This is a genomic window from Citrobacter sp. wls714 (assembly GCF_005281025.1).
Lineage (GTDB): Bacteria > Pseudomonadota > Gammaproteobacteria > Enterobacterales > Enterobacteriaceae > Citrobacter > Citrobacter werkmanii.
In genome coordinates, this window is sequence record NZ_SZWZ01000105.1 from 1 (window position 1) to 57,182 (window position 57,182).

The window sequence follows — 57,182 nt, forward strand, 5'->3', positions numbered from 1 at the left end:
AAGTGTCTAGATTATCTGTGGCGATTCAGACTGGGGTGAACGAGTGCAGCCAACGCATATGCAGCTTGAAGTATGACGAGTATAGGCCAGACTTAAGTCACACCTAACTCACCGGAGCTTGCTCCGGTGACTGTAATCCAGGGGGGAATTATGACCGGTCCAACCATTATCAAACTACAGGATGGTAACGTCATGCCGCAACTGGGCCTGGGGGTCTGGAAGGCAAGCAACGAAGAAGTCATTACCGCTATCCATAAAGCACTGGAAGTGGGTTATCGTTCGATTGATACCGCCGCCGCGTACAAAAACGAAGAAGGTGTCGGCAAAGCGATACGTAATGCGGGCGTGCCGCGGGAAGAGTTATTCATCACCACCAAGCTGTGGAATGATGATCAGAAACGCGCCCGGGAAGCCTTACTCGAAAGCATGGAGAAACTCCAGCTCGATTACCTCGATCTTTACCTGATGCACTGGCCTGTTCCGGCGATCGATCACTACGTTGAAGCGTGGGAAAACATGATCGATCTGCAAAAAGAAGGGCTGATTAAGAGCATCGGCGTGTGCAACTTTCAGATCAATCATCTCCAGCGCCTGATAGACGAAACTGGCGTTCATCCCGTGATCAACCAGATAGAACTGCACCCACTTATGCAGCAGCGCCAGCTTCATGCCTGGAACGCCACGCATAAGATCCAGACCGAATCCTGGAGTCCATTGGCGCAGGGCGGGAAAGACGTCTTCGACCAAAAGATCATCCGTGACCTCGCAGAGAAATATGGTAAATCACCGGCGCAGATTGTCATCCGCTGGCATCTGGATAACGGTCTGGTGGTTATTCCGAAATCGGTGACGCCTGCCCGTATCACAGAAAACTTTAACGTCTGGGACTTCCGCCTGGATAAAGAAGAATTAGGCGAAATTGCGAAACTCGATCAAGGCAGACGGCTGGGACCAGACCCGGACCAGTTCGGCGGTTAATCTCTTCTCTCCGGCCCGACACTCCCGTCGGGCCTTTCTGGCAATGAAATATCAGGAAACAATTAACATACATATATTGATGTATTTCTTGCAGTCGCTGGAGCAGCATTACGCAACATAACCTGTTAATTATTCAATAAATATATTCATATCGTGAATGTATTTACCACATCTATAGGTGCGTAACCGTGGCTGATAAAAAAAGTAATGGCGTCAAATGGCTCCCATTAATTCTTATAGTACTCATTTCTGCCGGACTCTGGCAGCTTACGCCCCCCACTGGGTTAAGTGCGCCAGCCTGGCATTCGGCAATTATCTTCGTCGCCACCATCGCTTCTATTGTGGCTAAAGTATTACCCATCGGCGCGGTCGGCATTATTGGTATTACGGTATTCGCGCTCGCCTATGCTGCCGGGGATAAAACCGCCAGCGGCGCCATCACCACGGCACTGAGTGAACTGAACAGTTCGCTTATCTGGCTTATCGTCGTGGCTTTTATGATTGCCCGTGGGTTTATCAAAACCGGTCTCGGGCGACGTATTGCGTTGCAGATGATCCGCCTGCTCGGCAAGCGAACGTTGGGACTCGCCTACGGTCTGGCTTTTGCCGATCTAATCCTCTCTCCCGCTATGCCGAGTAATACAGCTCGCTGCGGCGGCGTCATCTATCCGATTGCCGACTCTCTGGCGCGTAGTTTCCATTCGAACCCGGAAGATGAGTCCCGCAGTAAAATCGGCACCTTTCTTATCACCTGTATTGGCAACGTCAACGACGTGACGGCAGCACTGTTTATGACCGGCTATACCGGCAACCTGCTGGCAGTAAAACTGGCGGCCAACGCCGGGGTTACGCTGACCTGGGGCGGCTGGTTTATGGCGGCGCTGCTACCTTGTCTGGTCTCTTTGCTGCTCGTTCCGCTACTGGTCTACTGGCTGGTGCGCCCGGAAATCAAACACACGCCGGATGCCCCGAACCTCGCCCGCAAAGAGTTGGCGGAAATGGGCCGTATGTCACGCGGGGAATGGCTGATGTTGGCAACTGTCGGCGTACTGCTGGTGCTGTGGATTTTTGGCGATACGCTGGGCGTTGACGCCACTACCGCTTCGTTTGTAGGGCTGTCGATTTTATTGCTGAGCGGCGTGCTGAGCTGGGAGGACGTCAAAAGTGAGAAAGGGGCATGGGATACGCTGATTTGGTTCGCCGCGCTACTGATGATGGCGAATCAGTTGAAAAAACTGGGCTTCACCACCTGGTTCGGCAATCTGATTGGCGACAGCCTGAGCAGTACTATGCACGGGACCAGTTGGGTGATCGTCCTGCTGCTACTGAACGCCGCCTATTTCTATACCCACTACTTTTTTGCCAGCGGAAATGCGCAGATTGCCGCGCTGTATGCTGTTTTCCTCGGCGTCGGGCTGCATCTGAATATTCCCGCTGCTCCCACGGCGTTAATGCTGGCCTTCACCAGCAGTTTGTACTGCTCGCTCACCCAGTACACACATGCTCGCGGCCCTATTCTGTTTGGCGCCGGGTATGTTCCAACAGGCGTCTGGTGGCGCACAGGATTTATCATCAGCCTGTTTAACCAGGCGGTCTTTATTACCGTGGGTCTGATGTGGTGGAAGGTGTTGGGTCTGTACTAAACTGACTGCGTCCTGACGAAGACCTTACCTGCGGAGAAAAGGAATGACCTGTATTTTCTGTCAAATTGTTGAAGGCAAAGCGCCCTGCCATAAGGTATGGGAAGACGAACACCACCTGGCTTTTCTGTCGATTTTCCCGAACACCGACGGTTTTACCGTGGTGATCCCGAAAAAGCATTACCCCAGCTATGCCTTCGACATGCCGCCGCAGGCGTTAGCGGACCTGATGCTGGCGACCCAAAAAGTGGCTAAGAAACTGGATAAGGCGTTCCCGGATGTCAGTCGTACAGGAATGTTCTTCGAAGGTTTCGGCGTGGACCATGTGCACAGTAAATTAAGCCCCATGCACGGTACTGGCGATTTAACCCACTGGAAACCGATTGAATCGCGGCAGAACAAATTTTTCGAGCAATATGAAGGGTATCTGTCGTCACACGATCATGAACGGGCTGATGACGAAAAACTGGCCGCATTAGCGGCCAGAATACGTGAAGCATAAATACTGAGCACTTCTGCCGGATGGCGATGCAAGCACCTTATCCGGCCTACAACAAAGTGCTATTCGTAGGCCCGATAAGCATTTCACCACCTGGCAAGACAGATTAACGTCCCGCCACTTTCCCGCGTTTTTTGTTTGCGGCAGGCGTCTGACGCTGGTGCGCCACTGGCGTGTGTTTGGTCAGCGCCGGACGAGTATGACGGTTCTGGCGACGCGCTTCGCGCATCTCTTCAAGCGTAGGCGCCGGAACCAGACATTCGCGACGCCCGCCGATCAGATGCTTTTTACCCATATCTTCCAGCGCCTGGCGGATTAACGGCCAGTTGGCTGGATCGTGGTAGCGCAGCAGGGCTTTATGCAGACGACGCTGCTTATCACCTTTCGGCACCACCACATCTTCACTCTTATAACCAATTTTACCCAACGGGTTTTTCCCGGTGTAATACATGGTTGTGGAGTTCGCCAACGGCGATGGATAGAAGTTCTGCACCTGATCCAGACGGAAACGACGTTGTTTCAGCCACAGCGCCAGATTCACCATATCTTCGTCACGCGTACCCGGGTGCGCGGAGATAAAATACGGGATCAGGTACTGCTCTTTACCGGCCTGTTTAGAGTAGGTATCGAACAATTCCTTGAAGCGATCGTAGCTGCCCATCCCCGGCTTCATCATCTTCGACAGCGGGCCTTCTTCAGTATGCTCTGGCGCAATCTTCAGATAGCCGCCCACGTGATGGGTAGCCAGTTCTTTGATGTAGCGTGGGTCTTCCACCGCGATGTCATAGCGCACACCGGATGCGATAAGGATCTTTTTAATGCCTTTGAGATCACGCGCCCGGCGATAGAGGTTAATTGTCGGCTCATGATTGGTATCCATGTGCGGACAAATATCCGGATAGACGCATGACAGACGACGGCAGGTTTGCTCCGCACGCGGTGACTTACAGCGCAGCATATACATGTTCGCCGTTGGGCCGCCGAGATCGGAAATCACGCCGGTAAAGCCCGGGACAGTGTCGCGAATGGCTTCGATTTCATTGATGATCGAATCTTCAGAGCGACTCTGGATGATACGGCCTTCGTGCTCTGTTATCGAACAGAACGAGCAGCCGCCAAAGCAGCCACGCATAATGTTGATCGAGAAACGGATCATCTCATAGGCCGGAATACGGCTGTCACCATACGCCGGATGCGGTACACGCTTGTACGGTAACGCAAAGACGCTGTCCATCTCTTCGGTAGACAGCGGAATAGCTGGCGGGTTGATCCAGATGTAGCGATCGCCATGCTTTTGCATCAGCGCACGCGCGCAGCCTGGGTTAGTTTCGTGGTGCAGGATACGCGACGCATGCGCATACAGCACTTTGTCGCCCTTCACTTTTTCGAAGGACGGCAGCAGCACGTAGGTTTTTTCCCACGGTTTCGGACGTGGCGGCTGTACGGTTACCGCTTTCGCTTCCTGTTTTTTCGGGGCGACAGGTTTGTTGTCGGCACACGGCAGATCTTCACCGTAAGGATGCGGGATCGGGTCAATCTTGCCTGGCGTGTCGAGACGCGTAGAATCCACCCCACTCCAGCCCGGCAGCGCTTCTTTAACCATAATCGCGGTGTTACGCACGTCGCGGATCTGATCGATAGTTTCCCCCATCGCCAGACGATGCGCCACTTCCACCAGCGGACGTTCGCCGTTGCCGAACATCAGCATATCGGCTTTCGAATCCACCAAAACGGAGCGGCGAACGGTATCAGACCAGTAATCGTAGTGCGCGGTGCGGCGCAGGCTGGCCTCAATGCCGCCAAGAATAACCGGCACATCTTTCCATGCTTCTTTACAGCGCTGGGTATAGACCAGCGTGGCGCGGTCCGGACGTTTACCCGCCACGTTGTCCGGCGTGTAGGCATCATCATGGCGCAGTCGGCGATCGGCGGTATAACGGTTGATCATCGAGTCCATGTTGCCAGCGGTCACACCAAAGAACAGGTTCGGTTTACCCAAACGCATAAAATCGTCTTTGTTGTTCCACTCCGGCTGGGCGATAATTCCGACGCGAAAGCCCTGAGCTTCCAGCATACGGCCACAAATCGCCATACCAAAGCTTGGGTGGTCGACGTAGGCATCGCCGGTCACCAGAATGATGTCGCAGCTATCCCAGCCAAGTTGGTCCATTTCGTCACGTGACATCGGCAAAAACGGTGCCGGGCCAAAACAGGCAGCCCAGTACTGCGGCCAGGAGAAAAGGTCTCTGTCCGGTTGGATCAGGGATATTGCGCTCATAGTGCTTCCAAAAATGGTAAAAAAATAATCAAAGGCCGGGGATTATACGCTGTATGTCGGCAAGAAATGAAGTGGAGTCTGAACCAGACCAGTAGAAAGTTGTATAAATTGTTAAATTTTACGACAGCCATTTTTATCAATCATAATTAACACCATGCCGGCCAACTGAGATCACTCTTTTCGGCGGGGGATTTTTCATTGCGACTCAACGATTCACTGCATATTTCCCAGTTACGGGTTGTTGTTCACCTGTGCGGATTTCTGGTTCTTCTCTACAGCTTCTCCATGCTGCCGCCGATGACCATCGCTCTGTTAAATAAAGAGCGGAGCTTTTTCGCATTTTTCAGCACATTTATGACTTTCTTTACCCTTGGCGGCGGGGCGTGGCTGGCAACCAAACATGCGGGAATTCAACTGAGAACCCGGGATGGATTCGTCATTATCGTTTTGTTCTGGCTACTGTTTTCGTTTATTAGCGCAATGCCGATGTGGATGGACGATGGCTTAAATCTCTCCTTTGCCGATGCCCTGTTCGAAGGGGTTTCCGGGATTACCACCACTGGCGCAACGGTGATTGACGACGTCAGCGCCTTGCCGAAATCGTATCTTTACTATCGTGCTCAGCTCAATTTTATTGGCGGCCTGGGCGTTATTGTCCTCGCCGTGGCGGTATTACCGCTGCTGGGTATTGGCGGCATGAAACTGTATCAGTCTGAAATGCCAGGCCCCTTCAAAGAAGAACGCCTCACGCCAAGGCTTGCCGATACCGCACGTACGCTGTGGTTGACCTACGTCATTCTGGGTCTTATTTGTACTCTAGCCTACTGGGCTGCCGGGATGTCGTTTTTCGACGCCTTATGCCACGGGCTGTCGACGGTCTCTCTTGGCGGATTTTCCACTCGCAGCGAGAGCATCGGCTTTTATAACAGCCACGCTATAGAACTCGTCGCCGGACTGTTTTCACTGTTATCCGCGTTTAACTTCACCCTCTGGTACGTTGCTATTGTAAAACGTACCTTCAAGCCCTTTCGTCGTAATGCCGAGCTGCGTTTCTTTCTGCTAATTGCGCTGGTGGTCACGCTGATCGCCACCTGGCAGGTCTGGCGGGCAGGTATGTACGGGCTAACGGACAGCCTGGTGCATGCCTTTTTTCTGGCCAGCTCCATGCTGACGGATAATGGCCTGTCAACGGCGGATTACGCGCAGTGGCCCTCGCACACGATCTTCATGCTGCTTAGCGCCAGCTTTTTCGGCGGTTGTGTGGGATCGACGTGCGGGGGAATTAAAGTGCTGCGCTTTTTGATTATGTTCAAGCAGTGCCGCCAGGAATTACACCAGCTCGCGCATCCTCGCGCCCTGCTGAACATCAAAGTGGGTAACAGCGTGGTAAGCGACAGGGTGGTGCGTTCGGTATGGAGCTTTTTCTTTCTCTACGTTTTGTTCACCAGCTTTTTTATCTGGGCGCTCAATCTGATGGGCTACGATCTCTTCTCATCTTTCGCCACCGTCGCCGCCTGCATCAACAATATGGGGCTGGGATTTGGCGTTACCGCCACGACGTTTGGCACGTTAAATGAGGAGGCAAAGCTGCTGATGTGCGCAGCCATGATCATGGGGCGTCTGGAGATTTACCCCATACTGATCCTGTTTTCGCGCATGTTCTGGCGGGCGTAACGCAAACCCCGGCGCGTTACGGCGCCGGGTTCACCAGGATCTGACCGATCGAGCCACGATCCGCCATTTCCAGCGTCTGGCTGTTAAAGTAGAACGGGAAATGCGCCCAGGAAGGCTGACCGTAATAAACCAGTAACTCGACCTGACCATCTACCCAGACGGTATCTTTCCAACCTCTGTCTTCCGGGAACGGCATTGCGCCGTTCACATTACGGATCAGGAACGAGACGCCCTCAATATGGAAAGACTGCGGCATATCCGCCCGCACCGTCCAGCGCTCCCAGGTACCCTGCTGCGCGGTAATATCCATGCGGTTGACGTCCCACAGCTGACCGTTGATCCCCGGATCGTCATCCAGGCTGATATCACGGCTGCGAATCGGCGAACCGCTGAGGATCTCCGTAGGCAGCAGGCGCATTGGCAGGCTGTCAGTCACCAGCGGCAGAAGGCCAGTTGGTCGCAGAGTCAGCACCAGCGTGGAGATAAGAATACTCGATGGTTCAAAGAATCCGCGGATCCTGTCGACAATGCTGGCCGCCTCGCCACAGGTAATAGAGACCTCATTACCGTTAGTCATATCCACCAGGATCTCACGACGTTCGCCTGGCGCCAGCGAGAGCTGTTTCAATGAAACAGGCGCAGGTAAAAAGCCCTGATCGCTGGAGATCACATGCAGTGCACGGCCATCACTCATTTGCAGTTGGTAACGACGCGAGTTTGACGCGTTCAGCAAACGCAAGCGTACCCAGCCGCGGGAGACTTCGACATACGGGCTTTGCGCCCCGTTGACCAGCAGCGTATCCCCAACAAAACCGCCGCTGCCAGGTTCGCTGTATTCCGGCGTACCAAAGTTGTCCAGACGCTTGTCCTGGATAATGATCGGAAAATCATCTACGCCGTAATGGTTGGGAATAGACAGGGATTTACTGACCTCATCTTCAACCAGCCACATCCCGGCAAGACCATTATAGACCTGCTGGGCAGTACGATTTGGCGTATTGGCGTGATACCACAGCGTGGCGGCATTCTGGCGGATCGGCAGCACTGGCGCCCAATCCGCATTAGGTGACATCATGCGCGCCGGGCCCCCCATCAGCGGACCAGGTACCTGTAATCCGGCGACGGTCATCGAGACATTTTCTGTCAGACGGTTGCTGTAGATAAGCTTGACGTCATCCCCTTTCCAGACGCGGATTGTCGGCCCCAGGTAGCGGCCGTTAATCCCCCAGACAGGCGCGCGTGTGCCTTGTGTAAATGACCAATGCGCGCGTTGCAGCGTCATAAATAACGGCTGCCCCCGACGAGACTCCAGCAGTGGAGGCACAGGTAACGGTTGTTGCTGACCGGCAGCATTAGCCTTCAGCGGAACAGCACCTGCACACAGTGCGATCCCCGATGCCTGAATGAACTGACGCCGACTGAATGACATATAAACTCCATGAAAAACTGGCGATTAACACGCAGGAAATCTTTTCCTGTAAAAAAACCGAATTGCGCGGATTAAACCTTACCGGCGGCTTCCCGCTCTGCAACTTCTTTATCGAGCTCTGCGATTTTTTGTTCCATCAGCGTGCGGCAATGCGCTGCCAGTTCACGAACCTGATCTTTACCAAAATGGCTAATATCCACCGGCGGCAACATCTCTACAATCGCCAAACCGTTATTGAGCCGGTTGAGTTTTATTTTGTTTGAAGTTGTTGAAACGCACACCGGAATAACCGGGACGCCCGCCGCAATCGCCGCATGAAACGCGCCGGTTTTAAACGGCAGCAGACCGCGACCACGGCTGCGCGTCCCTTCCGGGAACATCCAGATAGAAATACGACGTTTTTTGAAATGGTTCACCACGGCTGCGATGGTGCTGTGCGCTTTAGCACGGTTGTTTCTGTCGATCAACAGGTTACCGGTTAACCAGTACAGCTGCCCGAAGAACGGGATCCACAGCAGGCTTTTTTTACCCACCGTTACCGTCGGCGGCTGAACGATATTCGAAGCAGTAACCATGTCATAGTTGTTCTGGTGGTTACAAATATAGATAGCATTACCATAATTCTGCGCGTCTGCCGGCATGCGGCACTCGACCTTCAGGCCATACAGGGGAGCCAGGCGGCCAAACATATGACCGAACGTTGCGACGTGTTTTGGATTCCGTGGGCTGAACAGACAGTATATACAACCGAAAATACAGACCAGAATGCAGTAAATAACAGTAATGATTAAACGAAAAATATATAACATAACAACCTCTAAGGCCTAAGAGCCTGGCATTTTACGTCACCGGATACATAACTCTGCATCAGGTTAGGGCTTTGTTAAGGCGGCTCTCTGGAAAAGCGTATTGTTAATCGCAACGCACGAATAAACAACGGTTTTACGGGAAATTTTAACGTTGGCTCTCCCTGAGCGAAAGCAGGGAGAGCCGGGCAGTCACGTTATTCTTCGCTGTCGCCCTGACTGGCGCGTCGAGGCGAGTCAATTTCAATGCGATCGATACGCTGTAGACCACGCATCAGCGTGCCGCGACGACCACGTTCGCCGGTCACTTTCTGCAACTCTTCAGGACGCAGTTTAATTTTGCGCTTACCGACGTGGATAGTCAGCGTGCTCTGTGGCGGCAGCACATAGAGCAGCGCCAGGCCATCTTCGCCTTTCGCCGCTTCTGCTGAAGGGATATTGATAATCTTGTTCCCTTTGCCTTTCGACAGTTGCGGCAAATCGCTCACCGGGAACATCAACATGCGACCTGCCTGGGTAATGGCCAGCAGCATATCAGTTTCATCTTCAATCACCACAGGAGGCATGACATGCGCATTTTCTGGCAGCGTAATCAATGCCTTACCCGCACGGTTACGCGCCACCAGGTCATTGAAGGTGCAGACAAAACCGTAGCCCGCATCGGATGCCATCAGCAGTTTCTGATCGTCGCCTTCCATCAGCATGTGCTCAACCGTCGCACCCGGCGGCAGCGTGAGCTTACCGGTTAATGGTTCGCCCTGGCCACGTGCCGACGGCAGCGTAATCGGGTCGATGGCGTAGCTGCGTCCGGTCGAGTCAACGAACACCACCGGCTGGTTGCTCTTACCCTTCACTGCCGACTTAAAGCTGTCGCCCGCTTTATAGCTTAATCCTGGCGCATCAATGTCGTGGCCTTTGGCGCTACGCACCCAACCACTCTGAGACAATACAATGGTCACCGGCTCAGACGGCAGCATGTCGTGCTCGCTCATCGCCTTCGCTTCTTCGCGCTCTGTCAGCGGAGAGCGACGATCGTCGCCATAAGCATCAGCATCAGCCTGCAGCTCTTTCTTCAGCAGGTTACTCATTTTACGCTCGGAAGCGAGAATGGCCTGCAGTTGATCGCGCTCTTTCGCCAGCTCATCCTGTTCACCGCGGATTTTCATCTCTTCGAGTTTGGCAAGGTGGCGCAATTTCAGCTCAAGGATAGCTTCAGCCTGCGTTTCGGAAATGCCAAACCGCGACATCAGCTCAGGCTTAGGTTCATCTTCATGACGAATAATCTCGATCACTTCGTCAATGTTGAGGAACGCCACCAGCAAACCTTCAAGGATATGCAGGCGCTTAAGCACTTTTTCCAGACGATAGTTCAGGCGACGACGCACGGTATCACGGCGGAACGCCAGCCATTCGGTGAGGATCTCCAGCAGGTTTTTCACCGCCGGGCGACCGTCGAGGCCGATCATGTTCAGGTTGATACGGTAGCTTTTTTCCAGATCGGTGGTGGCAAACAGGTGGTTCATCACCTGTTCCATATCCACGCGATTGGAGCGCGGGACAATCACCAGACGGGTCGGGTTTTCGTGATCCGATTCGTCACGCAGGTCATCAACCATCGGCAGCTTTTTATTGCGCATTTGAGCAGCGATCTGCTCCAGCACTTTTGCCCCGGAAACCTGATGCGGCAACGCGGAAATCACTACCGCACCGTCTTCTTTGGTCCATACCGCGCGCATACGCACGGAGCCGCGTCCGTTTTCGTAAATCTTACGAATTTCCGCACGCGAAGTAATAATCTCGGCTTCGGTCGGATAATCCGGCCCTTGCACAATATCCAGCAGTTGATCGAGCGTTGTTTTCGGCTGCTCAATCAGCGTAATCGCTGCTTTTGCCACTTCACGCAGGTTATGCGGCGGAATGTCCGTCGCCATACCCACGGCAATACCGGTCGTACCGTTCAGCAGAATATTTGGCAGACGCGCAGGCAGCATCTTTGGCTCCTGCATGGTGCCGTCGAAGTTTGGCACCCAGTCCGACGTTCCCTGACCGAGTTCACCCAGCAGGACTTCCGCATATTTAGACAGACGGGATTCGGTATAACGCATCGCCGCGAAGGATTTGGGATCGTCCGGCGCCCCCCAGTTCCCCTGCCCGTCAACCAGCGGATAACGGTAAGAGAACGGCTGCGCCATCAGTACCATCGCTTCATAACAAGCGCTGTCGCCATGTGGGTGGTATTTACCCAGCACGTCACCGACGGTACGGGCGGATTTTTTAAATTTGGCGCTGGCATTCAGCCCCAGTTCGGACATTGCATACACAATGCGACGCTGAACGGGTTTCAAACCATCGCCAATAAATGGCAACGCCCTGTCCATGATGACGTACATGGAGTAGTTCAGATAGGCGTTTTCCGTGAATTCATGCAGCGCCAGGCGCTCTGCCATATCGCTCATTAATCGTGGTTCCTCAACTTTGTACCCCTCTATTGAAGGGCAATATTGCCGCAGATACTACCCTATCTGGCGTGTTGAGTCACAAAGAAAAGGGCCGCGAATGCGGCCCTGATGGGGATTATTTAGCAACTTTGCTAATCTGTTTCACGTCGATTTCAACGGAGTTCCAGTCTTTATCCACTTCGCCCTGGATCTCAACCACATCCTGCGGGGTTACGGTTACGCCGTTCCAGCGCTTATGGTCAATATCCACATTCACCGTGCCGGTCGCATCTTTAAACACATACAGATCGTCGGAAATACGCTCAACGATGTTCCCACGCAGGGTAACCCACGCGTCATCACGCAGCGATTTAGCACTTGCTACCGTCGTGATGCTGCCGTTCGGGCCGACAAACCCACCGCTTTGGCTTTGTGTGGTCGTCGTTGGCCCAGAGAAGCCGCCCTGCTGCGCTGCCAGAACAGGTGCGGAACACAGTGCCATTACGGCAACCATTGCAGCTAATTTTTTCATCGTCATGTCTCCCTTTCATGTTGGTTTACGACTATTAAATAAGTTAATCCTTAACAACTTCTTAAGGAAAAAAAAGATTCTTTTTTGCTGTACAGATGCGGCAGCGACAAGGTTTACTGACGGTAAAGAGAGTTTTCGCAGGGAAGAATATATGCGCATTTTACTGGTTGAAGATGATACGTTGATTGGCGATGGCCTTAAAACCGGTCTGAGTAAAATGGGTTTTAGCATCGACTGGTTTACCGAAGGACGTCAGGGGAAAGAAGCACTCTACAGTGCCCCGTATGATGCGGTAATCCTCGACCTGACGCTGCCAGGCATAGACGGACGAGACATCCTGCGCGAGTGGCGAGCCAACGGGAAGCAGGAACCGGTGCTGATTCTGACCGCCCGCGACGCGCTGGCGGAACGCGTTGAAGGCTTACGTCTGGGTGCGGATGACTATCTGTGTAAGCCCTTCGCGTTGATCGAAGTTGCCGCCAGGCTGGAGGCGCTGGTGCGTCGTGCCAGCGGCCAGGCCAGCAACACATTGCGCCATGGCGAGGTGACGCTCGATCCCGGCGCGCTGGTCGCCACGGCGGCGGGCGAACCGTTGTCTCTTAAGCCCAAAGAGTTCGCGCTGTTGGAGCTGCTTATGCGCAACAAGGGCCGCGTCCTGCCCCGTAAACTGATTGAAGAAAAACTGTATACCTGGGACGAAAACGTCTCCAGCAATGCGGTTGAAGTACACGTCCATCACTTACGCCGTAAGCTCGGCAGCGACTTTATCCGTACCGTGCATGGCATTGGCTACACCCTGGGTGACGCATGAAATTCGCACAACGCCTCAGCCTGCGCGTCAGGCTAACGCTTATCTTCATGATTTTGGTTTTAGTGACCTGGCTGATTTCCAGCTTTGTCGCCTGGAAGCAAACCACCGATAACGTGAATGAGATGTTCGACACGCAGCAAATGCTGTTCGCCAAGCGTCTTGTCACGCTGGATCTTGATGAACTCAAAGCCTCTGAACGTATCGCGCATACCCCGAAAAAATTCAAACATGGTCATATTGACGACGATGTACTGACCTTTGCGGCCTACACGCCAGAAGGGAAAATGGTTCTTCACGATGGCGACAATGGCCAGTACATTCCCTATAGCTATCGCCGGGAAGGTTTTGACGATGGCTATCTGAATGGCGACAACGATAAATGGCGTTTTGTGTGGCTGACTTCCGCAGATAAAAAGTATCGAATTGTTGTCGGCCAGGAATGGGAATATCGTGAAGATATGGCTTTAGCGATTGTGACAGCACAATTGGTGCCGTGGTTGGTCGCTCTGCCGCTGATGCTGTTAATCCTGATTGTGTTGTTAAGTCTTGAACTTAAGCCACTGAAAAAACTGGCGCAGGCGCTACGTTTACGCGACCCGGAATCAGAAGAACCGCTCAGTTTGAAAGGCATTCCTGGCGAGGTTCGCCCGCTGGTTGAATCACTCAACCAACTTTTCACCCGTATTCATACCACCATGGTACGTGAACGGCGCTTTACTTCAGATGCCGCTCACGAGCTGCGTAGTCCGTTGACGGCGCTAAAAGTGCAAACCGAAGTGGCACAACTGTCTGACGATGACCCGCAGGCAAGGCAAAAAGCCTTAATGCAGATGCAGGCCGGGATCGATCGCGCCACGCGTCTGGTTGATCAGTTACTGACGCTTTCGCGCCTTGACTCCCTCGACAATCTTCAGGATGTGGCGGAAATCTCGCTGGAGGAGTTGCTGCAATCTTCGGTGATGGATATCTACCATTCGGCCCAGCAGGCGCATATTGACGTACGTTTGCAGATTAACGCGCATGGCATCACATGTACCGGGCAACCGCTGTTACTCAGCCTGATGGTGCGAAATCTGCTGGATAATGCGATTCGCTATAGTCCCCAGGGAAGCATTGTGGAAGTGACGCTCAACGCCCGCAATTTTAGCGTCAAAGATAATGGTCCAGGTATTGCGCCGGAAGTTCTGATGCACATTGGAGAACGCTTTTATCGCCCACCAGGGCAAAGCGTGACCGGCAGCGGTCTGGGGTTGTCAATTGTCCGTCGCATCGCGTCCTTACACAGAATGTCGGCCTCGTTTGGAAATGCTCCGGAAGGAGGGTTTGAAGCTAAGATCAGTTGGTAGGCCTAAATCAGTGGCAATATAAATAACGCCCCCAAAAAAGCCACCAGCCAACGAAAAGGCAGGTGGCTACCGCGAGACAATATAACCAGAACTCAAACATTCTTCGGTCATAGAGTTTTCTGACTAGGATAATAATAAGCGGCGTGAGCAGAAAAAATGCTGCAACGGCAGCCTGCAAACCGCGATTATCGTTTGAGACGACAGGTATACTACAAATTGAGTCATTCGGCTCAAGCATCCAACTATATTTATTGAAGGCAAAAAATGTATCGGTTAACCAATACGCAAGGACTATATATAGAGACACTTCAAGTATAGATACTACTTTTCCTTTTAACATATACAATTACTCTCTAAGTAATGCTCTGATATGTTCTCTTATTTCCAGCAATCTCATACCATAGGATATATAGTTATAGTCTTCCGTACCTCGTTTGGGTACATTACTTATTAATTGGGTGAAATCTTCTAAACGTCTTTGAACTCCCCGATTATACCTCACACCCGCCATTATGTATTGCTCATCGGTCATATAAAGTGTTGCTACATCAGGATAATCATAGAGAATGAGATCTCTCAAATAATTTGCTGTTACGCGCAAGTTAAAGTCATCCTCCATGAGACAAGTTGCTAACTCCAACTGATCCCTGGTAGTAAGCTCCGAAGGATCCAGGCCAAGTGTAACAGCCGCAACGCGTATTTGTGCAGCTACAGAACCAAATGATGTTTTATCTGCAGGTTTGCTCCCCCACCCAATCATCCTTTTAACCTCAAACACCTGAAATTTAAAATTTTCAGGCATTCCTCCTGATTCAATCCATGCTACTGCGCCAAGCAGGTCGGAGCGTATCCCCGCAGCGTTAGCATGTTTAATGATTTTATCTCTGTTGTATTGCACATATGCATCTTTATAGGCATTCAAATAAAATGCTCCTGAAAATCCACGGGCATCATTTTTGCCTAACTTCCAAAACAAAACATCAATTTCATCCCATTTCCGGAATTTTGTCTGTGGGATGGTACAGAAACGGTTCCTCAGCATAAAATCGCTTTTCATCGTTAGAAAATCCTTTCTTCCCAGAAGCTATATGACTCAGTGCCGGCTATAAGATGTTTCCACGTTATATTTTTATAGCTCAGCATAATGACTTCCTCTGGCTGATTACCTGCATGTGTTAACACATGAGGATAGCAGGATGAAATGTTAGACAAATAAGCATCCTGTAACTCAATAGAGTAAAACCGTTCAATACCACCACCAGAAATTGTTCTATAAAAGTCAAATAAAACCGATAATTTTTCATTTTCAGAAATCGCGGCATTTAACAAAGGTGATGACTTATCTATTGGCTTATAAAATTTCACAGGATGATGTAAAACATTATGATCTCGACTCATGGAATGGTCGAATTGCAGGACAAAAATTTCATCAACGTGGTTTAGTTGATATTTATTACCAATAGAAGCAGATGTTCCACAATCAGCAGAAATCATGCCCTGCTTTTCACCGATAACTGTCGCATATATAATATTGGCCATTATAAAACCCTTTATATTGGTGTTTTGAATAACTCAGCTACAGACAGTTTATTCCTTCACTGTGATAAAAAATCACTCCATTTATCTGTTACAGAAAATTCAGAATTCATTTACACACTTTACGTAATTTCTCCACGACACCCAACTATTGCTATAAATGCAAAAGACTTTGCACATTTTGCTAATTTCACCGTACCGCTCATCAGCGTAGAATCGGCCTCAAACGTTATTCTTTGAGGACACAAAATGAGCAACATCCTGATTATCAACGGTGCGAAAAAATTCGGCCATTCTAATGGGCAATTGAATGACACCCTGACCGAGGTCGCGGACGGTATCCTGCGCGACCTCGGGCATGATGTTAGAGTCGTACGCGCTGACAGCGATTATGACGTTCAAACAGAAGTGCAGAACTTCGTCTGGGCCGATGCGGTTATCTGGCAAATGCCTGGCTGGTGGATGGGCGCACCGTGGACCGTGAAAAAATACATCGATGACGTGTTTACCGCAGGTCACGGTACGCTGTATGCCAGCGATGGCCGTACACGTTCAGATGCCTCTAAAAAATACGGTTCCGGCGGGCTGATTCAGGGCAAAAAATACATGTTGTCTCTGACCTGGAACGCGCCGATGGAAGCCTTCACGGAAAAAGATCAGTTCTTCCATGGCGTTGGCGTTGATGGCGTTTATCTCCCGTTCCATAAAGCAAACCAGTTCCTGGGAATGGAAGCGCTGCCGACCTTTATCACCAATGACGTGATTAAAATGCCGGACGTCCCGCGTTATATCGCAGAATATCGCAAGCATCTGAACGAAATTTTTGGTTAACTGGTAACCTGGAATTAGAAGGAGTTAACCATGCTTACCGTTATTGCAGAAATCCGTACACGTCCAGGTCAACATCATCGCCAGGCGGTACTGGATCAGTTCGCTAAAATCGTTCCGACCGTACTGAAAGAAGAAGGCTGCCACGGCTACGCGCCGATGGTCGATCATGCTGCTGGCGTCAGTTTTCAGACTACAGCCCCGGATTCTATCGTCATGATTGAACAGTGGGAAAGTATTGCCCACCTTGAAGCGCATTTGCAGACCCCGCATATGAAAGCCTACAGCGAAGCCGTGAAAGGTGATGTGCTGGAGATGAATATTCGTATTCTGGAATCTGGCATTTAAGATTGTCGATTTGCCGGATAAGGCGTTTTACGCCGCCATCCGGCATTTAAGGATCGATTACCCTTCGAGATCCGCCAGGTCGCCTTTCTCCTGCAACCAGTTACGACGATCTTCAGAACGCTTCTTGGCCAGCAGCATATCCATTACCGCGTTGGTGCGCTGATCGTCTTCATCATCAATGATGAGCTGCACCAGGCGGCGCGTGTTCGGATCCAGCGTGGTTTCGCGCAGCTGCATCGGGTTCATTTCGCCCAGACCTTTAAAGCGCTGCACGTTCGGCTTGCCTTTCTTGCGTTTTAGCTGCTCCAGTACGCCCGCTTTTTCTTCTTCCGTCAGTGCGTAATAGACCTCTTTACCGAGGTCGATACGGTATAACGGCGGCAGCGCCACGTAGACGTGACCGTGTTTCACCAGCGTGCGGAAGTGTTTTACAAACAGTGCGCACAGCAGCGTGGCGATGTGCAGACCATCGGAGTCCGCATCCGCCAGGATACAGATCTTGCCGTAGCGCAATTGGCTCAGATCGTCGCTGTCCGGATCGATACCGATCGCCACCGAAATATCGTGAACTTCCTGCGAGGCCAGCACTTCATCGGAAGAGACTTCCCAGGTATTGAGGATCTTACCTTTGAGCGGCATGATCGCCTGGTACTCACGATCGCGCGCCTGTTTGGCCGATCCGCCCGCAGAGTCACCTTCGACAAGGAACAGTTCGGTGCGATTGAGATCCTGTGCGGTACAGTCCGCCAGCTTCCCTGGCAGCGCCGGACCGCTGGTCAGCTTTTTACGCACCACTTTTTTCGCCGCGCGCAGGCGACGCTGGGCGCTGGAAATCGCCATCTCAGCCAGCAGTTCGGCTGACTGCACGTTTTGGTTCAGCCACAGGCTGAAAGCATCTTTCACCACGCCAGAGACAAAAGCCGCGCACTGACGCGAGGAGAGACGCTCTTTGGTTTGCCCGGCAAACTGCGGATCCTGCATTTTTACCGACAGCACGTAAGCGCAGCGATCCCAGATATCTTCCGCCGACAGCTTCACGCCGCGCGGCAGGATATTGCGGTATTCGCAGAACTCGCGCATCGCATCCAGCAGGCCCTGACGCAGACCGTTAACATGCGTACCGCCCTGCATGGTTGGGATCAGGTTTACATAGCTTTCGGTCAACAGCTCGCCGCCTTCCGGCAGCCAGAGCAACGCCCAGTCAACGGTCTCTGTCTCACCGCTAAAATTACCGATAAACGGTTTTTCTGGCAGCGTCGGCAGGCCATTCACCGCTTCGCTCAGATAATCATTCAGACCATCCTGGTAGCACCAGCGCTGTTCGCTATTGTTGACCTCATCTTTAAAAGTGATCTCAACACCCGGACACAATACCGCTTTAGCTTTCAGTACGTGCGTTAAGCGCGAAACGGAAAAACGCGGGCTGTCGAAGAAGGTTTCATCCGGCCAGAAGTGCACGCTGGTTCCGGTATTGCGTTTACCGCAGGTCCCGACAACCTGTAAATCCTGCACCTTATCGCCGTTCTCAAACGCGATGTTGTACACCTGTCCGTCGCGACGCACGTTCACTTCCACACGCTTAGACAGAGCATTGACCACGGAGATACCCACCCCATGCAGACCACCAGAGAACTGATAGTTCTTATTGGAGAACTTACCACCCGCATGTAAACGGCAGAGGATCAACTCAACCGCCGGAACACCTTCTTCAGGGTGAATGTCTACTGGCATGCCGCGGCCATCATCAATGACTTCCAGAGATTGGTCAGCATGTAAGATCACGTCCACACGTTTTGCGTGGCCCGCCAGTGCTTCATCCACACTGTTATCAATCACTTCCTGCCCAAGGTGGTTCGGACGGGTTGTATCGGTGTACATCCCCGGGCGACGGCGTACCGGCTCAAGCCCAGTGAGTACCTCAATGGCATCAGCGTTATAAGTTTGCGTCATGGTTTAAATAAGCAATTCGAATTGATCGTCAGAAACTGTGCAGTCCAAGAAAATCGACAATCTGGTTGAAATAATCTTCGAAGCCCGTGAATGCGTGGTTTCCGCCCTCAGTAACTGTCTGGCGGCAGGAGGCGTAATACGCCACCGCCTGGCGGTAGTCCAACACTTCATCGCCCGTTTGTTGGAGCAGCCAGATTAAATCCGGCGCTTCCAGCGGGTCAATCTGCATGACTTTAAGATCGTAAATATGGCGTGACTCTAGCACATATTGCTGCCCCGTGTAGGGGTTCTCGTTTTGACCGAGATAGTCGACCAGCAGTTCATAAGGCCGGACCGCCGGATTCACCACCACCGCTGGCAGCATAAAACATTGTGACAGCCAGGTGGCGTAATAGCCGCCCAACGAGGAACCGACAATCCCCAGCGACTCGCCGCCATGCTCAAGAACGATCGATTCCAGCATCTCTGCGGCCTGAGCAGGATACGGCGGCAGCTGCGGTACGATCATCTCAACGTGCGGATGGTGCTCCGCCAGCCAGCTTTTCAGCAAACATGCCTTCGCCGAACGAGGAGAACTGTTAAATCCGTGGAGATAGAGAAGTGTAGACATCAGTAGCCTTCTGAAGCGGTATCAGGGTGGAACCGATTACCCTGCAGACGACACACCTGAGTCTGCAACGTACCGTCAGCAAATAGCTCCAGCGTACGCCAACCGGGGCTGATGGTATCTAACGTGAAATTAGAACAATGCGGCTTAAACTGCACGCAGGTCGACGGCGTCGCCAACAGGCGGCGACCGTTCCAGTCCAGATCCAGTTCCTGATGAATATGCCCGCAGAGCAGATACTTCGCGCGCGGGTAGTTCACCAGCACGTTGTCCAGTTCGGCGGCATTGCGCAGACTGTGCTGATCGAGCCAGCTGCAGCCCGCAGGCAGAGGATGATGATGCAGAAGCAGCAAGGTATTGCGTTCAGGCGCATCGGCAAGTTTACGCTCCAGCCATTCGAGCTGAAATTCGCTTAACTCGCCGTGGGGAACGCCAAACACCTGACTGTCCAGCAACAAGATTTGCCACTGTTCGCCAATGAAGACGCGCTTAGCCGGGGAAATGCCAGCTTCCTGCAGCGAGCTGTACATTGCAGGCTGAAAATCATGATTACCCGGGAGCCAAACGCAGGGCGCACGAAAACTTGCGATGCCCTCAGCAAAATGCTGATAAGCCGCAGCGGATTGATCCTGCGCCAAATCGCCAGTCGCGACGATCAGATCGTACTCTGGCGACTCAGCATGTATTGCATCCAGTACGGATTGATAGCTGTCCCAGGTGTTCACACCCAGCAGCGTTTCATGCTTTTCGGCAAACAGGTGAGTGTCTGTAATTTGTAAGATCCTGACTCTGGCCTCACCAGCCAAAGGAAGGGTTAACAGGCTTTCCAAATGGTGTCCTTAGGTTTCACGACGCTAATAAACCGGAATCGCCATCGCTCCATGTGCTAAACAGTACCGTAACCAGTCGGCCAGAAACTGGTTAATTTGATGCTTTTCGTCGCGTTGATGCAACTTTTTATTTGGATAATCATACCGCGCTTTGAAGCGAAAGATCTGCTGACTTGAACACACTTCAGCGACCCTCGCATCATGATACAGACGCACGGTTAACGACGGCAGGCTCCAGTAAGTCACAGCCGGTGCCGTTTGTTCGATCGCGACAAGCGTAGTGTATCGGGTCGATTCAACGATCGTTAACCGATATTGTGCGTTTGCTACCTGATAGCTCACTGTTTCACCGGCTGCGTCATTACGCGGCAACAGGCGGCGCAATTGCGAATAATTGGTTTCGCACAGGCGCATCATTTCAGGGAAGTCAGGTGTGTAACGCTTCATTTTTTCCACTCAGTTTTTAACTCTTGATGGTGCAGCTGTAACCATTGCAAGGCGATGACAGAAGCCGCGTTGTCGATTATCCCCTCTTCTACCCATTGATAAGCCTGTTCCCGGCTCACCACATGAACACGAATATCTTCGTTTTCATCAGCCAGACCATGAATTCCGCTCGCGGTCGTGGCGTCCACTTCACCCACCATAATCGATGAGCGTTCGCTGGTGCCTCCCGGGCTTGCCAGATAACTTAGCACCGGTTTTACGCGTTTAACGTTAAGCCCAGCTTCTTCCATGGCTTCACGGCGCGCGACATCTTCCACACTCTCGCCTTCTTCGATCATCCCGGCCACCATTTCCAGTAGCCATGGGCTGGCGCTGGTATCAAACGCCGCGATGCGGATCTGCTCGACCAGCACAACTTCGTCCCGCTCAGGGTCAAAGGGTAGCAAGACTGCCGCGTGTCCGCGCTCAAAAATTTCGCGCTTTACCTCACCGCTCATCCCGCCGTTAAACAGGCGATGGCGGAATCGATAAAGATCCAGTGAAAAAAATCCGCGGTATAGCGTTTCTCGTGCAATAATTTCTACATCATTTTTAGTGAAAGTCATTGGCAAGTTGTCTGGTTTACGCATTGTGCTGTCCTGAAACCAATAGTGTTTAAAATGTGAATTTCAAGGTCGTTTGACTGATGTTTCAACGCCCTTGTGTTAAATTGATGCAAATTAACGCCGTATGGCACGTAACGCCAACTTTTTGCAGTGGCGGATTCTGCTAGAATCAGCAAATATTTTTACAATTTGATCAGCGCTAAATACTGCTTCACAACAAGGAATGCAAATGAAGAAATTGCTCCCCATCCTTATCGGCCTGAGCCTGTCGGGGTTCAGTACTCTGAGCCAGGCAGAAAACCTGATGCAGGTTTATCAGCAAGCACGCCTGAGCAACCCGGAATTGCGTAAATCCGCCGCCGATCGCGATGCTGCATTCGAAAAAATTAACGAAGCGCGTAGCCCATTACTGCCGCAACTGGGATTAGGTGCCGATTACACCTACAGCAATGGCTACCGTGATGCAAATGGCGTCAACTCCAACGCCACCAGCGCATCTCTGCAGTTAACTCAGTCCATTTTTGATATGTCAAAATGGCGTGCCCTGACGCTGCAAGAAAAATCAGCGGGCATCCAGGACGTGACCTATCAGACCGATCAGCAAACGCTGATCCTGAATACCGCCACCGCCTATTTTAACGTACTGAACGCGATTGACGTGCTGTCTTACACCCAGGCACAGAAAGATGCGGTTTACCGTCAGTTAGATCAGACCACTCAGCGTTTTAACGTTGGCCTGGTTGCCATCACTGACGTACAGAACGCCCGTTCACAATACGATACCGTGCTGGCGAACGAAGTTACCGCGCGCAACAATCTGGATAACGCGGTGGAACAGCTGCGCCAGGTGACCGGTAACTACTACCCGGAACTGGCTTCGCTGAACGTTGACGGCTTTAAAACCAACAAACCGCAGGCGGTGAACGCACTGCTGAAAGAAGCAGAAAACCGCAACCTGACCTTATTGCAGGCGCGTTTAAGCCAGGATCTGGCGCGTGAACAGATTCGCCTGGCGCAGGACGGTCATTTACCAACTCTGGACCTGACCGCATCTACTGGCGTATCTGACACCTCTTACAACGGTTCCAAAACTAACAATAACGCCCAGTATGACGACAGCAACATGGGCCAGAACAAAATCGGTCTGACCTTCTCGCTGCCTATCTACCAGGGTGGAATGGTTAACTCGCAGGTGAAACAAGCGCAGTACAACTTTGTTGGCGCGAGTGAACAACTGGAAAGCGCACACCGCAGCGTGGTGCAGACCGTTCGTTCTTCGTTTAACAACATTAATGCGTCCATCAGTAGCATCAACGCGTACAAACAAGCGGTTGTTTCTGCGCAAAGTTCTTTGGATGCGATGGAAGCCGGTTATTCCGTTGGTACACGTACCATCGTGGATGTATTGGATGCCACTACCACGCTGTATAATGCCAAGCAACAGCTGGCTAATGCGCGTTATACCTATCTTATCAATCAGTTAAACGTCAAATCCGCGCTCGGTACGCTGAACGAGCAGGATCTGGTGGCCCTGAACAATACGCTGGGTAAACCGGTATCCACTACCCCGGATACGATCGCCCCGCAAAACGCGCAGCAAGACGCCGCAGCGGATGGTTATACGTCCAACAGCACGACGCCGGCGGCGCAGCCGACAGCAGCACGTACAACCAGCAGCAACGGCACCAACCCGTTCCGTAATTGATGCTGATGACGGGGCTTCGGCCCCGTCTGAACGTAAGACAACGTAAAGATCCGCCCCTTCCTACGCATTCTCGCCTCTTCCCGCTTCAATTTCGACCAGTCATCCTCTATTCTGAGCAGTATTTACCACTGGGTCCTGGAAGACATAAATGAAACGGACAAAATCGATACATCACGCCTCGTTCCGCAAAAGCTGGAGCGCACGCCACCTGACTCCTGTCGCCCTGGCAGTTACCGCTGTGTTTATGCTCGCGGGCTGTGAAAAGAGCGACGAAACGGTTTCGCTTTATCAAAACGCGGACGACTGCTCGGCAGCGAATCCGGGTAAAAGCGCCGAATGTACTACCGCGTTCAACAATGCGCTGAAAGAAGCGGAACGCACCGCGCCAAAATATGCCACTCGCGAAGACTGTATCGCCGAATTCGGCGAAGGCCAGTGCCAACAGGCACCTGCGCAAGCGGGTATGGCGCCGACCGGCGAAGGCCAGGCTCAGGCGCAGAACCAAAGCAGCGGCAGCTTCTGGATGCCGCTGATGGCAGGCTACATGATGGGCCGACTGATGGGCGGCGGTATGGGCGCGCAGCAGCCGCTGTTCAGCTCGAAAAATCCGGCCAGCCCAGCATACGGCAAATACACTGATGCCAGCGGTAAAAACTACGGTGCAGCGACGCCGGGTCGTACCATGACCGTGCCGAAAACCGCCATGGCGCCGAAACCAGCCACCACCACTACCGTCACCCGCGGCGGATTTGGCGAATCTGTGGCTAAACAGAGCACTATGCAGCGTAGCGCCAGCGGCACCACCACACGTTCAATGGGCGGCTGATGGTCATGGAAAGAGTCAGTATTGTTGAGCGCCCGGACTGGCGCGATAAGGCCACCGAATACGGTTTCAACTTTCACACTATGTACGGCGAGCCGTACTGGTGTGAAGACGCGTACTATAAGCTCACGCTTGCCCAGGTTGAAAAGCTGGAAGAGGTCACCGCAGAGCTGCATCAAATGTGCCTCAAAGTGGTGGAAAAGGTCATCGCCAGCGATGAGCTAATGACCAAGTTTCGCATTCCAAAGCATACCTGGGGCTTTGTTCGTCAGTCCTGGCAGACACAGCAGCCGTCACTTTATTCGCGTCTGGATCTGGCGTGGGACGGCACGGGTGAACCCAAACTGCTGGAAAACAACGCCGATACGCCAACGTCACTGTACGAAGCCGCGTTTTTCCAGTGGATCTGGCTGGAAGATCAGCTCAATGCCGGCAACCTGCCGGAAGGCAGCGATCAGTTCAACAGTCTGCAGGAAAAGCTGATCGAGCGCTTCACCGAGCTGCGTGAACAGTATGGTTTTCAGTTGCTGCATCTGACCTGCTGTCGTGATACGGTCGAAGATCGCGGAACGATCCAGTACCTGCAGGATTGCGCTGCCGAGGCTGAGATCGCCACTGAATTCCTTTATATCGAAGATATTGGCCTTGGTGAAAAAGGTCAGTTCACGGATATGCAGGATCAGGTTATTGCCAACCTGTTCAAACTTTATCCGTGGGAATTCATGCTGCGTGAAATGTTCTCCACCAAGCTTGAAGACGCGGGCGTTCGCTGGCTGGAACCGGCCTGGAAGAGCATCATCTCCAACAAAGCGCTATTACCGCTGTTGTGGGAAATGTTCCCGAACCATCCGAACCTGCTGCCAGCGTACTTCGCCGAAGACGACCATCCGCAGATGGATAAATTCGTCGTTAAACCGATCTTCTCGCGCGAGGGGGCTAATGTCTCCATCATTGAGAACGGGAAAACGATCGAAGCCGTTGAAGGGCCGTATGGCGAAGAAGGTATGATCGTACAGCAGTTCCATCAGCTCCCGAAATTTGGCGACAGCTATATGCTGATCGGCAGCTGGCTGATTAACGATCAACCTGCTGGCATCGGCATTCGTGAAGACAGAGCATTGATCACGCAGGATCTCTCGCGCTTCTATCCGCATATTTTTGTCGAATAATCGTTGTGCCGGGTGAGGCGAAGCTGCCACCCGGCATTTCTCATCCAACCTGTACAGACAACATACTTAAACTTCCCATCTCAATCCCGTCGACAGGAATAGTCACCGGCTCTTTGCCATCCCACGCGCCCAATACATACAGCAGCGGCAGATAGTGATCCGGCGTCGGGTTCGATAACGATCCACCTTCATGATTGAGGTAGTTGACCAGAGGGTGCTGTTCAACCGGTCCCTGCCATGTCAGGTTGGCCTTCACATAATCGTTGAATGAGATCGCCCACGGGTATGGCGTGTTCTCACCGTGCCAACGCGCAGTACGCAGATTGTGTACCACATTGCCGCTGGCCACCAACATAATGCCTTCATCACGCAACGCCGCCAGCTTACGGCCTATCTCAAAATGCCAGGCCGCGGGTTTGGTGCTGTCGATGCTCAGTTGCACCATCGGAATATCCGCATTCGGATACATCTTGATCAGCACGCCCCAGGAGCCATGGTCGAATCCCCACGCTTCTCTATCTAACGTGACGGGCACAGGGGAAAGCAAATCCACCAGATGCTGCGCCAGCTCAGGTGAACCGGGGGCCGGGTAATGCGTGTCATACAGCGCCTGCGGAAAACCGCCAAAATCATGGATTGTTTTTGGCGCTTCCATCGCCGTCACGCCTGTTCCACGGGTAAACCAATGCGCCGACACCACCACAATGGCTTTCGGACGCGGCAACGTTTCCCCCAGTTGCTGCCAGGCACGGGTATAAACGTTATCTTCCAGAACATTCATCGGGCTACCGTGGCCCAAAAACAATGCTGGCATACGAGCTGAAGACATGATGATATCCTTACTGAGGGAGTCATTTTGATACCATCACAATACGCTTTTTCGGTTAATGAAGAACTCAGATAACCATGATGAAGATCATCAGTTATTTTGACGATCTGGCCCGGACAGCAGATTGATAAGGAGTTAGATTTGTCGATGTCAGTACCTTTACTTCTGACTTTACTGGCAGGCGCCGCCACGTTTATCGGCGCATTTCTCGGCGTGCTGGGGCAAAAACCCTCTAATCGCGTTCTTGCCTTTTCTTTAGGTTTCGCCGCCGGGATCATGTTACTGATTTCTCTAATGGAGATGCTACCTGCTGCGCTGGCCGCTGACGGCATGTCGCCGGTGTTGGGTTACGGGATGTTTATTGTAGGCCTGCTGGGCTACTTTGGCCTCGACCGTATACTGCCGCATGCTCACCCTCAGGATCTGGTGCAAAAAACCACGCAGCCTTTACCCGGTTCCATCCGGCGTACCGCGATTTTATTAACGCTCGGCATCAGCCTGCACAACTTCCCGGAAGGAATTGCGACATTTGTTACTGCCAGCAGCAACCTCGAACTGGGCTTTGGTATTGCCCTTGCCGTCGCATTACACAATATTCCTGAAGGATTAGCCGTGGCGGGTCCAGTCTATGCGGCTACGGGATCTAAACGCACCGCGATATTCTGGGCCGGGATTTCGGGCATGGCGGAAATATTGGGTGGCGTACTGGCGTGGTTAATTCTCGGTAGTCTGATTTCGCCGGTAGTAATGGCGGCGATAATGGCGGCCGTTGCAGGTATTATGGTCGCGCTGTCCGTCGATGAATTGATGCCATTGGCAAAAGAGATCGACCCCAATAATAATCCCAGCTATGGGGTATTGTGCGGAATGTCGGTGATGGGGTTAAGTCTCGTCATTCTCCAGTCTATGGGAATCGGCTAATCCAGAGGGCGGATGCCACCCTACAAGTTTAACAGCATCCGCTCATCCATAGCAGAACGCGAAGGACTATTCCTGTCCCTTAACCGCGCCGTTATCTTCGCCAGGTCGACGAAAGAGTTTGTTACGCGCCTCAAGCAGCGCATCTCTGTCCTGGCGGAACGCACGACAATAACGCTTCATATGACAATAATAACCCACCGCAACGAGTGCAATTAATACAATCCAATACCAGGCAATAAACATTCTTTTACCCTTAATATTTAACATCATTAAACATTTAACGTTAAAAATTTACACTAACTTATTCTGACCTACCCCTATAGTGGCATAACACAGAAACAAATATATGATTTCGATCATATAACCCAACTGTGCAGGGAATGACAAACGTGTATTAAAAATAAAACAATGTAGAAACAAGCCTGTTTCTAAATAATATTTATTATTCTGTAAATATCCTCAGCTCACTTAAGACAAAGTGATAAAATCGCTAATCCCTGATAATTCATCTCTTTCCCGGCCAATAAACAGAATTATTTAAACTCTACTTTCGGCAATGCCATTTAATTGCGGAACATTTTAAATATAAGCAGGCCTCGATAACAAAAAACCGAAGCCAGAAAACTGACTTCGGTTTTTTTATCCCTACCACAACAAGCGTGGTTATGAGCAATTAGCTGGCTTTACGCTCATGCGCCTGACGGTAAGCCACCAGGTCTTCGATAGTGACCACAGCCATATTATGCTTGCCGGCAAATTCGATGCACTCCGGCGCGCGCGCCATGGTGCCATCGTCATTGGTCAGTTCGCACAGCACACCGGCTGGTTTAAAGCCTGCCAGCGTCATCAGATCGATGGTGGCTTCAGTATGACCGCCGCGAGTCAACACACCGCCTGCCTGAGCTCGCAGCGGGAAAACGTGTCCCGGGCGGTTCAGATCGGAAGGTTTTGCGCCATCCTTAATTGCCGCACGTACCGTAGTAACACGGTCTGCAGCGGAAACGCCGGTAGTCACGCCTTCTGCGGCCTCAATGGTCACGGTAAAACCGGTACCGTAAGCACTGGTGTTATTTTCCACCATCATTGGCAGATCGAGCTGTTTGCGTCGGTCTTCAGTGATGCACAGGCAAACAATACCGCTACCGTGACGGATGGTCAGCGCCATCTGTTCAACGGTCATGGTCTCCGCCGGGAAAACCATATCGCCTTCGTTTTCACGATCTTCGTCGTCAAGCACCATCACACCGCGTCCTTCACGCAGCGCAGAAAGCGCATGTTCAACACGTTCGAAAGGCGTACCAAAAGAGGAAAGTAGCGTCTGATTCATGGTAAAAAAACCTCACTAAAATTATGGTTACCAGAATCAGGGCAGTCTTAGGAGTACCGTCTAAGCGGCAAAAAAATAACGTGAGCGGGTCCATGCCCGACTGGATCGTTACTCTCTCCCATCCGGACTCTAACCGTCGGCCCCGGAATTACACCGGATCTGCTGACCTTTGAGTTTGCACCCAAAGCGCTCGCGGGCTTTCAGCATTAAGCTGATTTACCGCCGGTGGGGAATTTCGCCCCGCCCTGAGAATAAGCGGGTTAACTATAACGCTATTGATTACCTTCATCAACGCCTTTACTCGACTTAGCTTCACACAATTCTGGTTTATGCCTGCGCCCATTCGCACTACAATAAGCAGCAACACGTACCAGTTCAGGGAAACCATAATGATTGACCCGAAAAAAATTGAGCAAATTGCTCGTCAGGTTCACGAGTCGATGCCGAAAGGGATCCGGGAGTTTGGGGAAGACGTCGAGAAGAAAATTCGTCAAACGCTGCAGTCACAACTGACCCGTCTGGACCTGGTAAGCCGTGAAGAGTTTGATGTGCAGACTCAGGTTTTGCTGCGTACCCGTGAAAAGTTGGCGCTGCTTGAACAACGCCTGACTGAGCTGGAAGCGCGTGAAAAAACGGCAGAAGTTAAGCCTGCCCCTGCAATCCCCTCAGTCGATCCGCAAGAGTAAAAACGACAACGGGCCGCAAGGCCCGTTTTTTGTTAGTGTTCCAGTTCGAGTTTCTTCGCCTCTGTCGCCTGCTGGCAGTACAGCGCATAACGTTTACAAAACCAGCTACGATGTTCCTCATCCATATTGCCAGTGACGGCCTGGATATCAACAGGGTGTCCCTCAGCCTGCATCCTGGCAAAACTGCGGGCCAGGAAATCGAAATTGTTCATTGAATACATGTTGCTGTGCATGAGCATACCCTCCAGTTATTGAATATCTGCTAAGGCCATATGCTTTTTCTGATTTCAGTATTTCCCTATACACGAAATGGTTTTGTACATAATGTGCGCAAATTTATAGCCCAGGCTCACACTTTCCTACGAAATATAAGGGGGCAATAAGTCCCCTTTCGGATTTAAGGATAATGGCTCGGCATGCTATTGTAACGTTATGTAAAAGTAACAGGTAAAACCGTTACTTTTGACACTATCAGGGAACGTAGTCGCAGGAGGAAAAAGTTGGTTTTATTTACGGAATATAACGGCCCCTACCTGTTTGCTATTTCATTTGTACTACTGATTGGCCTATTGGAAATCATCTCTCTTATTTTCGGTCATTACCTTTCTGGCACGCTTGATGCGCATCTCGAACATTACGATGCCCTGACCTCCGGCAATATTGGCCAGGCGCTTCACTATCTCAATATCGGGCGGATCCCGGCGCTGATCGTGCTGTGCTTACTCGCTGGCTTCTTTGGACTTTTCGGTATCCTCATCCAGCATGGCTGGGTCACGTTGTGGCAAGCACCGCTGAGTAATCTACTACTTGTCCCGGTAAGTTTTATTCTCGCCGTCTTCGCTGTGCATTACAGCGGAAAAATTATTGCTCCATGGCTACCACGAGATGAAACCACCGCCCTCGCCGAGGATGAGTTTATCGGCAGCATGGCGATTATTACCGGACATTCTGCGATTGCCGGTACCCCATGCGAAGGCAAATTTACCGACAAGTTTGGGCAGACCCACTATGTGCTGCTGGAGCCTGAAGCGGGCAAAGAATTCAAAAAAGGAGACAAGGTGCTGATTATTTGCCGACTCTCTGCAACGCGTTACCTGGCCGAGCTAAACCCCTGGCCGACTATTTTATAATTTTATACAGAGGGATCTCATAGATGGATGATGTTTTTGGCATGTTACCTTCATGGATGTTTACCGCCATTGTTGCGGTGGTCGTCTTAGTAATTATCGGGATTATTTTTGCCCGCCTGTATCGCCGCGCGTCTGCTGAACAGGCGTTTGTGCGTACCGGCCTTGGCGGGCAAAAAGTGGTGATGAGCGGCGGCGCAATTGTCATGCCGATTTTCCACGAAATTATTCCAATCAATATGAACACCCTCAAACTTGAGGTGAGCCGTTCAACTGTCGACAGTCTCATCACCAAAGACCGTATGCGCGTGGATGTCGTCGTCGCCTTTTTCGTGCGTGTAAAACCGTCTGTGGAGGGGATTGCTACCGCCGCACAGACGTTGGGTCAGCGTACGTTGTCGCCAGAAGATTTACGTGTGTTAATCGAAGATAAGTTTGTCGATGCGCTACGTGCCACAGCATCGCAGATGACCATGCATGAACTGCAGGATACGCGAGAGAACTTCGTTCAGGGTGTACAAAACACCGTGGCGGAAGACCTGTCCAAGAACGGGCTGGAACTGGAAAGCGTTTCGTTAACCAACTTTAACCAGACCGAAAAAATCCATTTCAACCCCAACAACGCCTTTGATGCCGAGGGTCTGACTAAGCTGACCCAGGAGACGGAACGTCGTCGTCGCGAACGTAACGAAGTCGAGCAGGACGTAGAAGTTGCCGTTCGTGAGAAAAACCGTGATGCGCTGTCGCGCAAGCTGGAGATCGAACAGCAGGAAGCCTTCATGACGCTCGAGCAGGAACAGCAGGTGAAAACCCGCACGGCCGAGCAAAATGCCAAAATTGCCGCCTTTGAAGCCGAACGTCATCGTGAAGCTGAACAGACGCGTATCCTTGCTGAACGCCAGATTCAGGAAACGGAAATCGAACGCGAGCAAGCCGTTCGTTCAAGAAAAGTGGAAGCGGAGCGCGAAGTTCGCATTAAAGAGATCGAACAGCAGCAGGCTACTGAGATTGCTAACCAGACCAAGTCCATCGCCATCGCCGCCAAGTCCGAACAGCAGTCCCAGGCAGAAGCGCGTGCTAATGATGCGCTGGCCGAGGCGGTTCGCGCTCAACAGAACGTAGAAACCACTCGCCAGACCGCAGAAGCCGATCGTGCCAAACAGGTGGCGCTGATTGCCGCCGCGCAGGATGCTGAAACACAGGCCGTTGAACTGACCGTACGTGCGAAAGCAGAGAAAGAAGCGGCAGAATTGCAGGCAGCCGCAATTGTTGAACTGGCCGAAGCCACGCGGAAAAAAGGTCTCGCGGAAGCCGAAGCACAACGCGCATTGAACGATGCGATTAACGTGCTTTCTGACGAACAGACCAGCCTGAAATTTAAGCTGGCTTTGCTGCAGTCCCTGCCAGCAGTGATTGAGAAATCCGTTGAGCCAATGAAGTCTATCGATGGGATCAAGATTATTCAGGTTGATGGTCTCAATCGCGGCGGTGCAGTCGGTGAAGTGACCGCAGGTAACGTAAACGGTGGGAATCTGGCGGAGCAGGCATTATCCGCAGCTCTTGCCTATCGCACACAAGCGCCGCTGATTGATTCGCTATTAAATGAGATAGGTTTGTCCGGCGGTTCGCTGTCGGCGCTGGCCGAACCGCTGAAAAACAGCCCACAGCCTGTTGAGAAAACGACTGAAGAATAAGATATAGAAATGCCGGATGGCAACGCTTACGCGTTTTATCCGCCATCCGGCAAACTTTCCAGGTGTTACTTATCGCTGTCTTTCTGGATCTTCTTAATGATATTGGTCGTTGAGCAGCCGTCTTCGAAGTTCAGCACCAGCACTTCACCGCCGTTCGCCCACACCTCTTTGCTGCCCGCAATATCTTCTGGCTTATAATCGCCGCCTTTTACCAGCAGATCCGGCAGGATGCCCGCAATCAGACGTTGCGGTGTATCTTCTTCAAAAGAGACCACCCAGTCGACGGCCTCCAGCGCACCCAGTACGATCATCCGCTGTTCCAGCGGGTTGACCGGACGCGTTTCGCCTTTCAAACGTTTGGTCGAAGCATCGCTGTTTACCGCTACGATCAGGCGATCGCCCAGCTTGCGCGCGTTTGCCAGATAGGAGACGTGCCCCGCATGCAGGATGTCGAACACCCCGTTGGTCATCACGACTTTCTCACCGCGTTTGCGGGCGCTGGCAACGGCCTGTTTCAGCTCAGATTCGCTCATCACGCCAAAGCCAGTATCTGCCCGACCGCGTACGGCGTTTTCCAGTTCAATGGGAGAAACGGTGGAAGTCCCCAGTTTACCTACGACAACACCGGCTGCGGCGTTAGCAAAGTAGCACGCTTCTTCCAGAGAGTTACCCGCCGCAAGCGTCGCCGCAAGCACGCCAATAACCGTATCGCCCGCGCCGGTCACGTCATACACTTCCTGCGCCTGGGTCGGCATATGCAGCGGTGCTTTACCCGGTTGCAGCAGCGTCATCCCCTGCTCGGAACGCGTGATCAGCAAAGAGGAAAGGTCAAAATCAGCAATCAATTTCATGCCGCGTTCCACCAGCTCATCTTCGCGTTTGCACTTACCAACAACCGCTTCAAACTCAGACAAATTCGGCGTCAGCAGCGTGGCGCCACGGTAGCGTTCAAAATCGGTTCCTTTCGGATCGATAAGCACCGGAACTCCGGCCTTACGCGCCAGCGCAATCATCTGTTGGACGCTTGCCAGCGCGCCTTTGGCGTAATCAGAGAGCACCAGCGCGCCGATAGAACCCAGCGCCTGATTAATACGCTCGTGCAACGGCTGCGGATCCACACCTTCAAAACCTTCTTCGAAATCCAGACGAATCAGCTGCTGGTTACGGGAAAGCACGCGCAGTTTGGTAATCGTCGGATGGGTCGGTACGGAGACGAAATCACATTTTACGTTCACATCCGCCAGCGTTTTGCTCAGCGCACGCGCCGCGTCATCAATACCAGTCAGGCCCACCAGACGCGAATTCGCTCCCAGGGAGGCAATGTTCATCGCCACGTTTGCTGCGCCACCGGGACGTTCTTCGATGGTATCCACTTTCACCACCGGAACCGGCGCTTCAGGCGAAATACGGCTGGTAGGACCGTACCAGTAGCGATCCAGCATCACATCACCGACAACCATTACTCCTGCACGTTCAAACTCTGGCAGCGTTACTTTCATTCCTGTCTCCTGAGAGATTCTCTGAGGGTCTTAAAATTTGCGCGCGATAATAGCACACTTCACTCGGCAACCAGCCACTTCTGCCAGCTGTCGCGCACCAGCGTGCGTTCAGCCTCAAAGCACTCTGGCGCCACATGGCCCGGAAGCTCCTGCAAGGCAAGATGGTGAAGTTCATCACGCAGCGTCGTATAAGCACGGGTAAGCGCCAGCGCCTCCTGCTCATCCATAATGTCGTTTTGCGCCAGTAATTCCAGAATGCGCACGTTATCCGACCAACGCGTCAGCTTCGGTTTTTCATGGGCATAGCGCAGCACCAGGTATTGCGTAATGAACTCAATATCGGTGATGCCGCCTTCGTCCGCTTTGATATCAAAACGATCGCGATGCTTATTGCCCAAATGGGCACGCATTTTCTCACGCATTTCGCGCACCTCGGTTTGCAAGGTTTTTCCGTCACGGACGAGGGTCATGATATCGCGACGCACCGCGTCAAACTGAGAGGTCAACTGCGGGTCACCGTACACTACGCGCGCGCGCACCAACGCCTGATGTTCCCATGTCCAGGCTTCGTTGCGCTGGTAATCGGCGAAAGCATCCGCTGATGTTACCAGCATCCCCGCCGCACCGGACGGACGCAGTCGCGCATCCACTTCGTACAAAATACCAGAGGAGGTACGGGTGCTGAAAAGGTGCATAATGCGCTGCGCAAGACGCAGATAGAACTGTCGCCCGTCAATCTCACGTTCGCCATCCGTCATGACATCCATCGGACAATCGTGCAGGAAGATCAGATCGAGATCCGAGCTATAACCCAACTCCCAGCCGCCCAGCTTGCCATAGCCGACCACGGCAAAACCGCGTCCCTCGCGATCGCCAAGATGGGTGGGTTGCCCGTAGCGAGCGACCATCTGCGTCCACGCCTGCTGGACTACCGCATCGATAATGGCTTCCGCCAGCCAGGTTAAGTGATCGCTCACCTTCATCACCGGCAACGTACCGGCGATATCAGCCGCGGCAATACGTAACAGCTGGGTTTGCTTAAACTGACGCAGCGCTTCCAACTGTTGCTCTTCGTCATCTTCCGGCACGCGCAGTAAATACTGACGCAGCTCATCACGGTAGGCATCTGTCGCCGTGGGTTGATACAGCGTGTTCGGATCCAACAGCTCGTCGAGCAACAGCGGATACCGCGCCAACTGGCTGGCGACCATCGGCGAGGCGGCACACAGTGAAATCAGGTGTTTGAGCGCGCCGGGAAATTCGCTCAGCAGCTCCAGATAGGTTGTACGGGTGACAATGCCCACCAGCAGCGGCGTAATGCGCGACAGCGGAACTGAGGCGTCGTCACGCGAACAGACATCGCTCAGCAGATGCGGCATTAGATGATCCAGCACCTGGCGTCCGCGCGGGCCAATGGTGCGTTTATCCAGCTCTTTACGGAAATCCGCGATCAGCGACAGGACGCGTCGCCGATCGTCATCCGCCAGATGCGTCAGCACCGGCGTGCTGTCATCTTCCTGTAAGGCGTCCTGCCACAATTCGCGCCACTGTTCTGACAGTGACTCCTCCTGTGTTTCGGCTTCGTCATCGCCAATCAACTCGTTAAATACCCGACGCACATTGTGCATATGGCCAGCCAGCACATCGGTCAACTGCTGCCAGTCATCAACGTTCATTCCCCACGCCAGCCGCGCACGATTCAGTTCATCACCCGGCAGCGTCTGGGTCTGTTCATCATTGATGCTTTGCAGCAGGTTTTCCAGACGGCGTAAATAGAGATAGGCTGCGCGCAATTGCTCCGCGTCGGTATCTGGCAACAGGTTTAACGCATTGATGGCGCTCAACGTCGGTAACAGTGAACGGGATTGCAGCGACGGCTCGCGTCCGCCGCGAATAAGCTGGAATACCTGCACGATAAATTCGATTTCACGAATACCGCCCGCCCCCAGCTTAATGTTGTCCTTCAGTCCGCGACGGCGCACTTCACGGGCAATCATCCCTTTCATGTTACGCAGAGACTGGATCACGCTGAAATCGATATAACGACGGAAGACAAACGGTCGCAGCATGGCGCGGAGTTCATTGACGTAAGAGCCATCAGCATCGCCCATAATGCGGGCTTTGACCATTGCATAACGTTCCCAGTCGCGGCCTTGTTCCTGGTAATAATCCTCCAGCGCAGAGAAGCTCAGCACCAGCGGACCACTGTCGCCAAATGGGCGTAGGCGCATGTCCACCCGATAAACAAAGCCATCCATTGTGGGCTGATCCAGGACCTTGATGAGCCGCTGGCCCATACGGGTAAAGAACTGCGCGTTATCCAGCTCGCGTCGCCCGCCCTGCGTACTGCCGTGCTCCGGCCAGGCAAAAATCAGGTCGATATCGGAGGAAAAATTCAGCTCGCCGCCGCCCAGTTTCCCCATGCCTAAAATCAGCAGCGGTTGCGCAACACCTTCTGGATTACAAGGCGTTCCCCATTCGCGACAACAAGCGGCGTATAACCAGTCACGCGCGGCAACGATCAGCGTTTCAGCCAGATGGCTTAGCTGCTGCAAGATACTCTCTTCCGTCACCAGCGACAGCGTCTGCGCCCACGCGATACGCACCATAATACGACGGCGAAACAGGCGTAGCTCACGCATCAGCGTGTTTTCGTCGCTGACCTCGGTCAAAGCCTGCTGTAACCAGGCGGCATAATGTTGCCATTCGTCCACCTGAGGCGCTGCGCTTTCCAGCTCCAGCAGCCATTCAGGATGGGCAATAAGGCTGTCGCGGACAAAATCACTGAATGTAAGCACTGACTTCGCCTGCACGCTAAGCGAGGACTCAGATATTGTTGTTGGCAGCCGCTCAACAACGGTCGGCCAGTACTGCTGTAACGGTGAAGAGAGCTGCTTCATTTATGAGTTATCCTTTGAATGGCGCCAGATGGCGGCCTCAGTCCTGATTATCGTTTTCCGCTGTGCAGCCAGAACGGTTCCAGCGCGATTGCCTCATTGCGGAAGTGTTCAATTTCAATATATTGGTTGGCCGCAATGGCGTGACGCAGGCCCTGCCAGTTGGCGATCCATTCCGAGGCGACATTTTCGTCATAATATCCCGCCAGCATCAGCATGCTATCAATGTTGCGCGTCAGGCGTGGAAGCTGATCGGCATACTGATCGCCCAGCGGCTGAGCAAACGCGGTTTTCAGTTCAGCGGCATGGCGCGAGAGATGAATATCTGAGAAACGCTTAAAGGAGTCGGCAATTTTACCCTGCGCCTTCGCATCAAGGAACGGCTGCCATCCTTTGGTTACCAGCCACTCGGTCAGCGCCAGTTTTGCCATCGCTGTTTGTGTGCTGTAAACCGCCGAAACGGCAGAAACGTCCGACGCCATGATCGCATCCGACTGGGTCAGTAAATCTCGTAAGTGAGCACTCGCTTTTCGTGGCACAATACCGCCAAACAGCATCAGAATGTGGCGCACCAGGCCCATTGCCCCCAGTACCTCGGCTTTTGCCCCCTTGACGCCACGTACCCACAGCTCTTCATGGTACTGCCACTGTGATAATGCCAGCTCCAGCGCCGCTTCCAGACCTTGCTCGATGCTCGCCTTCACGGGAACCCGTAAAATGCGCGTCGGTTTGAGTTCACGCGGCGCATTCCCCTGCGCTAAATGATAGCCGCGCGCCGCTTTGCTCAGGCTACCCTGCCGTAAACCAGTTTGTGAAACCAGCTGGTTTGCCAGCTTCAGTACCGCACGGGTATCGCCACTTAGCAGTTCCAGTTCAAGCTCACAGATAGGTTCAGCAAACTCGCCCGCTTTCACTTCCCCAAGGTCGAGGGCTATCTCAATCCGACTACCGTCGACATCAAGGCACCATTTCTCACGGTAAAAATCGGTGCTAAACAGCGGCTGCACCTGAGAAGCGAGTTCCGTGGGTAGCTTGCCATCCGGCCAGACTTCAGCGGGAAACAGGGCGAGATCCAGCTCAGGCGTGCTCAGCGCAACGTTATATTCTGGTCGCTGATGCAGACCGCCCGTTACCCGTCCGGCAATTTTCATGGTCATTTCATAATGACCGTTTTCACCGCGAATACGCAGTCCCATATCGTGACCACGCAACCAGGCATCCGGCGTTTCGTAGTAGATATTCAGCAACTGGCTGGGCGCGTGATGCTCTCCTCCCAGCGTATTCAGACGCTCACGTAGCGCATCTACAGCATCACTATTGACGATAAATTTTAATTCGATTTCCTGGGCCATGGTCTTGTACTTATGGGTTATGTCACAGTTGAGAAAACTGACTGCGAACTAAGTTCGTTCTTAATGGTCAAGTAGATAGTATTTTGCGCCAAATTGCCATGCAACGAGCAATTTGACGGGCGTAAAAGTTTCGGGTGGTGGCAAAAAGGACACAGATGATTCCGATTGATGTCGAATGCTTTGCGTAGAGACACTGATGCCACTACTATCGTTCCACTTTCTATGACAATAACGACAGCCTGATGCCAAAATTACGCCTGATTGGATTAACTTTACTCGCACTTAGCGCCACTGCAGTCTCACATGCCGAAGAAAAGCGCTATGTCTCTGACGAACTGAACACCTGGGTCCGCAGCGGTCCGGGAGATAATTATCGCCTCGTGGGTACGGTTAACGCCGGCGAGGAAGTCACGCTTTTACAGACTGACGCCAACACCAACTACGCCCAGGTGAAAGACAGCACCGGACGTACCGCCTGGATCCCGCTGAAAGAGCTGAACAGTACGCCGAGCCTGCGCACCCGCGTTCCCGATCTGGAAAACCAGGTTAAGACGCTGACAGATAAGCTCAATAATATCGATACCACGTGGAATCAGCGCACCGCCGATATGCAGCAAAAAGTGGCGCAAAGCGACAGTGTGATCGACGGCCTGAAACAAGAAAATCAGAAGCTGAAAAACGAACTTATCGTGGCGCAAAAGAAGGTCAGCGCAGCCAATCTGCAGCTTGATGACAAACAGCGCACCATCATCATGCAGTGGTTTATGTATGGCGGCGGCGTGCTGGGTCTTGGTCTGCTGCTCGGTCTGGTTCTGCCACACATGATCCCAAGCCGTAAACGCAAAGATCGCTGGATGAACTGAATCGCCTTCTCCGCCACACTGACATATGATTAAGGGATGATTTTTTTCAGAAGGAAAGTGGCGTGAAGATTTATCTGGTCGGTGGTGCTGTTCGGGACGCGTTAATAGGGCTACCGGTTAAAGATAAAGATTGGGTTGTTGTCGGCGCCACGCCGCAAGAGATGCTTGACGCGGGCTACCAGCAGGTAGGCCGCGATTTTCCCGTGTTTCTCCATCCGCAAACCCGGGAAGAGTATGCGCTGGCGCGTACCGAACGTAAATCTGGTTCGGGTTATACCGGGTTCACCTGCTACGCCGCAGCGGATGTCACGCTGGAGGACGATCTTCAGCGTCGCGACCTGACTATCAACGCGATGGCCCGCGATGACGACGGGGAAATTATCGACCCCTATAACGGACGCAGCGATCTGGAAAACCGCCTGCTGCGCCATGTTTCTCCCGCCTTTAGCGAAGATCCGCTACGCGTGCTGCGCGTGGCGCGCTTTGCTGCCCGCTATGCGCACCTCGGTTTTCGTATCGCTGACGAAACCATGACATTGATGCGCAACATGACCGCTGCCGGTGAACTGGAGCATCTGACGTCAGAGCGGGTGTGGAAAGAAACGGAAAACGCCTTAACCACCCGTAATCCACAGGTATTCTTTCAGGTTCTGCGCGACTGCGGCGCATTGCGCGTCCTGTTCCCGGAAGTGGATGCCCTGTTTGGCGTTCCAGCGCCCGCGCAGTGGCACCCGGAAATCGATACCGGTATTCATACCCTGATGACGCTGTCGATGGCCGCCATGTTAAGCCCCGAGGTCGACGTGCGCTTTGCCACGCTGTGCCACGATCTTGGCAAAGCATTAACGCCCAAAGCGCTGTGGCCACGCCATCACGGTCACGGTCCGGCGGGCGTCAAGCTGGTCGAGCAACTGTGTCAGCGCCTGCGCGTGCCAAATGACATCCGTGATTTAGCCAAACTGGTGGCCGAGTTCCACGATCTCATTCATACCTTCCCCATCCTGCAGCCAAAAACCATCGTGAAGCTGTTTGATTCCATCGATGCCTGGCGTAAACCGCAGCGTGTAGAGCAAATCGCCCTGACCAGCGAGGCCGACGTGCGTGGGCGTACCGGCTTTGAAGCGGCGGATTATCCACAAGGGAGACTACTGCGTGAAGCCTGGCTGGTTGCGCAGGCGGTGCCAACGAAAGACGTCGTTGAGGCCGGATTTAAAGGTCAGGAAATTCGGGAGGAGCTGACGAAACGGCGAATTGCGGCGGTGGCCAGTTGGAAAGAGCAGCGTTGTCCGAAACCAGCCCAGTAAACTGACGTTACCTGATGACGGCATAAATGCCGTATCCGGCCTACATATCGCGCCCGTAGGCCGGATAAGCGTAGCGCCATCCGGCATTTAATAGCGATCAGAAAAAAACCACATAGACGGCGGCCGCCACAATAAAGCGGTAAATCGCAAACGGAATAAACGAGATGCGTTTAATCAGTTGCAGGAAGGTTTTGATCGCTACCAGCGCCACGATAAACGCCGTCACGAAACCGACTGCAAACATCGGAATATCTGACGCGCTGAGGAACGACCAGCTTTTGTAGAGATCCAAGGCCGTTGCGCCCATCATCATCGGCACCGCCAGCAGGAAAGAAAACTCAGATGCCGCGTAACGGCTGACCCCCATCAGCATACCGCCAGAAATCGTCGCCCCAGAGCGGGAAAAACCCGGCCACAGCGCCAGGCACTGGAAACAGCCAATCATAAACGCCTGACGATAAGTCATATCATCCAGCCCCGGCGCGCGCGGCTCTTTCGGCTTCAGGCATTCTGCGGCTATCAGCAGCACGCCCCCTACCACCAGCGCATACATCACGTTGATCGGGTTAAACAGTGATTTGATGGTATCGTGGAAAACCAGACCGAGGACAACGGCCGGGATCATCCCGAGCAGGATATGTCCCAGCGTCAACCGACCTTTGCCAGTCCCTTCGTGTTGGACCTTGCCAAAGTGAATGCCAATCAGGCAAAACAGACGTCGCCAGAACATCACTACGACGGCCAGAATAGAACCCAGTTGGATAACCACTTCAAATGTTTTTGCGGTATCGCCCTCAAAACCCAGCAGGTGGCCAACAATAATCATATGGCCGGTACTGGAAACGGGTAAAAATTCCGTCAATCCTTCGACCACACCCAAAATTGCCGCCACCAGCAGCGAGTGCATATCACTCATTAATAAACCCCTAGATAGAGAAACCACGGCAAAAAAGAGCCGACGAAAGGACCCTTTTATACCCGTTTGTTTTAGAAATTATTAAATTAATTATTTTCTTTCAGATTACTGCCACGCTCAATGATAACCCCGACGTTTGCCGCACGCGCCACCGCGCCAGGTTTACTGAGTTTGATACGCACCCATGGGGAATTAAAGCGACTAAGCAGGAGGTCAGCCACCTCTTCCGCTACGCGCTCTACCAGTGCAAAACGCCCGCCTTCCACATGATTAACAACCGTTTGAGCAATATCAGCATAGCTCAGGCAATCAGCGACATCATCGCTTTTAGCCGATTTACGGTTATCCCATGCCATTTCGATATCGAACACCAACTTTTGCTCGATTGTCTGTTCCCAGTCGTAAACACCGATGGTGGTGATTACTGAAAGTTGCTCTATAAATACAATATCCATCACGACCCGCCTGCTTTTTGGCTAACCCGGATACCACTTCCGGCGAAATATGCGTATTATCCACAGAAGTAGCGTTTTACACGACATTTTCAAAACGGAACAGCTTATGAGTGCAATCGCGCCTGGAATGATTATCTTCGCGTACCTCTGCGGCTCTATTTCCAGTGCCATTCTGGTATGCCGCCTCGCTGGATTGCCGGACCCGCGTGACAGCGGCTCTGGGAATCCGGGCGCGACAAACGTGCTACGCATAGGTGGCAAGGGAGCCGCCGTCGCCGTACTGATTTTCGACGTACTGAAAGGCATGTTGCCCGTCTGGGGTGCCTATGCACTAGGCGTCAGCCCCTTCTGGCTGGGATTGATAGCGATCGCCGCCTGTCTGGGACACATCTGGCCGGTATTCTTCGGCTTTAAAGGTGGGAAAGGCGTTGCCACCGCCTTTGGCGCAATTGCGCCAATTGGTTGGGACTTAACGGGCGTAATGGCGGGAACCTGGCTGCTGACTGTCTTACTCAGCGGCTATTCGTCATTGGGCGCTATCGTCAGCGCGCTGATTGCTCCCTTTTATGTCTGGTGGTTCAATCCCCAGTTCACCTTCCCGGTTTCCATGTTGTCGTGCTTAATTCTGCTACGTCACCATGACAACATTCAGCGTCTGTGGCGCCGTCAGGAGCCGAAAATCTGGACCAAACTGAAGAAAAAACGCGAAAAAGATCCTGAGTGACGATACTGCCGGATGGCGGCGCTTAAGCGTCTTATCCGGCCTGAGGGACGTGATACCCTTCAATTGGCTTACCCAATCGGTGCTGACACCACGTCGCCAGAAACTCCACACAGACGCGAAGCTTCACGCTGCGATACAGCGGCTCCTGATAAACCGCCCAGATATTGGCGCTTTGTGCATAGTCCGGAAGTACACGCACCAGTCCACCGCTTGCCAAAAACGGTTGTACGTCCCATTCGGAACGCAACATGATCCCTTTTCCCTGCAGCGCCCACTGCAACACAATCTCACCGCTGTTCGATGAAAGGTGCCCAGCTACCTTGACCGATTTTTTCTCCTGGCCGTTATCCAGCTCCCACACTCCGTGGGTCATATCGCGTTCTTTGGTGACCAGGCAATCATGCCGACTTAATTCCTGTAGCGTCATCGGCTCGCCATATTTTTGTAAATAGGTCGGGGCCGCACACAATATTCTTTTGTTTTTCGTTAACAAATGCGCAATATAATAATCAGGAATTTCATCATTAATACGAATATCCAAATCGATATTATCCTGCGCCAAATCAATTTGCCGATCGTAAAGCTCAAAATGCACCTGTAATTCAGGGTAGCTATGCATCAGTTCGGTAATGGCCGGCGCAATATAGCTGCGCCCAAAACCAAAGCTACAGCCGATACGAATCATCCCCGCCGGGCGCGTTTTGATTTGCGTGACGTCATCAACCAGATGCTGGTAGCCCGCGAGGATCGCCTGGGCATGTTCATAGCAACGTTGACCACTCTCAGTTAACGCCACGCCGCGCGCAGAGCGGTTAAGCAACGTCGTCCCCAGCGTGGATTCGAGGATTTGAATACGTTTTGTCACAAACGCTGGCGTCTGTCCCAGCGTGGCGGCAGCGGCGCTAAAGCTGCCGCTATGAACAATTTCAACCAGCACCTGCAGGTCTTTCGCCAGGGGATACGTGTTCAGCATGGTCGGTATATCCGTAATGTTGTTAACCGCAGTGTAATTCTCTCACGCGTATTAAACCCTGCCTTTGCGCAATTTTTATTGCCTTATTTGGACATCATTCACGAACTGTTAATTGGATATTCACAGTGGCAAATAATATAAACCCCTATTTTTAGTGGTAGTTTGTGGCGGAGAATTTATTTCCAGAAAATAAAAGAACTGGAGTTTACAAGATGAGCAATCAAAATAACCAAAATGCGATAAATACGCTGACAAACATTGTCGCGAATTTTACCGCCATGATTTCTACCCGTATGCCCGACGACGTAGTGGATAAATTAAAACAGCTGCGTGAAGGCGAAGACTCGCCGATGGGTAAAATCATCTACCACACCATGTTTGACAACATGCAGAAGGCAATCGATCTGAACCGTCCGGCCTGTCAGGACACCGGCGAGATTATGTTCTTTGTAAAGGTCGGTTCCCGTTTTCCGCTGTTGGGTGAACTGCAAAGCATCCTGAAACAGGCCGTTGAAGACGCCACGGTCAAAGCGCCACTGCGCCATAACGCGGTAGAAATTTTTGACGAAGTGAATACCGGCAAAAATACCGGCACCGGTGTGCCGTGGGTCACCTGGGACATCATTCCTGATAATGATGACGCGGAAATCGAAGTCTACATGGCTGGCGGCGGCTGTACCCTGCCAGGACGCTCGAAAGTGTTAATGCCTTCAGAAGGCTACGAAGGCGTAGTGAAATTTGTCTTCGAAAATATCTCCACATTGGCCGTTAACGCCTGCCCGCCGGTGCTGGTGGGCGTAGGCATTGCCACCTCAGTAGAAACTGCCGCAGTACTCTCCCGTAAAGCGGTGCTGCGTCCTATCGGCTCACGTCATCCCAACCCCAAAGCGGCCGAACTGGAACTGCGTCTTGAAGAAGGACTTAACCGCCTGGGTATTGGTCCGCAAGGGTTGACCGGCAATAGCTCCGTGATGGGCGTGCATATCGAATCCGCCGCGCGCCATCCGTCGACTATCGGCGTTGCTGTTTCCACCGGCTGCTGGGCGCACCGTCGCGGCACGCTGCTGGTTCATGCTGATCTCTCCTTCGAAAATCTGTCTCACACCCGGAGCGCGTTATGAAAAAGATCCTCACAACCCCGATTAAAGCCGAAGATCTGGAAGATATTCGCGTTGGCGATGTCATTTACCTGAGCGGTACGCTGGTGACCTGCCGCGACGTGTGCCACCGTCGCCTGATCGAACTGAAGCGCCCAATTCCTTATGACCTGAACGGCAAGGCTATTTTCCACGCAGGCCCAATCGTGCGTAAGAACGGTGATAAATGGGAAATGGTCTCCGTCGGTCCAACCACCAGTATGCGTATGGAAGCCTTTGAGAAAGAGTTTATCGAGCAGACGGGCGTCAAACTGGTGGTCGGTAAAGGTGGTATGGGACCGTTGACAGAAGAAGGCTGCAAGCAGTTCAAAGCGCTGCACGTCATCTTCCCGGCAGGTTGCGCCGTACTGGCGGCTACTCAGGTTGAAGAGATTGAAGAAGTGCACTGGACGGAGCTGGGCATGCCGGAATCCCTGTGGGTGTGTCGGGTCAAAGAGTTCGGCCCGTTGATTGTGTCCATCGACACCCACGGCAACAACCTGATCGCCGAAAACAAAAAGCTGTTTGCTGAACGCCGCGATCCCATCGTGGAAGAGATCTGCGAGCACGTGCATTACATCAAATAATCCTTCCGGAGAGGCGCAGAGCCTCTCCCCATTCGCAGGGATATCACAATGGCACCTTTAGCTGGTTGGTGGCGATACCTGGCTCCGCTGGTGGTCATCGCCATTATTGCTGTTTTACCCGTTCCCACCGGTCTTGAGAGCCACACCTGGCTCTATTTTGCCGTCTTTACCGGTGTGATTGTGGGGCTCATTCTGGAACCTGTACCCGGCGCGGTAGTGGCGATGATTGGTATTTCGATCATCGCCGTGCTTTCACCGTGGATCCTGTTCAGCCCGGAACAGCTCGCGCAGGACGGTTTTAAATTTACCGCCAAATCACTGTCGTGGGCTGTGTCTGGCTTTTCTAACTCGGTTATCTGGCTGATTTTCGCGGCCTTTATGTTTGGTACCGGCTATGAGAAAACCGGCCTCGGTCGGCGTATCGCGCTAATGTTAGTAAAAAAGATGGGGCACCGGACGTTATTCCTCGGCTACGCGGTGATGTTCTCTGAGCTGATCCTCGCCCCCGTTACGCCTTCCAACTCCGCGCGCGGGGCCGGAATAATCTACCCGATTATCCGCAACCTGCCGCCGCTGTATAACTCCCAGCCCAATGACGCCAGTTCACGTTCTATTGGCTCCTACATCATGTGGATGGGCATTGTCGCCGACTGCGTCACCAGCGCGATTTTCTTAACGGCGATGGCGCCGAACCTGCTGCTGATCGGCCTGATGAAAGGCGCATCTCATACGGCGCTCAGTTGGGGCGACTGGTTCTTGGGTATGCTGCCGCTGAGCATTTTACTGGTGCTGATCGTGCCCTGGCTGGCGTATGTGTTGTACCCGCCAGTGCTGAAATCCGGCGATCAGGTGCCTCGCTGGGCGGATACAGAGTTAAAAGCGATGGGACCGCTCTGCGCACGTGAGAAAAAGATGCTGGGGCTGATGGTCGGCGCGCTGGTGTTGTGGATCTTCGGTGGCGATTATATTGACGCCGCGATGGTCGGTTACAGCGTGGTGGCATTGATGTTGGTGCTGCGCATCATTAGTTGGGATGACATCGTCAGTAATAAAGCCGCATGGAACGTCTTTTTCTGGCTGGCCTCGTTAATAACCCTGGCGACCGGGCTGAATAACACCGGTTTTATTACCTGGTTCGGCAAGCTGCTGGCAAACGGGCTGAGCGATTATTCACCGATCATGGTGATGGTGGCGCTTATCGTGGTCTTTTATTTACTGCGCTACTTCTTTGCCAGCGCCACAGCGTATACCTCCGCCCTCGCACCGATGATGATCGCCGCCGCGCTGGCGATGCCGGAAATCCCGTTGCCGGTCTTCTGCCTGATGGTCGGTGCCGCTATTGGCCTGGGCAGTATTCTGACTCCCTACGCCACCGGCCCAAGCCCTATCTACTACGGCAGCGGCTATTTGCCAACGGTCGATTACTGGCGGCTGGGCGCTATTTTTGGCCTGATTTTCCTCGTGCTACTGGTGATCACCGGTCTGGTCTGGATGCCCCTCGTTTTACTGTAAAACCCCATTGGGGCGACCTCTTGTCGCCCCTTTATCCATAAGCTTCTCATATGATCGATTTCCCGATGCGCTGAGGCATACTTTTTTGTATGCAAACACCCTCTTGCTGATAAGGGAAACGCTCTGGACACGCTGGCGCACGAGACACTCACACGAGGCTGGCAGGCCGAACTGGATCTGCACTTTACCCGCACCGGACACAAAACGGTGCTCGCCTCGGCGCGTCACTATGGACCTTTGACGGTTCAACGTCCGTTTTATCCCGAAGAAGAGGTATGTCACCTCTATTTGCTTCATCCACCTGGCGGGATCGTCGGCGGGGATGAGCTACATATTTCCGTATCACTTGATGAAAACAGCCATGCGTTAATCACTCAGCCCGGCGCGGGAAAATTTTATCGCAGCCGTGGGCCGCAGGCGTTGCTACGCCAGCATTTCACGCTCGCCCCACACGCCACACTGGAGTGGCTGCCGCAGGATACGATCTTCTTTCCCGGCGCTAATGCCACCGTCCAATCCGTATTTCATCTGACGTCCGCAAGCCATTTGCTGGCCTGGGATCTGCTGTGTCTCGGACGCCCTGTCATGCAGGAAACGTTCAGCCACGGCACGCTACAAAACCGTCTGGAAGTGTGGCGGGATGGGCAACCGCTGCTGATAGAGCGTTTGCAGGTGCAGGCAGGGGATCTGCATGGGATCGCACATCATCCCTGGGTCGGTACGTTGCTGTGTTACCCGGCCAGCGAACACATGCTGGAGGGGACGCGCGAGCGGCTTACGCCACTGGGGGATTATGCCGGGGCAACGCTTAACGACTCGCTGCTGACAATTCGATTTCTGGCGAACGACAACCTGATTGTTCAGCGCGTTATGCGTGACATCTGGCAATTTCTGCGCCCGCTAATGACACACAAAGCGCCCATGCTACCGCGAATCTGGCAAACCTAAGAGGCCCATTATGGAACTGACCCCCAGAGAAAAAGACAAGCTGTTGCTGTTTACCGCCGCGCTGGTGGCAGAACGTCGCCTGGCCCGCGGGCTGAAGCTGAATTACCCGGAATCAGTGGCGCTGATTAGCGCTTTCATTATGGAAGGGGCGCGCGACGGGCAAACCGTGGCCGCGCTGATGGAAAACGGGCGTCACGTGCTGCGCCGCGATCAGGTGATGGAAGGCGTACCAGAGATGATCCCGGATATTCAGGTTGAAGCCACATTCCCGGACGGTTCGAAACTGGTCACCGTCCACAACCCGATCGTCTAAGGAGCGGCAATGATCCCAGGTGAGTATCAGATCTCAGCAGGCAACATTGCGATCAATCAGGGGCGCGAAACCTGCACGATCGTAGTGGAAAATCACGGCGACAGACCCATCCAGGTGGGATCGCACTATCACTTTTACGAGGTGAACCCGGCGCTGCGCTTTGACAGGGCGGCTACGCGGGGCTTCCGTCTGAACATTGCCGCAGGTACAGCGGTACGTTTTGAACCGGGGCAAAAGCGCGAAGTCGAACTGGTGCGCGTCGCTGGCGCACAAAGGATGGTTGGTTTTCGCAGTGAAGTGATGGGCGCGCTGGAGGCAGATAATGAGTAACATTTCCCGCCAGGCGTACGCCGACATGTTTGGCCCAACCACCGGCGATAAAGTGCGCCTGGCGGATACTGATCTGTGGATCGAGGTGGAAAAAGACTTCACCACCTACGGCGAAGAGGTCAAATTCGGCGGCGGAAAAGTGATCCGCGACGGTATGGGCCAGGGACAAATGCGCGCCCAGGCGTGTGTGGATCTGGTGATAACCAACGCGCTGATCGTTGATCACTGGGGGATCGTCAAAGCGGATATCGGCATCAAAGACGGCAGGATCTTCGCCATCGGCAAAGCGGGTAATCCCGATATTCAGCCCGACGTCACGATCCCGATAGGCGTAGGAACAGAAGTCATCGCCGGAGAAGGCAAGATCGTCACCGCGGGCGGCGTGGATACGCATATTCACTGGATCTGCCCGCAGCAGGCGCAAGAAGCGCTGGTTTCCGGCGTGACGACGATGATCGGCGGTGGTACGGGTCCGGCCGCAGGCACTAACGCCACCACCTGCACGCCGGGCCCGTGGTACATCGCCCGCATGCTGCAGGCAGCAGACACGTTGCCGGTTAACATCGGTTTGCTGGGCAAAGGCAATGGTTCAAACCCTGACGCCCTGCGCGAGCAAATCAGCGCCGGCGCCATTGGCCTGAAGATCCATGAAGACTGGGGCGCCACGCCTGCCGCAATCGACTGCGCGCTGACCGTGGCCGACGAGATGGACATCCAGGTGGCGCTGCATAGCGATACGCTCAATGAGTCCGGGTTTGTTGAGGATACGCTGGCGGCGATTGGCAATCGCACCATTCATACCTTCCATACCGAAGGCGCAGGCGGCGGCCATGCGCCGGATATTATCACCGCCTGCGCACATCCGAATATTTTGCCCTCCTCCACCAACCCGACGCTGCCTTATACCGTCAACACCATCGATGAACATCTCGACATGCTGATGGTCTGCCACCATCTCGATCCGGATATCGCTGAAGACGTGGCCTTCGCCGAATCGCGCATTCGCCGGGAAACGATCGCTGCCGAGGATGTGCTGCATGACATTGGCGCGTTTTCCCTGACCTCGTCCGATTCACAGGCGATGGGGCGCGTGGGCGAAGTGATCCTGCGCACCTGGCAGGTGGCGCACCGCATGAAGGTTCAGCGTGGCTCGCTGGCGGAAGAAACGGGCGACAATGACAACCTGCGCGTTAAACGCTACATCGCCAAGTACACCATCAATCCGGCATTGACCCACGGTATCGCCCACGAAGTCGGCTCCGTTGAGCCAGGCAAACTGGCCGATCTGGTGCTGTGGTCGCCGGCCTTTTTTGGCGTAAAACCGGCGACCATCGTGAAGGGCGGGATGATCGCCTGCGCGCCGATGGGCGACATCAACGCCTCAATCCCCACCCCGCAACCGGTGCATTACCGCATGATGTTCGGCGCGCTTGGCGCAGCGCGGCATCACACCCGTCTGACCTTTATTTCACAGGCTGCCGACGCGCAAAACGTCCCGCAGCAACTTAATTTGCAAAGCGCTATCGCCGTCGTCAAAGGCTGCCGGACGGTAAAAAAGGCTGACATGATCCACAACGGTCTACAGCCCAATATCACCGTCGATGCTCAGACCTACGAGGTACGCATTGATGGTGAACTGATTACCAGCGACCCGGCAGACGTTTTGCCGATGGCGCAACGCTATTTCCTGTTTTAAGGAGTGAGGATGATCTACCTGACCCAACGCCTTGACCACGCCCACCGCGTCACCGCAAGCGTCACGCTACCCATTGATGTTCGAGTAAAAAGCCGCGCCAGAGTGGCGCTGAGCGATGGCCGCGAAGCCGGCTTAATGCTACCGCGCGGTTTACTGTTACGCGGCGGCGATCTGCTGACTACCGACGATGGTCGCGAGGTGATCGAAGTGATCGCCGCGCCGGAGTCGGTTTCCGTCGTGCGCTGCGCTGACCCTTTCCTGCTCGCCAAAGCCTGTTACCACCTTGGTAATCGCCACGTACCGTTGCAGATCCTGCCCGATGAGCTGCGCTACCACCACGATCATGTGCTGGACGATATGCTGCGCCAGTTCAACCTCGATGTGGCGTTTGCCCAGTTGCCGTTTGAGCCGGAAGCGGGTGCCTATGCGAGCGAGTCACACGGGCATCATCACGGCCATGCACACTGATGCATAGCACCCAACAGCTGCGCCTGATGCAGCTCGCCAGCAGCAGTCTCCCGGTAGGATCGTTTACCTGGTCTCAGGGGCTGGAGTGGGCGGTAGAAATCGGCTGGGTGAAAAGCGTCGATGACTTCTCTGGCTGGCAAATCCAGCAGATGGAGCACAACTTTTTTACCGTTGACCTACCGTTGCTGGCGAGATTGTATCGCGCCTGTGAGCAGGACGATCTCGCCGCCGCGCGCCGCTGGACCGCTTACCTGCTGGCCTGCCGGGAAACCCGCGAACTGCGGGATGAAGAACGCAGCCGGGGCCTCGCCTTTACGCGGCTGGTCACCGACTGGGAACCAGACTGTTCCCAGGATTGGCGCACGCTCTTTGCCGATAGCCAGCTGTGCGGTATGGCCTGGCTGGGCGTACGCTGGAAAATCCCCCTGACGAATCTGGCGTTAAGCCTCGGCTACAGCTGGATTGAGAGCGCCGTGATGGCAGGCGTCAAACTGGTTCCCTTTGGCCAGCAGGCGGCTCAGCGATTGATTATTTCGCTTAGCGATCGTTATGCGCAAGGTCTGGCACAAGCGCTGGCGTGTCCTGACGCCTGCCTCGGATCCGCAACGCCGTTAGCCGCCATCGCGTCTGCCCGGCATGAAACCCAATATTCCCGCTTATTCCGTTCCTGAGGAGAAAAAATGAGTGATTACAAGCATCCCCTGCGCGTGGGCGTTGGCGGCCCGGTTGGCTCCGGCAAAACGGCGCTGCTGGAAGCGTTATGCAAAGCCATGCGCAGCAGCTATCAACTGGCGGTCGTGACTAACGATATCTACACCAAAGAAGATCAGCGCATTCTCACCGAGGCTGGCGCACTGGAACCGGACAGAATCGTTGGTGTGGAAACTGGCGGTTGTCCGCATACCGCCATCCGCGAAGATGCGTCGATGAATCTGGCCGCGGTAGAAGCGCTGAGCGAGAAATTCGGCAACCTGGATCTGATTTTTGTGGAAAGCGGCGGCGATAACCTGAGCGCCACCTTTAGCCCTGAATTAGCGGATCTGACGATCTATGTGATCGACGTTGCCGAAGGCGAGAAGATCCCGCGTAAAGGCGGGCCAGGGATCACCAAATCCGATTTTCTGGTGATCAACAAAACCGATCTGGCCCCTTACGTGGGCGCTTCGCTGGAGGTGATGGAACGCGATACCCTGCGCATGCGCGGCGAGCGTCCGTGGACGTTTACTAACCTGAAGGCGGGCGAAGGTCTGGCGACGATTATTGCGTTTCTGGAAGAGAAAGGAATGTTGCGGGTGTAGCGTAGTTTATCGCCGGGAGGCGGCTTCGCCTGACCCGGCCTACGGTTTTGTTGGCCCGGTAAGTAAAGCCACCACCGGGCAAAAAACTCACGCCGCCGGTAATTCCGCCAGCGGCCAGCGTGGACGTACGGTCACGCCAAGATCCGCCGTTGCGCCCGCTTTAAAACGCACCATACCCGCATAGGCGATCATCGCCCCGTTGTCGGTACAAAATTCCGGGCGTGCATAGAACACTTCGCCGCGGCGTTTTTGCATCATTTCGGCAAGCTTCGCGCGCAGCGTGCGGTTAGCGCTCACGCCCCCCGCCATCACCAGACGTTTAAAACCGGTGTGATCCAGCGCGCGTTTGCACTTGATCATCAGCGTATCAACCACCGCATCTTCAAACGCTCGGGCAATATCTGCACGCGTTTGATCGTCATTTTCGTTATTACGAATCGTATTCGCGGCGAAGGTTTTCAGGCCGGAGAAGCTGAAATCCAGTCCCGGACGGTCGGTCATCGGACGCGGGAAGACAAAGCGTTTTTCCACACCCTGTGACGCCAGCTTAGACAGCATTGGGCCGCCAGGATAATCCAGCCCCAGCAGCTTGGCGGTTTTGTCGAACGCTTCACCTGCCGCATCATCAATCGATTCGCCCAGTAATTCATACTGACCGATACCGGTGACGCTGATCAATTGCGTGTGCCCGCCGGAAACCAGTAGCGCGACGAACGGAAAAGCAGGAGGATTCTCTTCCAGCATCGGCGCCAGCAGATGCCCTTCCATATGGTGCACAGGAATTGCCGGCACGTCCCAGGCGAACGCCAGTGAACGTCCTACGGTTGCACCGACCAGCAGCGCGCCAACCAGACCCGGACCTGCGGTGTACGCCACCGCATCGATCTCTTTCGCCGTGAGTCCCGCTTCTTTCAGCGCGGCCTGAATCAACGGTACGGTTTTACGTACGTGATCGCGCGAGGCCAGTTCTGGCACTACGCCGCCGTAGTCAGCGTGTAATTTCACCTGACTATACAATTGGTTGGCTAAAAGACCTTTTTCATCGTCGTAAATGGCGATGCCGGTTTCATCGCAGGATGTTTCAATACCCAGTACACGCATGACTTGTTTTACCTCGCTCTATTACCGCGCAGTGTAGGACCAATGCGGGTTGATGTAAAACTTTGTTCGCCCCAGGCGCATGCCTCGTGTATACTCCTTGTCCTTATAAAAGTCCCTTTCAAAATCGCGTGGGTGCTTTACAAAGCAGCAGCAATTGCAGTAAAATTCCGCACCATTTTGAAATAAGCTGGCGTTGATGCCAGCGGCAAACCGAATTTATTAAAGGTGAGAGTTACATGCCGGTAATTAAAGTACGTGAAAACGAGCCGTTCGACGTAGCACTGCGTCGCTTCAAGCGTTCATGCGAAAAAGCAGGTGTTCTGGCGGAAGTTCGTCGTCGTGAGTTCTATGAAAAACCGACTACCGAACGTAAGCGCGCTAAAGCTTCTGCTGTGAAACGTCACGCGAAGAAACTGGCTCGCGAAAACGCACGCCGTACTCGTCTGTACTAATCCATTGAGAGCTAAGGCTCTCAATTCAGACTGAGTTGTAGTTGTAAGGCCGTGCTTCCGGAAGGAATGCGCGGCTTATTTTCGTTTATACACGTCATCATTCAAGCTGCCTCAGTGTTGGCTGCAGTCGCTCACCCCAGTCACGTACTTGCTGTACGCTCCTGAGGATTCGCTTCCTTGCCGCCTTGATGCATCCTGAATGATTTTGTGTATATGAGTCATCAAAAAACAGGGGCTTATGGCTGGACGAATTCCTCGCGTTTTTATTAATGACCTGCTGGCAAGAACCGACATCGTCGATCTCATCGACGCGCGGGTAAAGCTGAAAAAGCAGGGCAAAAATTATCACGCGTGCTGTCCGTTCCATAACGAAAAAACCCCCTCTTTCACCGTAAACGGTGAAAAACAGTTTTATCACTGCTTTGGGTGTGGCGCGCATGGCAACGCCGTCGACTTTCTCATGAACTACGACAAGCTCGAGTTTGTGGAAACCGTCGAAGAACTAGCCGCAATGCACAACCTTGAAGTGCCCTATGAAGCAGGCAGTGGCCCCAGTCAGATAGAGCGCCATCAACGGCAAAGCCTTTATCAATTGATGGACGGCCTGAACACTTTTTATCAACAGTCTTTGATGCAGCCCGCCGCTACCCCTGCGCGCCAGTACCTGGAAAAGCGAGGATTAAGTAGCGACGTTATCACCCGTTTTGCTATTGGTTTTGCGCCCCCCGGCTGGGACAACGTCCTGAAACGGTTTGGCGGCAATGCTGAGAATCGCAAATCGTTGGTCGATGCGGGGATGTTGGTCACCAACGATCAGGGACGTAGTTACGATCGCTTTCGCGAACGGGTGATGTTCCCCATCCGCGACAAACGTGGTCGGGTCATTGGTTTTGGTGGACGCGTGCTGGGCGATGCCCTGCCGAAGTATCTGAACTCCCCGGAAACCGATATTTTCCATAAAGGTCGCCAACTGTATGGCCTTTATGAAGCCCAGCAGGATAACGCCGATCCGCAGCGCCTGTTAGTGGTGGAAGGCTATATGGATGTGGTAGCGCTGGCGCAATACGGCATTAACTACGCCGTAGCATCTCTTGGGACGTCAACCACCGCCGATCACATCCAGCTGTTGTTTCGCGCGACGAACAACGTGATTTGCTGCTACGACGGCGACCGTGCCGGACGCGATGCAGCATGGCGCGCGCTGGAAACCGCACTGCCCTATATGACAGACGGCCGCCAGCTACGCTTTATGTTTTTACCTGATGGCGAAGACCCCGATACGTTAGTGCGTAAAGAAGGGAAAGAGGCCTTTGAAGCCCGGATGGAGCAGGCGTTGCCGCTCTCCGCGTTTTTATTTAATAGCCTGTTGCCACAGGTGGATTTGAGTACCCCGGACGGACGCGCACAGCTCAGCACGCTGGCGCTGCCGCTGATCTCTCAGGTGCCGGGCGAAACGTTGCGCATTTACCTGCGACAGGAGTTGGGAAACAAGCTCGGCATTCTGGATGACAGTCAGCTTGAACGTTTAATGCCAAAACTGGCAGAAAATGGCGCTTCCCGCCCTGTTCCACAGCTAAAACGTACGACCATGCGTATACTTATAGGGTTGCTGGTGCAGAATCCGGACCTTGCTCCACTGGTTCCGCCGTTAGGCGCACTGGACAGTAATAAACTGCCTGGACTTGGCTTATTCAGAGAACTGGTCAACACTTGTCTGGCTCAGCCAGGCCTGACCACCGGCCAACTGTTAGAGCACTATCGTGGCACAAATGATGCTGCAACCCTTGAAAAACTGTCGATGTGGGACGATATAGCAGATAAAGATATCGCAGAAAAAACCTTCACCGACTCACTCAACCATATGTTTGATTCGATGCTTGAACTGCGCCAGGAAGAGTTGATAGCTCGTGAGCGCACACACGGTTTAAGCAGCGAAGAACGCCGGGAACTCTGGACGCTGAACCAGGAACTGGCCAAGAAATAGCTGAAAGACAAAAGTATTTAACGGCTTAACTGCCGAATATCGATCGGGAAGCCCCCGACAGCCGCACGGAGAGGCAGCGGCAAAATATAAGTATGCCCTCGTTTTGCCGTTGGCGGTTTTACCGCCCAACACCAATCAAACGAATTAAGTGTGGATACCGTCTTATGGAGCAAAACCCGCAGTCACAGCTGAAGCTTCTTGTCCAACGTGGTAAGGAGCAAGGCTATCTGACCTATGCCGAGGTCAATGACCATCTGCCGGAAGATATCGTCGATTCAGATCAAATCGAAGACATCATCCAAATGATCAATGACATGGGTATTCAGGTGATGGAAGAAGCACCTGATGCCGATGATCTGCTGCTTGCTGAAACCTCCAACAGCACCGATGAAGACGCGGAAGAAGCAGCTGCCCAGGTTCTGTCCAGCGTTGAGTCCGAAATCGGCCGTACAACTGACCCGGTCCGCATGTACATGCGTGAAATGGGTACCGTTGAACTGTTAACCCGTGAAGGCGAAATCGACATCGCTAAGCGCATCGAAGACGGGATTAACCAGGTTCAATGCTCCGTAGCCGAATACCCGGAAGCCATCACCTATCTGCTTGAGCAATACGATCGCGTAGAAGCTGAAGAAGCGCGTCTGTCCGATCTCATCACCGGCTTTGTCGATCCGAACGCGGAAGAAGACATGGCGCCAACGGCGACCCACGTCGGTTCTGAACTCTCTCAAGAAGAGATGGATGAAGATGAAGACGAAGATGAAGAAGATGACGACGACAGCAGCGATGACGACAACAGCATCGACCCTGAATTAGCGCGTGAAAAATTCGCTGAACTGCGTACCCAGTACGAAATCACCCGCGACACGATCAAGGCCAAAGGCCGCAGCCATGCTGCCGCGCAGGAAGAAATTCAGAAGCTGTCTGAAGTGTTCAAACAGTTCCGCCTGGTGCCGAAGCAGTTCGACTACCTGGTAAACAGCATGCGCGTCATGATGGACCGCGTGCGTACTCAGGAACGTCTGATCATGAAGCTCTGCGTTGAGCAGTGCAAAATGCCGAAGAAAAACTTCATCACCCTGTTCACTGGCAACGAAACCAGCGAAACGTGGTTCAACGCGGCCATCGCGATGAACAAACCGTGGTCTGAAAAACTGCACGACGTGGCAGATGACGTTCACCGCGGTCTGCAGAAACTGCAGCAGATTGAAGAAGAAACCGGCCTGACCATTGAGCAGGTTAAAGACATCAACCGTCGCATGTCCATCGGTGAAGCGAAAGCCCGCCGTGCGAAAAAAGAGATGGTTGAAGCGAACTTACGTCTGGTTATCTCTATCGCCAAGAAATACACCAACCGTGGTCTGCAGTTCCTCGATCTGATTCAGGAAGGCAACATCGGTCTGATGAAAGCGGTAGATAAGTTTGAATACCGTCGTGGTTACAAGTTCTCCACCTACGCAACCTGGTGGATCCGTCAGGCGATCACCCGTTCTATCGCGGATCAGGCGCGCACCATCCGTATCCCGGTGCATATGATTGAGACCATCAACAAGCTCAACCGTATCTCCCGTCAGATGCTGCAAGAGATGGGCCGCGAGCCGACGCCGGAAGAGCTGGCTGAACGCATGCTGATGCCGGAAGACAAGATCCGTAAAGTGCTGAAGATCGCCAAAGAGCCTATCTCCATGGAAACGCCGATCGGCGACGATGAAGATTCGCATCTGGGTGATTTCATCGAGGATACCACCCTCGAGCTGCCGCTGGACTCTGCGACCACCGAGAGCCTGCGTGCCGCAACGCACGACGTGCTGGCTGGCCTGACCGCCCGTGAAGCGAAAGTGCTGCGTATGCGTTTCGGTATCGATATGAACACCGACCACACGCTGGAAGAAGTGGGTAAACAGTTCGACGTTACCCGCGAACGTATCCGTCAGATCGAAGCGAAGGCGCTGCGTAAACTGCGCCACCCGAGCCGTTCTGAAGTGTTGCGTAGCTTCCTGGACGATTAATCTCGCCGTATAAGTTCAAACGCCACCGCAAGGTGGCGTTTTTATTTACATCCCGCGCATGACCAGCGCGTCATCCAACTCGCGATACGCCTCCACCAGCTTATCCAGTGTAATCCGGCTCAATCCGCTGGGATTTGGCAATACCCAAATCTGCGTCGCGCCAATGGTCAGCGTCTGCTTTCCCCACTGCGCTCCGCGCTGACTGAAGCCTTGCTCGAACGCCTGCTTGCCAAGGATCGCCAGCGCGGCGGGCTGATAGTCATCAATCTTTTCAATAAGCTTACGGCCACCGCTACGCATCTCCTGTAGCTTCACTTCATTAGCCTGCACCGTCGGTCTGTCGACAAACTTGGTCACGCCACAGCGGAAGTCCAGCAGGTGTTGCGCCTCTTCTGGTTTGAGCTGGCGATCGGTAAATCCCGCCTGATGGATGACCTTCCAGAAGCGATTGGCGGGATGCGCAAAGGGGAACCCCGTACCTGCGGAAGATAGCCCCGGATTG

General features: G+C 53.3%; 56 protein-coding genes and 1 riboswitch (1 of these 57 running past the window's edge). Of the genes, 31 read left to right on the forward strand and 25 right to left on the reverse strand.

Annotated features, from left to right (window positions below):
* Positions 1-150: 150 nt before the first annotated feature.
* The 3 genes from dkgA (at position 151) to FDX11_RS23110 (ending at position 3,120) form a co-directional block, all read left to right on the forward strand.
* Complete coding sequence (gene dkgA, locus FDX11_RS23100; RefSeq protein ID WP_137398589.1) at positions 151-978, forward strand: 2,5-didehydrogluconate reductase DkgA; 828 nt, start codon at positions 151-153, stop codon at positions 976-978.
* Positions 979-1,166: 188 nt separating this feature from the next.
* Positions 1,167-2,621: a DASS family sodium-coupled anion symporter gene (locus FDX11_RS23105; protein ID WP_038633882.1), complete on the forward strand. Its 1,455-nt coding sequence runs from the start codon at positions 1,167-1,169 to the stop codon at positions 2,619-2,621.
* Between the two features lie 43 nt (positions 2,622-2,664).
* On the forward strand, positions 2,665-3,120 hold the full coding sequence (locus FDX11_RS23110) for an HIT family protein (RefSeq protein ID WP_042310999.1): 456 nt from the start codon (positions 2,665-2,667) through the stop codon (positions 3,118-3,120).
* Positions 3,121-3,223: 103 nt separating this feature from the next.
* Here the strand turns inward: FDX11_RS23110 and FDX11_RS23115 are convergent, their stop codons facing one another.
* On the reverse strand, positions 3,224-5,395 hold the full coding sequence (locus tag FDX11_RS23115; protein WP_003024532.1) for a YgiQ family radical SAM protein: 2,172 nt from the start codon (positions 5,393-5,395) through the stop codon (positions 3,224-3,226).
* Positions 5,396-5,593: 198 nt separating this feature from the next.
* Here FDX11_RS23115 and FDX11_RS23120 point away from each other — a divergent pair, with 198 nt between their 5' ends.
* Positions 5,594-7,069, forward strand: a complete 1,476-nt coding sequence (locus FDX11_RS23120; protein ID WP_042311002.1) for a TrkH family potassium uptake protein — start codon at positions 5,594-5,596, stop codon at positions 7,067-7,069.
* 16 nt (positions 7,070-7,085) lie between these two features.
* Here FDX11_RS23120 and ftsP read toward each other — a convergent pair whose 3' ends face one another.
* From ftsP to FDX11_RS23140, 4 genes are all read right to left on the reverse strand, one after another.
* Positions 7,086-8,498, reverse strand: coding sequence for a cell division protein FtsP (gene ftsP, locus FDX11_RS23125; protein ID WP_038633892.1), 1,413 nt, complete (start codon positions 8,496-8,498; stop codon positions 7,086-7,088).
* A gap of 71 nt (positions 8,499-8,569) precedes the next feature.
* Entirely contained in the window at positions 8,570-9,307 is a 738-nt protein-coding gene (gene plsC, locus FDX11_RS23130) for a 1-acylglycerol-3-phosphate O-acyltransferase (protein ID WP_032940773.1), read from the reverse strand.
* Positions 9,308-9,501: 194 nt separating this feature from the next.
* A complete protein-coding gene (gene parC / locus FDX11_RS23135) occupies positions 9,502-11,760 on the reverse strand; it encodes a DNA topoisomerase IV subunit A (protein ID WP_137398590.1) in 2,259 nt (752 codons plus the stop codon).
* A gap of 118 nt (positions 11,761-11,878) precedes the next feature.
* Positions 11,879-12,274 carry a YgiW/YdeI family stress tolerance OB fold protein gene (locus FDX11_RS23140; protein WP_038633899.1) on the reverse strand — a complete coding sequence of 132 codons (396 nt, stop codon included), beginning with the start codon at positions 12,272-12,274 and terminating at the stop codon, positions 11,879-11,881.
* 151 nt (positions 12,275-12,425) lie between these two features.
* Between FDX11_RS23140 and qseB the strand changes: the two genes are divergently transcribed.
* Positions 12,426-13,085, forward strand: coding sequence for a quorum sensing response regulator transcription factor QseB (qseB, locus tag FDX11_RS23145; RefSeq protein ID WP_032940770.1), 660 nt, complete (start codon positions 12,426-12,428; stop codon positions 13,083-13,085).
* The gene (gene qseC, locus FDX11_RS23150; protein ID WP_137365265.1) at positions 13,082-14,431 is read left to right on the forward strand and encodes a quorum sensing histidine kinase QseC; all 1,350 of its coding nucleotides are present in this window, start codon (positions 13,082-13,084) and stop codon (positions 14,429-14,431) included. The genes qseB and qseC overlap by 4 nt, the downstream gene beginning before the upstream one ends.
* Positions 14,432-14,438: 7 nt before the next feature.
* On the opposite strand, the gene FDX11_RS23155 is transcribed toward qseC, so the two are convergent.
* The 3 genes from FDX11_RS23155 to FDX11_RS25580 are packed head-to-tail and all read right to left on the reverse strand — an operon-like array spanning position 14,439 to position 15,970.
* Complete coding sequence (locus tag FDX11_RS23155) at positions 14,439-14,771, reverse strand: DUF2645 family protein (RefSeq protein ID WP_072014783.1); 333 nt, start codon at positions 14,769-14,771, stop codon at positions 14,439-14,441.
* Positions 14,772-14,777: 6 nt separating this feature from the next.
* Positions 14,778-15,488, reverse strand: a complete 711-nt coding sequence (locus tag FDX11_RS25575) for a hypothetical protein (RefSeq protein WP_042311009.1) — start codon at positions 15,486-15,488, stop codon at positions 14,778-14,780.
* A 2-nt stretch (positions 15,489-15,490) separates the two neighbouring features.
* Entirely contained in the window at positions 15,491-15,970 is a 480-nt protein-coding gene (locus tag FDX11_RS25580) for an Hcp family type VI secretion system effector (protein WP_137398591.1), read from the reverse strand.
* Between the two features lie 246 nt (positions 15,971-16,216).
* On the opposite strand from FDX11_RS25580, the gene FDX11_RS23170 reads away from it, so the two are divergent.
* Both FDX11_RS23170 and FDX11_RS23175 read left to right on the forward strand, forming a co-directional pair.
* Complete coding sequence (locus FDX11_RS23170; protein ID WP_042311012.1) at positions 16,217-16,798, forward strand: NAD(P)H-dependent oxidoreductase; 582 nt, start codon at positions 16,217-16,219, stop codon at positions 16,796-16,798.
* Positions 16,799-16,828: 30 nt separating this feature from the next.
* Complete coding sequence (locus tag FDX11_RS23175; RefSeq protein ID WP_042289259.1) at positions 16,829-17,143, forward strand: putative quinol monooxygenase; 315 nt, start codon at positions 16,829-16,831, stop codon at positions 17,141-17,143.
* Positions 17,144-17,200: 57 nt separating this feature from the next.
* Here FDX11_RS23175 and parE read toward each other — a convergent pair whose 3' ends face one another.
* Genes parE through nudF form a run of 5 tightly spaced genes read right to left on the reverse strand, consistent with a single transcriptional unit; the run spans position 17,201 to position 21,606 of the window.
* Entirely contained in the window at positions 17,201-19,093 is a 1,893-nt protein-coding gene (gene parE / locus FDX11_RS23180; RefSeq protein ID WP_005123094.1) for a DNA topoisomerase IV subunit B, read from the reverse strand.
* A gap of 28 nt (positions 19,094-19,121) precedes the next feature.
* Entirely contained in the window at positions 19,122-19,703 is a 582-nt protein-coding gene (gene yqiA / locus FDX11_RS23185) for an esterase YqiA (RefSeq protein ID WP_038633915.1), read from the reverse strand.
* Positions 19,703-20,530 carry a 3',5'-cyclic-AMP phosphodiesterase gene (gene cpdA / locus FDX11_RS23190; RefSeq protein WP_137398592.1) on the reverse strand — a complete coding sequence of 276 codons (828 nt, stop codon included), beginning with the start codon at positions 20,528-20,530 and terminating at the stop codon, positions 19,703-19,705. The genes yqiA and cpdA overlap by 1 nt, the downstream gene beginning before the upstream one ends.
* Positions 20,531-20,554: 24 nt before the next feature.
* Complete coding sequence (locus FDX11_RS23195) at positions 20,555-20,977, reverse strand: DUF1249 family protein (RefSeq protein ID WP_003024582.1); 423 nt, start codon at positions 20,975-20,977, stop codon at positions 20,555-20,557.
* Positions 20,974-21,606 (reverse strand): ADP-ribose diphosphatase, encoded by a 633-nt coding sequence (gene nudF, locus FDX11_RS23200; RefSeq protein ID WP_042311025.1) that lies wholly within the window; start codon positions 21,604-21,606, stop codon positions 20,974-20,976. The genes FDX11_RS23195 and nudF overlap by 4 nt, the downstream gene beginning before the upstream one ends.
* Positions 21,607-21,811: 205 nt before the next feature.
* Between nudF and tolC the strand changes: the two genes are divergently transcribed.
* The 3 genes from tolC (at position 21,812) to FDX11_RS23215 (ending at position 25,279) form a co-directional block, all read left to right on the forward strand.
* On the forward strand, positions 21,812-23,287 hold the full coding sequence (gene tolC, locus FDX11_RS23205; RefSeq protein WP_042311027.1) for an outer membrane channel protein TolC: 1,476 nt from the start codon (positions 21,812-21,814) through the stop codon (positions 23,285-23,287).
* 148 nt (positions 23,288-23,435) lie between these two features.
* A complete protein-coding gene (locus FDX11_RS23210) occupies positions 23,436-24,113 on the forward strand; it encodes a DUF1190 family protein (protein ID WP_006688037.1) in 678 nt (225 codons plus the stop codon).
* A 5-nt stretch (positions 24,114-24,118) separates the two neighbouring features.
* On the forward strand, positions 24,119-25,279 hold the full coding sequence (locus tag FDX11_RS23215; protein WP_137365396.1) for a glutathionylspermidine synthase family protein: 1,161 nt from the start codon (positions 24,119-24,121) through the stop codon (positions 25,277-25,279).
* Between the two features lie 40 nt (positions 25,280-25,319).
* Here FDX11_RS23215 and ygiD read toward each other — a convergent pair whose 3' ends face one another.
* Positions 25,320-26,108: a 4,5-DOPA dioxygenase extradiol gene (gene ygiD / locus FDX11_RS23220; protein ID WP_137398593.1), complete on the reverse strand. Its 789-nt coding sequence runs from the start codon at positions 26,106-26,108 to the stop codon at positions 25,320-25,322.
* 147 nt (positions 26,109-26,255) lie between these two features.
* Here ygiD and zupT point away from each other — a divergent pair, with 147 nt between their 5' ends.
* Entirely contained in the window at positions 26,256-27,029 is a 774-nt protein-coding gene (zupT, locus tag FDX11_RS23225) for a zinc transporter ZupT (RefSeq protein WP_038633928.1), read from the forward strand.
* A gap of 66 nt (positions 27,030-27,095) precedes the next feature.
* Here the strand turns inward: zupT and FDX11_RS25195 are convergent, their stop codons facing one another.
* Both FDX11_RS25195 and ribB read right to left on the reverse strand, forming a co-directional pair.
* The gene (locus tag FDX11_RS25195; RefSeq protein ID WP_064507033.1) at positions 27,096-27,272 is read right to left on the reverse strand and encodes a hypothetical protein; all 177 of its coding nucleotides are present in this window, start codon (positions 27,270-27,272) and stop codon (positions 27,096-27,098) included.
* 430 nt (positions 27,273-27,702) lie between these two features.
* Complete coding sequence (ribB, locus tag FDX11_RS23230) at positions 27,703-28,356, reverse strand: 3,4-dihydroxy-2-butanone-4-phosphate synthase (RefSeq protein WP_038633931.1); 654 nt, start codon at positions 28,354-28,356, stop codon at positions 27,703-27,705.
* A 106-nt stretch (positions 28,357-28,462) separates the two neighbouring features.
* Positions 28,463-28,613: riboswitch (FMN riboswitch) on the reverse strand.
* 132 nt (positions 28,614-28,745) lie between these two features.
* Between ribB and ubiK the strand changes: the two genes are divergently transcribed.
* A complete protein-coding gene (ubiK, locus tag FDX11_RS23235) occupies positions 28,746-29,042 on the forward strand; it encodes a ubiquinone biosynthesis accessory factor UbiK (protein WP_038633935.1) in 297 nt (98 codons plus the stop codon).
* 32 nt (positions 29,043-29,074) lie between these two features.
* Here the strand turns inward: ubiK and glgS are convergent, their stop codons facing one another.
* Entirely contained in the window at positions 29,075-29,281 is a 207-nt protein-coding gene (gene glgS, locus FDX11_RS23240) for a cell surface composition regulator GlgS (protein WP_087856824.1), read from the reverse strand.
* 261 nt (positions 29,282-29,542) lie between these two features.
* Here glgS and FDX11_RS23245 point away from each other — a divergent pair, with 261 nt between their 5' ends.
* Entirely contained in the window at positions 29,543-30,172 is a 630-nt protein-coding gene (locus FDX11_RS23245; RefSeq protein WP_137398594.1) for an OB-fold-containig protein, read from the forward strand.
* A 23-nt stretch (positions 30,173-30,195) separates the two neighbouring features.
* The gene (locus tag FDX11_RS23250; RefSeq protein WP_137398595.1) at positions 30,196-31,863 is read left to right on the forward strand and encodes a flotillin family protein; all 1,668 of its coding nucleotides are present in this window, start codon (positions 30,196-30,198) and stop codon (positions 31,861-31,863) included.
* A 65-nt stretch (positions 31,864-31,928) separates the two neighbouring features.
* On the opposite strand, the gene hldE is transcribed toward FDX11_RS23250, so the two are convergent.
* Genes hldE through FDX11_RS23265 form a run of 3 tightly spaced genes read right to left on the reverse strand, consistent with a single transcriptional unit; the run spans position 31,929 to position 37,611 of the window.
* The gene (gene hldE, locus FDX11_RS23255) at positions 31,929-33,362 is read right to left on the reverse strand and encodes a bifunctional D-glycero-beta-D-manno-heptose-7-phosphate kinase/D-glycero-beta-D-manno-heptose 1-phosphate adenylyltransferase HldE (protein ID WP_137398596.1); all 1,434 of its coding nucleotides are present in this window, start codon (positions 33,360-33,362) and stop codon (positions 31,929-31,931) included.
* Positions 33,363-33,421: 59 nt separating this feature from the next.
* Complete coding sequence (gene glnE, locus FDX11_RS23260) at positions 33,422-36,262, reverse strand: bifunctional [glutamate--ammonia ligase]-adenylyl-L-tyrosine phosphorylase/[glutamate--ammonia-ligase] adenylyltransferase (protein WP_137398597.1); 2,841 nt, start codon at positions 36,260-36,262, stop codon at positions 33,422-33,424.
* Between the two features lie 47 nt (positions 36,263-36,309).
* Positions 36,310-37,611, reverse strand: coding sequence for an inorganic triphosphatase (locus FDX11_RS23265; protein ID WP_137398598.1), 1,302 nt, complete (start codon positions 37,609-37,611; stop codon positions 36,310-36,312).
* 242 nt (positions 37,612-37,853) lie between these two features.
* On the opposite strand from FDX11_RS23265, the gene FDX11_RS23270 reads away from it, so the two are divergent.
* Together FDX11_RS23270 and FDX11_RS23275 are read left to right on the forward strand one after the other, a co-directional pair.
* Positions 37,854-38,474, forward strand: a complete 621-nt coding sequence (locus FDX11_RS23270; RefSeq protein WP_048232822.1) for a TIGR04211 family SH3 domain-containing protein — start codon at positions 37,854-37,856, stop codon at positions 38,472-38,474.
* A gap of 62 nt (positions 38,475-38,536) precedes the next feature.
* The gene (locus FDX11_RS23275; RefSeq protein ID WP_137349754.1) at positions 38,537-39,778 is read left to right on the forward strand and encodes a multifunctional CCA addition/repair protein; all 1,242 of its coding nucleotides are present in this window, start codon (positions 38,537-38,539) and stop codon (positions 39,776-39,778) included.
* 97 nt (positions 39,779-39,875) lie between these two features.
* Here FDX11_RS23275 and bacA read toward each other — a convergent pair whose 3' ends face one another.
* Both bacA and folB read right to left on the reverse strand, forming a co-directional pair.
* Positions 39,876-40,694: an undecaprenyl-diphosphate phosphatase gene (gene bacA, locus FDX11_RS23280; RefSeq protein ID WP_137398599.1), complete on the reverse strand. Its 819-nt coding sequence runs from the start codon at positions 40,692-40,694 to the stop codon at positions 39,876-39,878.
* An 86-nt stretch (positions 40,695-40,780) separates the two neighbouring features.
* Positions 40,781-41,149, reverse strand: coding sequence for a bifunctional dihydroneopterin aldolase/7,8-dihydroneopterin epimerase (gene folB / locus FDX11_RS23285; protein ID WP_042311051.1), 369 nt, complete (start codon positions 41,147-41,149; stop codon positions 40,781-40,783).
* Between the two features lie 106 nt (positions 41,150-41,255).
* Between folB and plsY the strand changes: the two genes are divergently transcribed.
* A complete protein-coding gene (gene plsY / locus FDX11_RS23290) occupies positions 41,256-41,873 on the forward strand; it encodes a glycerol-3-phosphate 1-O-acyltransferase PlsY (protein WP_003024662.1) in 618 nt (205 codons plus the stop codon).
* Positions 41,874-41,904: 31 nt separating this feature from the next.
* Here the strand turns inward: plsY and FDX11_RS23295 are convergent, their stop codons facing one another.
* Entirely contained in the window at positions 41,905-42,846 is a 942-nt protein-coding gene (locus FDX11_RS23295) for a LysR family transcriptional regulator (protein WP_079225981.1), read from the reverse strand.
* Positions 42,847-43,058: 212 nt separating this feature from the next.
* On the opposite strand from FDX11_RS23295, the gene ttdA reads away from it, so the two are divergent.
* From ttdA to ureG, 10 genes are all read left to right on the forward strand, one after another.
* Positions 43,059-43,967: a L(+)-tartrate dehydratase subunit alpha gene (gene ttdA / locus FDX11_RS23300; protein ID WP_038633966.1), complete on the forward strand. Its 909-nt coding sequence runs from the start codon at positions 43,059-43,061 to the stop codon at positions 43,965-43,967.
* A complete protein-coding gene (ttdB, locus tag FDX11_RS23305) occupies positions 43,964-44,569 on the forward strand; it encodes a L(+)-tartrate dehydratase subunit beta (RefSeq protein ID WP_006688017.1) in 606 nt (201 codons plus the stop codon). Before ttdA ends, ttdB begins: the two co-directional genes overlap by 4 nt.
* A 48-nt stretch (positions 44,570-44,617) precedes the next feature.
* Positions 44,618-46,081, forward strand: a complete 1,464-nt coding sequence (locus FDX11_RS23310; RefSeq protein WP_137398600.1) for an anion permease — start codon at positions 44,618-44,620, stop codon at positions 46,079-46,081.
* A 123-nt stretch (positions 46,082-46,204) separates the two neighbouring features.
* A complete protein-coding gene (locus FDX11_RS23315; protein WP_212734574.1) occupies positions 46,205-47,029 on the forward strand; it encodes an urease accessory protein UreD in 825 nt (274 codons plus the stop codon).
* Between the two features lie 10 nt (positions 47,030-47,039).
* Positions 47,040-47,342, forward strand: coding sequence for an urease subunit gamma (locus tag FDX11_RS23320; RefSeq protein WP_137398602.1), 303 nt, complete (start codon positions 47,040-47,042; stop codon positions 47,340-47,342).
* A gap of 9 nt (positions 47,343-47,351) precedes the next feature.
* A complete protein-coding gene (locus tag FDX11_RS23325) occupies positions 47,352-47,672 on the forward strand; it encodes an urease subunit beta (RefSeq protein WP_038633976.1) in 321 nt (106 codons plus the stop codon).
* The gene (gene ureC / locus FDX11_RS23330) at positions 47,665-49,368 is read left to right on the forward strand and encodes an urease subunit alpha (RefSeq protein ID WP_137349752.1); all 1,704 of its coding nucleotides are present in this window, start codon (positions 47,665-47,667) and stop codon (positions 49,366-49,368) included. Before FDX11_RS23325 ends, ureC begins: the two co-directional genes overlap by 8 nt.
* A gap of 9 nt (positions 49,369-49,377) precedes the next feature.
* Positions 49,378-49,836, forward strand: a complete 459-nt coding sequence (ureE, locus tag FDX11_RS23335; RefSeq protein WP_061382465.1) for an urease accessory protein UreE — start codon at positions 49,378-49,380, stop codon at positions 49,834-49,836.
* On the forward strand, positions 49,836-50,507 hold the full coding sequence (locus tag FDX11_RS23340; protein ID WP_137398603.1) for an urease accessory protein UreF: 672 nt from the start codon (positions 49,836-49,838) through the stop codon (positions 50,505-50,507). The genes ureE and FDX11_RS23340 overlap by 1 nt, the downstream gene beginning before the upstream one ends.
* 9 nt (positions 50,508-50,516) lie before the next feature.
* Positions 50,517-51,134: an urease accessory protein UreG gene (ureG, locus tag FDX11_RS23345; protein ID WP_137398604.1), complete on the forward strand. Its 618-nt coding sequence runs from the start codon at positions 50,517-50,519 to the stop codon at positions 51,132-51,134.
* A gap of 87 nt (positions 51,135-51,221) precedes the next feature.
* Here the strand turns inward: ureG and tsaD are convergent, their stop codons facing one another.
* Complete coding sequence (gene tsaD, locus FDX11_RS23350; RefSeq protein WP_042311072.1) at positions 51,222-52,235, reverse strand: tRNA (adenosine(37)-N6)-threonylcarbamoyltransferase complex transferase subunit TsaD; 1,014 nt, start codon at positions 52,233-52,235, stop codon at positions 51,222-51,224.
* 236 nt (positions 52,236-52,471) lie between these two features.
* On the opposite strand from tsaD, the gene rpsU reads away from it, so the two are divergent.
* The 3 genes from rpsU (at position 52,472) to rpoD (ending at position 56,680) form a co-directional block, all read left to right on the forward strand.
* Positions 52,472-52,687 carry a 30S ribosomal protein S21 gene (gene rpsU, locus FDX11_RS23355; RefSeq protein ID WP_001144069.1) on the forward strand — a complete coding sequence of 72 codons (216 nt, stop codon included), beginning with the start codon at positions 52,472-52,474 and terminating at the stop codon, positions 52,685-52,687.
* A 238-nt stretch (positions 52,688-52,925) separates the two neighbouring features.
* Positions 52,926-54,671: a DNA primase gene (gene dnaG / locus FDX11_RS23360; protein ID WP_137398605.1), complete on the forward strand. Its 1,746-nt coding sequence runs from the start codon at positions 52,926-52,928 to the stop codon at positions 54,669-54,671.
* Positions 54,672-54,835: 164 nt separating this feature from the next.
* On the forward strand, positions 54,836-56,680 hold the full coding sequence (gene rpoD, locus FDX11_RS23365) for an RNA polymerase sigma factor RpoD (RefSeq protein WP_038634001.1): 1,845 nt from the start codon (positions 54,836-54,838) through the stop codon (positions 56,678-56,680).
* 45 nt (positions 56,681-56,725) lie between these two features.
* Here rpoD and mug read toward each other — a convergent pair whose 3' ends face one another.
* Positions 56,726-57,182 carry the 3' portion of a G/U mismatch-specific DNA glycosylase gene (gene mug / locus FDX11_RS23370; protein WP_069324359.1) on the reverse strand. The gene runs 50 nt beyond the window's last position, so the window shows 457 of its 507 coding nt (coding positions 51-507); its start codon lies off the right edge, out of view; its stop codon occupies positions 56,726-56,728.

Bases quoted from the DNA above. Each gene is read 5' to 3' on its own strand.
- qseB (WP_032940770.1), top strand. From the start codon at position 12,426: ATGCGCATTTTACTGGTTGAAGATGATACGTTGATTGGCGATGGCCTT.
- FDX11_RS23195 (WP_003024582.1), bottom strand. From the start codon at position 20,977: ATGAAGCGTTACACACCTGACTTCCCTGAAATGATGCGCCTGTGCGAA.
- folB (WP_042311051.1), bottom strand. From the start codon at position 41,149: ATGGATATTGTATTTATAGAGCAACTTTCAGTAATCACCACCATCGGT.
- rpoD (WP_038634001.1), top strand. From the start codon at position 54,836: ATGGAGCAAAACCCGCAGTCACAGCTGAAGCTTCTTGTCCAACGTGGT.
- ttdB (WP_006688017.1), top strand. From the start codon at position 43,964: ATGAAAAAGATCCTCACAACCCCGATTAAAGCCGAAGATCTGGAAGAT.
- FDX11_RS23250 (WP_137398595.1), top strand. From the start codon at position 30,196: ATGGATGATGTTTTTGGCATGTTACCTTCATGGATGTTTACCGCCATT.
- FDX11_RS23155 (WP_072014783.1), bottom strand. From the start codon at position 14,771: ATGTTAAAAGGAAAAGTAGTATCTATACTTGAAGTGTCTCTATATATA.
- glnE (WP_137398597.1), bottom strand. From the start codon at position 36,262: ATGAAGCAGCTCTCTTCACCGTTACAGCAGTACTGGCCGACCGTTGTT.
- ttdA (WP_038633966.1), top strand. From the start codon at position 43,059: ATGAGCAATCAAAATAACCAAAATGCGATAAATACGCTGACAAACATT.
- nudF (WP_042311025.1), bottom strand. From the start codon at position 21,606: ATGCGTAAACCAGACAACTTGCCAATGACTTTCACTAAAAATGATGTA.
- ftsP (WP_038633892.1), bottom strand. From the start codon at position 8,498: ATGTCATTCAGTCGGCGTCAGTTCATTCAGGCATCGGGGATCGCACTG.
- FDX11_RS23110 (WP_042310999.1), top strand. From the start codon at position 2,665: ATGACCTGTATTTTCTGTCAAATTGTTGAAGGCAAAGCGCCCTGCCAT.
- ygiD (WP_137398593.1), bottom strand. From the start codon at position 26,108: ATGTCTTCAGCTCGTATGCCAGCATTGTTTTTGGGCCACGGTAGCCCG.
- tolC (WP_042311027.1), top strand. From the start codon at position 21,812: ATGAAGAAATTGCTCCCCATCCTTATCGGCCTGAGCCTGTCGGGGTTC.
- plsY (WP_003024662.1), top strand. From the start codon at position 41,256: ATGAGTGCAATCGCGCCTGGAATGATTATCTTCGCGTACCTCTGCGGC.
- ureC (WP_137349752.1), top strand. From the start codon at position 47,665: ATGAGTAACATTTCCCGCCAGGCGTACGCCGACATGTTTGGCCCAACC.
- FDX11_RS25580 (WP_137398591.1), bottom strand. From the start codon at position 15,970: ATGGCCAATATTATATATGCGACAGTTATCGGTGAAAAGCAGGGCATG.
- FDX11_RS23215 (WP_137365396.1), top strand. From the start codon at position 24,119: ATGGAAAGAGTCAGTATTGTTGAGCGCCCGGACTGGCGCGATAAGGCC.
- glgS (WP_087856824.1), bottom strand. From the start codon at position 29,281: ATGCTCATGCACAGCAACATGTATTCAATGAACAATTTCGATTTCCTG.
- ureE (WP_061382465.1), top strand. From the start codon at position 49,378: ATGATCTACCTGACCCAACGCCTTGACCACGCCCACCGCGTCACCGCA.
- FDX11_RS23295 (WP_079225981.1), bottom strand. From the start codon at position 42,846: ATGCTGAACACGTATCCCCTGGCGAAAGACCTGCAGGTGCTGGTTGAA.
- FDX11_RS23170 (WP_042311012.1), top strand. From the start codon at position 16,217: ATGAGCAACATCCTGATTATCAACGGTGCGAAAAAATTCGGCCATTCT.
- FDX11_RS25195 (WP_064507033.1), bottom strand. From the start codon at position 27,272: ATGTTTATTGCCTGGTATTGGATTGTATTAATTGCACTCGTTGCGGTG.
- dnaG (WP_137398605.1), top strand. From the start codon at position 52,926: ATGGCTGGACGAATTCCTCGCGTTTTTATTAATGACCTGCTGGCAAGA.
- FDX11_RS23325 (WP_038633976.1), top strand. From the start codon at position 47,352: ATGATCCCAGGTGAGTATCAGATCTCAGCAGGCAACATTGCGATCAAT.
- FDX11_RS23175 (WP_042289259.1), top strand. From the start codon at position 16,829: ATGCTTACCGTTATTGCAGAAATCCGTACACGTCCAGGTCAACATCAT.
- tsaD (WP_042311072.1), bottom strand. From the start codon at position 52,235: ATGCGTGTACTGGGTATTGAAACATCCTGCGATGAAACCGGCATCGCC.
- FDX11_RS23115 (WP_003024532.1), bottom strand. From the start codon at position 5,395: ATGAGCGCAATATCCCTGATCCAACCGGACAGAGACCTTTTCTCCTGG.
- ubiK (WP_038633935.1), top strand. From the start codon at position 28,746: ATGATTGACCCGAAAAAAATTGAGCAAATTGCTCGTCAGGTTCACGAG.
- FDX11_RS23340 (WP_137398603.1), top strand. From the start codon at position 49,836: ATGCATAGCACCCAACAGCTGCGCCTGATGCAGCTCGCCAGCAGCAGT.
- FDX11_RS23270 (WP_048232822.1), top strand. From the start codon at position 37,854: ATGCCAAAATTACGCCTGATTGGATTAACTTTACTCGCACTTAGCGCC.
- dkgA (WP_137398589.1), top strand. From the start codon at position 151: ATGACCGGTCCAACCATTATCAAACTACAGGATGGTAACGTCATGCCG.
- FDX11_RS25575 (WP_042311009.1), bottom strand. From the start codon at position 15,488: ATGAAAAGCGATTTTATGCTGAGGAACCGTTTCTGTACCATCCCACAG.
- FDX11_RS23210 (WP_006688037.1), top strand. From the start codon at position 23,436: ATGAAACGGACAAAATCGATACATCACGCCTCGTTCCGCAAAAGCTGG.
- qseC (WP_137365265.1), top strand. From the start codon at position 13,082: ATGAAATTCGCACAACGCCTCAGCCTGCGCGTCAGGCTAACGCTTATC.
- parE (WP_005123094.1), bottom strand. From the start codon at position 19,093: ATGACGCAAACTTATAACGCTGATGCCATTGAGGTACTCACTGGGCTT.
- ureG (WP_137398604.1), top strand. From the start codon at position 50,517: ATGAGTGATTACAAGCATCCCCTGCGCGTGGGCGTTGGCGGCCCGGTT.
- ribB (WP_038633931.1), bottom strand. From the start codon at position 28,356: ATGAATCAGACGCTACTTTCCTCTTTTGGTACGCCTTTCGAACGTGTT.
- FDX11_RS23265 (WP_137398598.1), bottom strand. From the start codon at position 37,611: ATGGCCCAGGAAATCGAATTAAAATTTATCGTCAATAGTGATGCTGTA.
- yqiA (WP_038633915.1), bottom strand. From the start codon at position 19,703: ATGTCTACACTTCTCTATCTCCACGGATTTAACAGTTCTCCTCGTTCG.
- FDX11_RS23310 (WP_137398600.1), top strand. From the start codon at position 44,618: ATGGCACCTTTAGCTGGTTGGTGGCGATACCTGGCTCCGCTGGTGGTC.
- FDX11_RS23320 (WP_137398602.1), top strand. From the start codon at position 47,040: ATGGAACTGACCCCCAGAGAAAAAGACAAGCTGTTGCTGTTTACCGCC.
- parC (WP_137398590.1), bottom strand. From the start codon at position 11,760: ATGAGCGATATGGCAGAGCGCCTGGCGCTGCATGAATTCACGGAAAAC.
- rpsU (WP_001144069.1), top strand. From the start codon at position 52,472: ATGCCGGTAATTAAAGTACGTGAAAACGAGCCGTTCGACGTAGCACTG.
- hldE (WP_137398596.1), bottom strand. From the start codon at position 33,362: ATGAAAGTAACGCTGCCAGAGTTTGAACGTGCAGGAGTAATGGTTGTC.
- FDX11_RS23140 (WP_038633899.1), bottom strand. From the start codon at position 12,274: ATGAAAAAATTAGCTGCAATGGTTGCCGTAATGGCACTGTGTTCCGCA.
- plsC (WP_032940773.1), bottom strand. From the start codon at position 9,307: ATGTTATATATTTTTCGTTTAATCATTACTGTTATTTACTGCATTCTG.
- bacA (WP_137398599.1), bottom strand. From the start codon at position 40,694: ATGAGTGATATGCACTCGCTGCTGGTGGCGGCAATTTTGGGTGTGGTC.
- zupT (WP_038633928.1), top strand. From the start codon at position 26,256: ATGTCAGTACCTTTACTTCTGACTTTACTGGCAGGCGCCGCCACGTTT.